We start from the raw sequence: 57,671 nt of genomic DNA, 5'->3' as shown, positions 1-57,671 counted from the left end.
TACTAGTATGCCAATCACAGCACAGATTACACTTATCGGCCCTATGAAAAACACCTCCCCTTATTCAGTTTTCAAAGTACATTTTCAAATTCTATTTTTTGTTTTCACATACCATAAGCAGTGTTATAAAACACCCTATCATTTTATTACTTTTTACCAGAAGTGTCAAGAAACAATTCAATACAATGAAGCGACAATAATAGAAAAGAACCGAAAACAAATGATTTTTTTCGTTTTCGGCTCAATTCCTCTAAATTATCTTTTTTTTTCTTTCATTATTTCATATAAAGAAAAACCCATATCCTTAGAGCTTTCACAACACACGGATTTTTGAAAGCGCTGAAAAAGCTTGTCCAAATAACCATTCTCCTGCCCGCAAAAAGCTTGCAACAGCCTGCCGTCTGCACGAACTGTCACCTGATTGTATATGGTGTTTGCCAAAATACTCTCAACTTCTCGGCGCATCTTCGTTACCGTCCAATCGATCGAAGGCATCCTGCCTAACCCCTCACATTGACGACATTTTGTTGTCATTTGCTTAGATAAACTGGGTCTTGTTTTCTTCCTTGTGATTTGCATCAGCCCCAATTCTGTCATTCCAACAACAATAGTCTTAATCCGATCATTTTTCACAGCACTCTCCAAGGCCTTTGTGACGATGTTTCTATTTTCTTGACTTGACATGTCAATAAAGTCAACAATTATAATTCCCGAAAGGTTCCGGAGGCGCAATTGCTTAGCCACTTCCTGCGCCGCTTCCATGTTGGTTTTTTGAATGGTTTTTTCCAGATCTCCCTTACCTGCGGATTTGCCCGAGTTTACATCAATCACCACACACGCCTCAGTTTCTTGAATCACCAAAAATCCGCCGTTTTTCAGCCATACCTTTTCATCCAAGGCTTTTTGACTTTGGCTTTCTACAAAATATTCCTCAAAAAGAGGCAGCTTTTCCTGATATAACAACAACCTTGGTTGTTTCTCTCCATTAAAATCTTCTGTTTTCAATAAATATTCATAGGTCTGTTGATCATTTACAACAAACTCATCAATTTTCTCACTATAGAAATCTCGAACTGCCTTTTCCACAGGCAGGCTTTGTTTAAGAAGCAAAGCAGGTGCCATTCTAAATTGAGCGTTTTCAATGATTTTTGCTTTTTCCAACAGAGACTGAAGCTCCTTTTGAAAGTCTTCCTCCGTTTTCCCTTCTCCATTGGTTCGAACCACTGCACCAAATCCCTTTGGCAAAACAGCTCTAACCCCTTCTCTGATACGGTTTCGCTCCCCATTATCTGTAATCTTTCGGGAAATACCAATTTCCCCTTCCTCTTGCACCAATACAACAAACTTTCCAGGATAGGAGATTGTTTGAGTCAAAACCGCTCCTTTGGATCCTGCTGCATCCTTTTCCACTTGAACAATCAAGGAATCTCCCACCTTGGGTCTGGATGGATTTTTTTCTTGGTCAGAAACAGCACGCTTGCTTCCGTAATAAAGGTAGCCCTTTTTATCACTGCCTATTTCCACAAAGCATGCCTGTAAATTGGGAATCACATTATCAACCCGCCCAACATACACATTTCCAACTAAGCTTTCTTCTTCCTTTGTTTCATAGTATAATTCCACCAGTTTGCCATCCTCTACTAAGGCAACTCTAGTGATACCTTCTTCAATATCTAGTAAAACCCGTTTCATGCAAACACCTACTTTATCAATCGTCTATTCCATATCATCATACCCGAATTGATAGGTTTTTGCACCAAAATCTTTTTGGTCGGCAATTTTCCACACCCACTGACTATCCTTTTCTGTAAATAATGCCAACATAACCCGCTCCTGTGACACTCCACCTTGGTTTTCACGAAAAAAATAAATATCTTCATAGGGATTCATATGTAAAGCCAACTCGAAGGGTGTTTCTTTTCCGGAAACAATCACTTCACGCAAAGGCTTCTCTGTATCGTTCAGCATCCCCGTATACAAGTTCTTTGCAATTTGCAAGAACTCATGCCGATTAACATAAATTAAATAAAGACCAACTGGTAAAATTAAAAAAGCACAAGGCTCAATAATTGAAAATAACACCCCAAAAACACAAAGTCCATAACCAACACCATAGCCTGCTTTTGTTAGCCAGCTTGCGGCCCGCAATGTTCCTTTCCATTTCCCCAGAATCTCAAGCCAAATCCGCCCTCCTTCTAAGGGCAAAAAAGGCAAAAGGCGAAGTCCTGCCAGTAATAGTGAAAGAACTGCAACGTTCTTTTTTTCGAATCCAAACAGTATAATACTCAGTAAAATCCCCAAAACACTGCCAATAAAATGCAGTCTCAGTCTTTTATCAAAGGCAATGTTTGCACTTTCAAAGTCGGCTCTGATACCCAAAGGCGTAAATAACCAATACCGCACCCTTAGTCCCTTACGTCTACTAAAAATAGCATAGCCTCCTTCTTGAATTGCCCAGCAAAAAAGCATGTCCCAAAACAAGGCGCCCATCCCAAAATAAAATAAAATTGATGCAAATAAAAGAAACAGTGGATGGAATTTCACCTTAGTCTTTATCATATACTCGCCCCCCTTGCAGCATATTCTGCCGCAACTTCCTGTGTATATTTTAAATTAACATAATCCATTGGATCTATGAGCTTTCCGTTCTTCCAAAGGCTGTAATGCAAATGAGGGCCTGTGGATAACCCTGAATTTCCGGATTTCGCAACAACCTGCCCTTGCTTCACTTTTTCCCCTTCTTTCACCAAAATCTCAGAAAGATGGGCATACATCACCTTGTACCCGTCATTTGTTTCATATTCCAACACATGGCCAAAGGTAGCAGAGGTGCGAATTTCCGTAACCACCCCGCTACGTACTGCGGCCACTTCCGTTCCGATTCCCACCCCAATATCAATCCCATTGTGTAATTCCATTTTATTTAAAATAGGGTTATTCCTAACTCCGCAAGAAGAGGTAACTGTACCTTCGGCAGGGTTAATCCAGCCCTCTTGTTTTTTCTCCCAATTTACAAAAGACCACGCCAATACACTAGGGCGATTCCTCTAAGTCGGGCTTGTAAACCTTGTTTTCCTTAGGTTCCTTCTGATCATTATGGAAAGCTGGCAAAGTAATATTTTTATCCTTCCATAAAGCTGTAATTTTCTCTTTTGCCGTTGCAACATCTTCCGCGGGAATTTGATATGCAATGGTCTCCTTTAATTGTTTGCAAACTGCCTCTGATGTGTCTGTATGAAAAGCAGAAACCAAAACCAATGCCCCTGCCAAAATCACAGTTACATATGTACGAAAAACCAAAAGCCCCTGAGGTGAACTTTCACCAGGATTACGGCCTTCTCGTCTATCTCTCATTCTTTTTTCCATTTCCATTCTGCGCCTTTTTCTTTCCTTATCTGTCATACCGCATCCCTCCTGATTTCAAATATATGCCCAAGATTCTAAAATATGAACGAGCATGAAAATGGATTTGAAATAAAAAATCTTTAACTATTTGCTTTCTGTTCAATCATTTGCTAAAATTAGCTTATAATAATACTGAAAGGGGATTGTGTATATGAAATGCAATTTTAACAGTACGGATATTGTAGGAAACAAGGAGGTTTTCAGAGCTTAAAATCTTCTAGAAACCTCCTTGTAGTATACAAAGAACACACAGTATACGAATTTTTACGGAGGTAATTTCATTGAATTTATTAGAAAACTATGGTATTTCTCAACGGTTTATACAAGAAGCCACCCTTTATCCGGAATATTCCTTAGGGAGGGTTATTGCTCAGCATAAGGGCATGTATCGTATCGCCAGCGCTGAAGGTGAACGTTTCGCTGAAATTTCTGGGAAGTTTTCCTATGAAGTAGAAACACTTTCTCAATATCCAGCAGTGGGGGACTTTGTTATGGTGTCCATTGGCAACACAGACAGCCCCGCCATCATCCACAAGATTTTAACAAGAAAAAGTGTATTTCAACGTGCCGCTTTAGGGCTTATTCATCAAGCTCAGGTAATCGCTGCAAATATAGACATGGTATTTATCTGCATGTCTCTCAACCAAAATTATAATTTGAGTCGTTTGGAGCGGTATTTGTCCATCGCTTGGGACAGCGGTGCTACACCCGTAATTCTACTGACCAAGAGTGATTTGTGTGAAAACATCTTACAAATTATGGAGGAAATCGAAACAGTGGCTATAGGTTGCGACGTAATCGTGACTTCCTCTTTCGATGCAAAAACAGTAGAAAAGCTTGCTCCCTTTCTAAAAAAAGGGATTACTGCCTCTTTTATCGGTTCTTCTGGGGTGGGTAAGTCAACGCTGATCAACCTTCTGGCGGGAACGCAGCTACTTGCTACAGCAGAAATTGACCAATATGATAAAGGTCGTCATACCACCACAGGGCGAGAAATGTTTTTATTACCCAATGGCGCCATCGTTATTGATACCCCTGGTATGCGTGAATTGGGTATTGCCAATGGGGATATGGAAAAAACTTTTTCAGATATTGAGGAGCTGGCAAAGCACTGCAAATTTAGAGATTGTTCTCACAACAATGAACCTGGTTGTGCTGTGCAAAAAGCAATTTCAGAGGGTCTGTTAGAGAACCGACGATTACAAAACTATTTTAAATTAAAACGTGAAACGGATTATGAAGGTCTCTCATCAAAAGAAATTGAAGAAAAGAAGCTGAATGAAATGTTTCGTGAAGTTGGCGGTATGAAAAAAGCCAAACATCACATCAAAAGCTTAAAGAAAAGTGGACACCATTAAAGGTATTGCTTTTTGTAGAGCTAGCGGAAATTAACTTCACTAGCACAGGATATTATAGTTCTTAGATGTATGAAATAATAATTAAGAGAGCATCCGTATTACGGATGCTCTTACTGAATAAAGCTCAATAATCTTTATTGTTAATGAAACGAGGCTTATATATGAATATCTTAGTCAGTGCTTGCCTAGTTGGGCAAAATTGTAAATATAACGGTCAGAATAACTATAATCAAAATGTTATGGATTTTATACAGGGCCATACTGTGCTACCCATCTGTCCCGAGCTGCTTGGAGGTCTCGGTTGTCCCAGAGACAGCGTGGAGCAAGTTGATGGTATTTTTATGACCAAAAACGGAAAAGACGTAACAAAAGAATTTCAAAAAGGTGTAGTTATTTCTATGGAAAGAATACAGGATAAAAAAATAGCTTTGGCGATTTTACAGTCCCGAAGTCCAACCTGCGGTGTAAATCAGATTTACGACGGAACCTTTCAAGGTAAGCTAATAAAAGGCGAAGGTCTTTTCGCAAAAACCTTAAAGGAAGCAGGCATACCTGTAAAGGATTGTGAGGATATTCATCCATAACACAGAAAAAGGCAGGAGCACCCTACCTTCTGAAACCAATATGTTAATTTAGAATTATTCTAAAATTTTTGTTTGCAAAACAAACTGACTCAAATAAACTTTCTTTTTTAAAGGGTGCCGGCAAAACCGACACCCTAAAGAGAAAACCCTTTTTCCTCTTTATTTCTTTGCCTCATCTAAACTTTTAGCGACTGCCTCCAAAATTGCCTGTGCTGAATATGCGTTTTTCTCAGAAACTTGAATGGTTAAGGATTGGGTCTTAATAACCTCTTTGCAAACCTCATCCGCCGCCGATTGCAAAAGTGGATAGAATACCATTGTGCTTTCGGAAACCTCTGATAACGCAACGTCTGCAATCTTTCCATCCTCAACGGTAACAGAAACCATTGCATTCTCATTGCCCAAGGCTACTTGGGTATGGTATACCCCATCCCGATATGTACCAGAATCATTATTTCCCAAGCTTAAGAAAAACCAAATCAGACCAACCAAAATAATGACGCCCAACACAGCAAACACTACCGTCTTGATGAGCTCCTTTAACTTTACTACCACAAATTTCGTGCCGCCCACCTTACTCCCTCCTAGAATACATTTCCTTAATCTTACCATATGTTTGTCACCTCCCCTTTATTCCGCTGTACAAGTTTGCCTTGAAAAAAAGCTTTCTGTTGGGTATCATGTTAAGAAAAAGGAGGATACCCAAATGGCATTGCGCTTTATCATCGGCACCGCCGGTACAGGAAAAACCCATCTTTGCATGGATGAAATTATTGAAAAACAAAAAATGGGTTTAGGACGCCAAATTTATATTGTGCCTGAACAATTTACCTCTCAGGCAGAACGTGATTTGATTGCCCAAAGCCCTCAAAATGCCATTCTCTTGGCTGAGGTTTTAAGCTTTGGCCGCCTAGCCCATCAGACCTTTTCAAAAAACGGCATGGGACGAAAGGCTCCTTTGGGAGACATTGGCAAATCCATGGCACTACAGAAGGTTCTTTTGGATGAAAAAGAAAATCTCTCCTTTTTTGGCAATGTAATGAACAAGACCGGTTTTATAGATCAACTTAGCTTGACAATTTCAGAATTTTTTCAATACTACATAGAACCAAGTCAGCTTCTTGAAAAAGCCCAAGCAGGGAGCCTCACTCAAGGTGTAACTGAAAAGTTGACAGACTTAGCGAAAATTTATGATGCCTATATCAAATTTACAAAAAAGGATTACATCTTGGCTGATGAAACCCTTTCCCTTTTGGCAGCACAGCTTTCTATAGAAAAACCCTTTCAAGAAACTGAAATATGGCTTGATGGTTTTTATGGCTTTACGCCTCAGGAGTATTCCGTAATCGAAAATTTGTTAAAGCTATCAACACAAGTAAACGTTACGCTGCCCATGGACGAAAAAAGCTTTCTCGCTCCATTTTTAGCTCAATCAGCACCTTTTTACGAGCCATATATCACGAAAAATAAATTAACTCGCATTGCTGAGGAAAATGGTATTCCTTTAGCGCCATCTGTTTTTCTTTCTGAAAATCACAGAGCAGAAACCAATGCATTAAAATCCTTGGAGAAATACTATTTTCAAGGTTATCATAAAAAATGCAGTCTGGCAGAAAGCATCAGCATCACCCCTTGCCCCACTAAGCAAGAGGAAATTACTTTTGCCGCTGGAAAAATCATCCGTCTTGTGCGGGAAAAAGGTCTTCGTTATAAAGAAATCGCCATTGTGACCAATGCAATGGGCGCTTATGAGAAAAGCCTGAGGAGTACTTTACGCGAATATGGCATTCCCTGCTTTATAGACAGCCGAAGGGAAATTACGTCCCATCCCCTAATTACTATGGTAACAGCACTGTTGGATTTGTTAATTTACGATTTTCGATATGAAAATGTATTTTCTTATTTGAAATCCGGCCTAATTCCCTTTACCTTTGAAGAGCAGGATGCGTTAGAAAATTACGTTCTTGCCTATGGAATTAAAGGCTATAAGTGGCAAAAAGAGAACTGGGAATACGGTTTAAAAAAAGAAGGAGAAGAAACCATTGCCTTTATGAACCTTTTACGGCAAAAATTTTTGGAACCATTTCAACCATTTTTGCAAATCAAAAGAAAAGGACGGCTCCCTCTAAAGGAATTCATTGCCCTTCTGTTTCAGCATTTGGAGACCCTTCATGTTGCCCAAACCCTTGTAACATGGACGGAAGATTCTATAGAAAAGGGGAATCCATCTAAGGCGGAGGAGCATCGACAAATTTGGCAGCTTCTACTACAAGTTCTGGATAAAGCAACGGAAATCTTGGGGGAAGAACCAATGACCATGGCAGAAGCTGCAAAAGTATTATCTGCCGGCCTTCAAAAGTGTACCATGGGTGTAATCCCCCCCACCACAGACTGCCTTGTGGTAGGAGATATTGAACGCTCCCGCCTGCCGGAAATTAAGTATCTCTTTGTCCTTGGTGTGAATGAAGGTGTCCTGCCTTCTCCCTCTCAACCCCAAGGAATTTTTACCGAAGCGGAACGTCAACTTTTAACGGAAACAGGTATGGAACTGGCAAACGGCGGAAAGCAAAAGGCTTTTGAAGAACAGTTTTTAATTTATCGTGGCCTTACTAGGCCTTCCCAAGGCTTATTTTTAACCTTTGCAAACGGCAACACGGAAGGAAAAGCTCTTTTTCCGTCGCCTCTTATTGACCGTCTTTGCCGAATGGACAGCACTTTACAGATTCAATCTTACTCTGTGTTCCAAGCAGAAGAAATGGTTCCTGCCTCCGCTTTTCATCTACTGGGCGAAAAAATGCGAAATCACCAAAAAGATATCCCAATGGAGCCCCTTTGGCAGGATATCTACAGCTTTTTTGCTACCGAACCAATCTGGGTAAAACGGTTATCCTTACTGCGTAAAGGCTTCATCACTACAAAAAAGCAAGAACGTCTCTCTGTAAAAACAATCAGAAGTTTATACGGTGAAAAGATTTTCTCCAGCGTGTCCCGTTTAGAACGTTTTGCCGCCTGCCCCTTTTCCTACTTTGCTGAATATGGGCTTAAAGCAACAGAGAGAAAGCTATATCAACTGCACACCCCTGATTTGGGATTATTATTCCATGAGGTGCTGGAGCTATTTTCCAATAAGATTCAAACAGAGAATATTCCTTGGGGTTCCCTCTCTCAAGAAAAAACGGAAGAAATGATTTATGAGGCCGTTGACCTAGCCGCACCTAAGTTGGGAGAAGCGGTTTTAATGGATTCTGCGGCAAATCAATACCTTATCCGCCGCTTAAAACGCATTTCAGCCCGTGCTGCTTGGACATTGGTACGGCATTTGAAAAACGGAGATTTTGTGCCCGCTGGTTATGAAATTGGCTTTGGCAATCACGAAGCTCTCCCCCCCATCGTAATCCAATTAGCAGAAGGAAAAGAATTGGTACTTTCGGGAAAAATAGACCGTGTGGATTTATTGGATGCCCAAGGAAAACGTTATGCAAAAATCATAGACTATAAATCTGGCTCAAAGGCCTTTAACTTTCAGGATATTTATTATGGCCTTCAACTACAGTTGCTGGTTTATTTAGATGCTTATTTAAAGCATTACAAAAAAACAGAAACACCGATAAAACCCGGTGGTGTATTTTACTTTAGAATTTCCGACCCTAATCTAGCACTCAACCAAGAGATGAGTGCAGAGGAAATTGAAGAAGCGTTATATCAAAAAATGCAAATGTCCGGTCTTATTTTGGAGGATGAAGCAGTTATTCAAGGCGTTGACCATATTTTTATGGAGGATACAAAAGGGAGAAGTTCTTCCATAGTCCCCGTTGGTTATACAAAAAAAGGGGATCCATCTTCCTCCGCTTATCTAGCTGATGAAGAACAATATAAAAAGCTCCTTTCTTTTGTTGTCAACCGCGGGAAAGAACTGGGAAATTCTATACAAAGTGGTGTGATTGCCCCTTCTCCTTATCGTAAAAATGATCAGACCCCTTGTACATATTGTCGTTTCAAATCCATTTGTCGTTATGATTATGATGATGAACCCAAATGGCGTAACCTAAAGAAAATAGCAAAAAAAGATTTTTGGGATATGATTGAGGAATAGGACAATAGTCCTTCCATACTTCCAGACACATCAAAAAGGCTGATTCAGAGAAATATCATTCTCTGGAATCAGCCTTTTACTCTTTTGTTGATGATTCCTGCAGCTGGTAAATTCGTAATTCCTGCATCTATATGTGCAAAATAGTTGTTATTTATTGATTTTCTATCATTTTGTATTCTCAATGCCTTCAAACTGCATGTTATAATAACGAGAATATATCCCATTCTTTTTCAGGAGCACCTCGTGCTTTCCTCTTTCTGCAATACCCTCATCCGTCAAAACCACAATTTCGTCAGCATTACGAATGGTGCTGAGTCTATGGGCAATAACGATTGTAGTTCTATTTTCCGAAAGTCTCTCCAAAGACTCTTGAATATATTTTTCGCTCTCATTATCTAGGGCAGAGGTAGCCTCGTCAAGAATCAAAATTTTTGGATTTTTCAAAAACACACGGGCAATGGCAATTCTTTGCTTTTGTCCTCCCGAAAGGCGAGTCCCCCTCTCTCCCACAAAAGTATCATAACCATCAGGAAGGGAGAGAATAAACTCATGAATATTAGCATTTTTAGCAGCCTCATGAATTTCTTCTTCTGTTGCGTTTAATCTGCCATAGGTAATATTATCCCGAATGTTTCCTGCGAAAATGTAAACATCCTGCTGTACAATGCCAATGGCAGAGCGCAAAGATTCTAAGGTTATAGAGCGAATGTCCTTCCCATCAATCAGCACGGCACCATCTGTAACTTCATAAAAACGGGGCAAAAGGGAACAAAAAGTGGTTTTTCCGCCTCCTGAAGGCCCTACTAAAGCCATTGTCTCCCCGGCTTTGATTTGCACACTCATATGATTCAATACCTTAATAGAATCATCATAGCTAAAAGACACATCACGAAATTCAATATCTCCCTTTACCTCAACCAACTCTGTAGCACCAATAGCATCAAAAATTTCCGGCTCTGTATCAAGAACCTCTATGAAACGTCGAAAACCTGCATAGCCTTTCTGGAATTGCTCGGTAAAATTCAGCAATAGCTCTATTGGGTTCATATAAATATTGACATACAAAACATAAAGTGCAAGGTCGGTGGCAACAAGCTCGTCCTTTGCGATTAATAATCCACCCACCACAATAATAATGGTATAGAAAAGGCCTTGAAAAAAGGAATTCCCCGCCATATAACCGCCCATGGTACGATAGCTTCTATTTTTGGATTCCAAAAAAGTTTGGTTGCTTTCTTGAAATCTTTCGTTTTCATATGCCTCATTCACAAAGGATTTCACCACGCGGATACCAGCAAGACTATCCTGCACACGGGAATTGACTCCTGAAATCTTTAATCTGTTATCCATAAAAATGGAACGCATCTTTTTATTTCTAAAGTAGGAAAAAAGAATCATAACGATTGTAACACCAATTAAAATCAACGTAAGCTTTCCATTCAAAAGAAACAAAATGATAAAAGAGCCAGTTATCTTTAGCACTGACATAAAAATATTCTCCGGTCCATGGTGAGCGAGCTCGGATATATCAAAAAGATCAGATACAATGCGAGACATCATATCCCCAGTGTTGTTTTTGTCATAATAGGAAAAACTCAGCTTCTGTAAATGAGAAAACAAATCCTGCCGCATATCACTTTCCATTCGGGCACCCATTATGTGCCCCCAAGAGGTAATAAAATATTGGGCAAAATAGCGCACCACATACATAACCAGCAATAAAATGCCCACATAGCCAATAATTTTTATGATTTTGTCCCCTTCTCCTAGAAAAATCCCTCGATTTAGAATATTTAGAATCAACGGGAAAGATAAATCAATGATTGAAACAATCAATGCACAAAATAAATCCATATAAAATAAAAAGCGATATGGCTTATAATATTTTATGAATTTTTGAAAAAGCTTCATAATGTTTTACATTCTCCTTTGTAAGTTTTGGGGCATCATACCCTAGTTTCTTAATGTACTATAACTTTATTAAACTGCTTTTTAATCTCTTATGTTTGTTTCATTATAACAACATCACAAAAATTTTACACCATTTTTTTCAGTCCTAATAATTTGCTTTAAAAATCCTTTACAAAGAAATTAGTTCTGGAATTTTATTTTCCCACTGCTTGATATCTGAAAAAACTTATCTCCATGCTATAAATGGCTGTTTTTGCCATAATACGCCACACTTGAATAAAAAGTTTCGTTGTACTTTTTCCTAAAACCCTATATAATAGATGGGAAACTTGTTATAAGATTTTGAATTCAGAAAGGAGATCTTCTTTTGTCAAATCATGCATCAGAGGAACAAATTAAAACACTTTCGGCGAAATATATTTACCAGCAAGCAATTGGCAGCCTTTTGTTGCTTTTAATGAGTGCAATGGAAGAAGAGGAAAATAACCCCCTCCCCTACCAAATCCCTCAAGATATTGCTGAAATCAGAAAGGAAATCCGTGGCTATCTTTTAAACTTAGAAGACATATTGGATGGTATTACTGAAGGGCGTATTGCGGTTTTAGAAAACTGTATTTCTCTTAAAAAACGGCTTTTATCCATCTATGAAACCGTATATAGCTATTTTTCTCAGTGGAACATTATTTCTACAACCATAAATGATCAAATTGCTCTGAGAAAATATATTGAAGACAAGGTTACTGAAAAGCAAGTGGAATGGTCACTATTTTTTGCAGACTGTCATGCTTTTATGGAAAGTGCAGATCATACATTGGCTCAAAAAAGCTACATGAGTCAGTTATTAAAATGCGTTCCCCTTTTCATTACTAGGGACAAGTTTTATACAGAAGTGAAGGAATGTCTAAACGCAGCTTTCACTGAGGAAAGCAAAGAATTTATTGAAATGTCCTTAAAAACCTTTGAGGGTTTTTGCTGCCCTGAGACAAATCCTCTTTATGGGAAATATTTTCCTGAAATTGCCGAGGCCTTAGGCGCAAAGCGCATGCTTTTACCCCATAAAATGGAAGATGAAGCTCTAGGTGAAGCCTATGGTGAACTGAATGAATTATTTGAAGTTTTGGAAGATATAGAGGAATATTTTTCTTGCATCCTTCATGATATTAATTCCTGCATTCTTCTGCTGTATCTTAGCTATTCCTTTACAGAATTAACCCAAAAAGATGCAACCTATGCCGATTTATACCATGCTGTGTGTGAGTTTATTGGTGGAGAATGGAATGCTACGGAAAAAGCAGCTTATCTAGACACATTAAATGAGCAACTGGAAAAAGCTGTTGAACCTGTCATTGATAAAGCGAATGTAATCGGTCGTCAAGAGTATGAACTTCTGGAAAAAATCGGATCATTTGAAGGCTTTCATGATGACACAAAGAAAGTTCTTATGACCGAAGAATTTATAAGAGAATGCTTCTTCGGCAATCTTAATGATGAATTATTCCGCTTTGACCTTCCAAATGACTTGCCTCCTGCTACACAAGAAGAAAAAAATGGCTTGTTTGATGCTTTTATCGAAAATACAAGAAATAGCTTCGACACTCTGCCTGTCCAAACAAGGAAAATCGCTATGCAAACCCTTATGGGGGCATTGCCACCTGTTTGCACAGTTCAGGATATTATGCAGCGCATAATGGATGCAATTGATAACGTTTCCACCGAGGAGCAGAGGGTTCTAATTGTAGATAAGGTGGGTATGGTTTTTGCCGATAACGGTTATCAGTCCATTACCAATCAAGAAGAAGAGGATCACCACCACACCCACGAGCATACGCATGATTGTAACTGCGGACATGACCATGACCACAAACAAAATTGCGACTGTGGACACGACCACGACCATCATCATGAGCACAAGCACGATTGCAATTGTGGACATGACCACGGCCATCATCATGAGCACAAGCACGGCACCTGCGGACACGACCACGACCACAAGCATCACTAAAAAAACACAGAAGATAAAGGAGGCAGAATATGTTCGCATTTAATCATTATAATTTTAATGTCATAGACCTGAAAAAAAGTATGGATTTTTATGAAAAAGCCCTAGGGCTAAAAGAAGTTCGTAGGTTGGAATCTCCCGATGGTAGTTGGAAACTGGTTTATCTTGGAGATGGAATAACAGATTTTAATTTGGAATTGACATGGTTAAAAGAAAGAACTGCACCCTATAGCCTAGGTGAAAACGAATTTCATCTTGCCTTTGTAGCAGAGGATTTTGACGAAGCACACAAAAAGCATGAAGAATTAGGTTGTATCTGCTTCGAAAACCCGGAAATGGGAATTTATTTTATCAGTGATCCTGACCATTATTGGATTGAAATCATTCCAAAGGGATAACAAAACAAAAAAAGCAGGAATTAATGGGAAAATCCTTAATTTCTGCTTTCTGTTTTTTAAATAAAAGAATTAGAAACTTTCCAACTACAGCTCATTTGAAAATTTAAAGGAAAACAGCTTTTCCAATACCTTCCATATGCAATGGTAATTATTTCTTTTGAAGCACAGGAATCTTCCCTTTACTACTTACTTCGTACCCCAAAGCATCTCCCAGATCCCGAATTTTAACATAATTGGTTCCGTTTTTAAAAATGAGGTCTACAACAATTTCTTTACCATCTACAATTATCTTTTCTCTGGTTACCACTTCATCATCCTCCTTATCATAGTTAATATACTCCATCAATAACCAATGGGTAAAGTTATTCTGACTCAGCGGCACTTCCCGCACACCATATGCCGAACCATCCGCAGCAATATAATACGGAACATTTCCTACCAGACCCGTATAAATTCCTACATGTCCGCTTTTCCAAACCAAAGCACCAATAGGTGCATTCTTTATTGTACCAATTGGCTCTTTGCGAACTGCTTTTTCAAACAGCTGTGCTGAACTTAAGACAACACCAGTGGCCCATGAAATCAACCCCGAGCAGTCCACACACACCTTGCCAACCTTTTTCTCATCACTATTCCACACAAGCTTCACGCCAAACAGACCCTGCAAATAATTAAAATTGGCCTGAGTCATTACAGTCCCCTTCATACCATATACATAAGGCGTCCCAAGCTTTGACCGTGCAAAAGCCACTAGCTGTTCACCTGTCATACATCTTCCCCCTTTACAACCTCTCTAATTGCCTTGTTCTGTGTCAACAGCGATCTCATCTCTTCTAATGCCGCATCTACCCATGCAGAAAACATTTCAAAAGTAACTACCTTAGCCGCTGCTGGAAATCTTGAAATAAACAAATCCCATACATATCTAAGCTTCAGTTGCCCTGTTCCACCACCCAATTCTTTTTCTGCTTGTATACAGGCATATAGTAACCATTCTTTGATTGTATTGATTTGTTCCTGTGTAGGTTTCTTTGCAAATTTATAAATAAAAACACCAACACAGCATAATCCAGCAACCAGCACTACAATTAAAAACCAGTTTTCAATAAACCAATTCATAATGCTCCCCCATTCATATATCAGATATAGTTAATAATTAAGTTGTGTGCAAGCACATTTAGCCTACAAAACGATATCAACCGCAATTGATATCATTATTTGTCAGAGAGTATCTCTTTTGTCTTAAGGTAGTTGTCCACCACTCAAAAGATAGCCCACCACCGCACCTACCACAATTGTGATGACACGCTCAACCACACTTTCCCACCGTTTGACCGGTTTTTCAGCTAAAATCTTCACATCTGCTTTTATTTCCCGTACATCTTCTTTAATATATTCTTGCTCTTTTTGCATCACAGAAAAAGCATTGGTGAGCTGTTCCAGGTTATCCTGACGTTCTTCTAATTTGTCCAGTCTGTCTTTGTTACTTTTGCTTCTTTGATCCACCTCAATTAATTTTTCCGAAACCTCATCCTGATTCATCTTTTCACCTCCTAGAAACTCGATAGTACACTCCCTTCACTATCTATAATAGTTGTCCAACTGCCATTTGTTCCTGTAGTGCTAAATCTTAACCCATTTTTTCCAAAATGAAATATCTTTGTGGCAGTATCAATGGAATTTCCATTCACACAAATATAAAGCCCCTCATCATTTATTGTGACCTTTCCCGTAATCAACCCATAAACTTGTTTTATCTCCGTAGAGGCACTGACTGCCGTGGAGAGACTCTTCTCTCCGCTGGTAACGGAAGATGTCAAGTCTGCAACAAAGTCCCCCAATTCCACGCCCTTGTATCGGTCAAGCAAACAATCCCACTCATAGGAAATAACCTTTGCTTTTTTGTGAAAACCCATTTTCACATTGGAAACTGTCACCACATCCCCTAGCTGAACTTCTTCTAAAACAGCATATTCTTTATATTCCTCCGTTTCAGAAAGCATCTGGAAGTTTGCCTTGATGTTCACCTTAGGCAAATCACAGCCTTCATCAAATAAAGCTTGAACAGCCCCGGGTAATTCATAATAAGCCAAACTGCTATTTTCAAATGCATGGATTTTAGGATATCTGTAATTGCTTATATATGGGCTATCTCTATACCCTCCCGACATCGCCACCCCATCTTTCCCATAGGCGTAAATTCTTGTTGCCACCTCTGAAATATCCTCACTAATTTCCAACCCTACGAGGTTTTTACCATACCGAATGGCAACACCACGATCCTGGCCAATAGAAGTTTTCATAGAAACAGCAAAGCCGTCCCGTAGGATTTCCCCACCAAAGGTTTTCACAAAACTGCTTGCATCTTCATCATCACTGAGCAGTGCCGCAATGGGGTTTACTTTGCTTGCCGTGAGCGCACCAGTCCCCGACATATTGGTTGAAAAAGTAAAGGGCATAGTATAGGCAAAGGCATTTTTAATACCGTTTAGCACGGTTTGGGCTGAACCTGATACACTGATATTCAAACAAAGATTGTCCAGCAAATCATAAAAGATATGGCGGGCATTTACTTGAATTCCATCCATATCAGGCTTGATGTGATAAATCCGAAAGGGCTGTTTTCCACTAGGCGTAGATGCAACAAGAATTCGTTCTTTTTCAATGTCCTTCCATTTCCCCCACTGGTCATAGGGGTGTTCCATTTCCAGCTCATACATACCGTTTAATTCCTCTTTTACAGTACAAAGGCTCGGAAGCAACGCCCCCAAGCCCAAAGTATCAAATGTTATGCTATTCTTTTCATGTATGGTAATCATCAAATCACCTCGTATTCCTGCCCCGTAATTTCTGTATACTGCTCTGCTGTGATTTTGCCGCTTCTAACAAACATACCTACATTTTCAGCAGAGTAAATCTGAGAATCAAAATACCGTTTAACAATTTTAAAAATCATCTAACCACCCCCTGTTGATTCAGCAATAATTCCGCTAATGTCATATCAATCTCTGTCTGTTTGCTGATAATCTGTTGTTGATTTAAAAGCATTTCTGCTTGCAGGATTTCCTGCTCCGTTGGTTCTGGCTCTGGTGGTTCTGGCTCTGAAATAGCAGGCTTATTTGCTTCAAATTCCTCCTGGGATATTTTAATGAGTTCCTCTAATGGAGCATTGCTTGTGCAGTATTTCAAAAATAAATATCCATCATGGAAATAACTTTCTTCATATACGCTTCCTGCTTTAACAACAGGAGGCTCGTTTCCTGGCTTTTTATAATACATGCTCGCCCCTCCTCTATTCATATAATGCATACACTATTATCGCGCCATATGAAGTGCTTTGGGCATCTGCAGTAATAATAAGTGAATCTTTGAATGGCATAGGAGGAATTAAGTCAGGCCCCCCTGCGGACGTAGTACGCCCCACGAGACCGTTTACTATGTAGGGTGAAAATGCATAAGTGCTGGTGCTCCCTGCTGCACCCATCGCAGTGCCACCATCAACACTTACTCGAAGAATTTTGCATGTTGTCCATACGCCATAAAACTCCCCAGCGCCGGACACAGATAATAAGATGAAATTTGTCGCATCAGCTGGCAAGGTTACAGTTACCCTCTTGAAAGATTTATATTTCTTCCCTCCTATGATGTTGTTGAGTTTTCCCATAACTGTACCCGCCGTAACTGTACCGCCCACATCAGCCGTATTTCCCAATCTCTGCACAACCCCATCCACAGAGTTGTTATTGATCGCATTCTGTAACAATGTGGTTAAATCCTCGGAAACATAGTTACAAAGGTACTCCCAAGCTTCCCACATGGTATCAATGGTAAGCTGCCTTGCTATTTCTCCGGAAACACCGATATTTTGCACCATGGTAGTCATTAAGTCATGGGCTTCGTAAAGGTTTTGATATAGCACAACCAATGCGCCGTATTCATTACTACTTTCAATGGCACTTGTGGAAATCAGGCTTTTCACTACGTGGATTTTAAAAGGCTGTGTGCTGAGAACCTCCACATTATTCTTGAACAAAATAATCTGTACTTCCAAATCCTGCGCCAAAACCAACGCCTGAGAAGTTAACTCAAATTGACATCTACCTGCGGTTGCATTGGTAATGGCTCCATTGTTATAAAACTCTGTCCCGTCAGCCTTTTTCCCATAGATTCTAACCTCATGGCCTGTGAGATTAATTGGTGTACTACCGTCCAATAAAATAATGTCCAAATATCGGCTTTTTGCATCCTTCTGAACGGCTGTAATAATACTTGTCACTTCCTTGTTCACATCAATTTCTAGCTTTTTATAGACTTGTGCCATTTATAACCACCTCCAATTGGGCTTTATTTCTAGCCTTGATATATTTCCTGTCCAACTGATTGTATTTGCTCCCTCCTGAAACCTGGGGAAATCCAACGCTGAAAAGGAATTATTTTTGTTTGTACTATCTTTGTAAACTTCCTGAATCTCACTGTTGATTGTGACATATCCGCTAACTCCAGTAAGTGTGTAGGTTGTGCCATTAATAGTGAGAGCTACATTCCCTGTTCCATGAACTGTGATAATTGGTTCGCTGTAAATCGTGCCTTGATTGTAAATCGTTGTAGGTGCAGTTATGCTCAATTCCTCATCTGCTTTATCCACAGAATATTTAAACGGAAATACCTTAAATTGCACAAGAAAGGAAGTATACAAATAGATAACATCAGAAATAGAAATTGCATTGCCGATTCTGGCCTTATATATCTTATCCGGCTCTGTGGAAAGAATTAAGTCTCCATTCCCATCCAGCCATGATGCAATCTCGCTAAGCCTTGTCGTACCCCTTGTTCCGCATGCAACACTCAGGGTATAGGCTTCATATGTTCCCTCGTCTATGTTTAAAACCCCGTTTCGCCCAGGAATTGTAATTTCATTTTCTCTGCGCTGAGGCTTCACAATATCGGGCATGGCAGAAATCAAAATGCCCATTTCCTTGCTGTTTTTCCCCTTAAAAATAAAATAAGGCTCCAGAATTATGCACCTCCCGTTGCAGATACCTTTTGTTTACGGTAAAACTCTGCCTCTTGCAATAAACTTGAAACAGAACCTTTGCCGTCATTAACCACTTTTTCCACATTTAGAATAAAGTCTCCGCCGTTGTAGGTGGAGCTGTTCCAAACATTAGAGGTGTTTTTCTGTAAAACACTCTCCGCAGCCTTACTTTGCGCCTGTCCAATATCCGCCATCATACGGTCTGTGTAGGCTTGTAGCTCTTGGGGATCGTATGCATCCTTCATACCCTTGATAACACCCTGTGTGATAGGCTTTCCCACCTCTCTAGCGGCTCTTTTGGAGGGACTTGCTGTTTCTGTGGCACGCTTTAGCTCCGCAATAATGGCGTCTGCAATACTTCTAGCCGTTGCAACCGCCTCACCACGTCTACTCTCCATTCCATTAACCACACCTTCCATGGCATCTATCCCCACATTCTGACAAATAGCCGGAATATCATTTAAGGCCTTTTCCAGTTCACCTGAGAAATCCTCATCTAAGGCTTTAATCTCTTTTTCATAAAACTTGGCGGCGATTTCTCTAACTAAGTCTTGTTTCTCATCCCAAGTTTTTGAATATTCTTCAAAAAACGAATCGCTTTTTGAAAGCAACTCCTCGCCAAAAGCCATTCCATCTTTAACACTCATATCAAGAACTTCATCTAGCAACCCTTGTGAAATCCCCTTTTCTTGAAGCTTGTCTAATATTTGTGCATATCTCTCTAGTCCTTCTATTTGACGATCAATTTTTTCAAGCTGCACCTCACCACTTTCATCAAAGGAAAATAAATCCCCATAATTGGAAAGTTTATTCTCCATGCGTTGTCTTTCATTCATAATGGCATCATATTGTTTTTGTGCAACCTCTGTAATATTTTCAATTCTTGTAGCAACAAGCTTATAGGCTTCATTCGCGCCATCATTGATTGCTTCCTTATAAACGGCCATTAATTCCTTAGCTGCCTTCCTGTATGCTGGAGCTGCCTTTTTGTTCACCTCAGCAAAGGCACTTACATTAGCATCCATGCGCCATTCCATACGTGTAATGGCTGCAGAGGCTTCTTCCTCCATTCCGGCTTTCATGTTCTTTAGATAAAGGCTCCCCAATTCTTTATAAGAAACCGCTCTTTCCTTGGCTCTTTGCATTGATTCTTCTGAAATGGCGGCCACAGCCTTTTCTAATCCACTCATGGCATTTTGCATTTCAAAAGCATTTGTTGTTACGTTTTTTTTTGCGGAATTCTCTAAACTTAGGGCCTTCTCTGTTATTTTTTCCAGACCACTATTAACCGCCGTAGCAAATAACGAAAGGTTGCCTGCCGAACCAAGAAAGGAAACAGAAACTGCCTTTGCACTAAGGCTCGCCAGGTTTTTTAAGTCAGTAGCTCCTTTTTCAAATCCTGATTCATCAATTCTTGTACCAAAGGTCAAATATCCATCATAATGATATGCCACTTTGCCCACCTCATTTCAAAATAATTATAATAGCCCTGATAAATCCCCTCCTGATAAAAGCGCAGCCTCTATTGCCGATAATTTTTCCTCCTCCCCCTTTGAGGAAGGAAGTCTATATAACGCTTTCATTCTAAGGTAAAACTCTTTTTGTTCCTTGCCCATGCTTTCAGTAATCTCCATGGAACGATATCCCATAATTTTGCAAAAAGTTATATCCTCCCTTAAGCCTTGAAATAATGCTCGAAATTTCCACCAATGCAGCTGCTTTTCTTGAGTTAAATCCATTCCGTACTGCTCTAAGAAGGCACTGTAAATAAATGAAGCATCATGTTCAAAAGAATAAATCCTTTCCTGCTTTCTATGGCTTCTCTTTTGATGAGACTTTTTTTCTGCCTCACCCGCTCGATAAAACCATTGAATTCCTTCTAAAGCCATCTTCCAGTCTTTTGGAATCTCAGGATAAAATAAATGCAAAGCAAGAAGGGGCTTTTCAGCCCCTTCTACATCTTCATCCAACATTAATAATTCATATAAAATTCCCACACGAAAATCCCACCGAATGGGATACTCCTTATTATCAATCCAAATCTTTTTTGGAACTGAATCAATTAAGAGGTTCATAGCCCTTCAATCCTCTCTATTGTATAGGGAGATCTTGTTTTCATAACGTTGATGTATTCCTCCACCAAATAAGTATAAATGTCCCTGTGAAGCACAATTGTATCTTCATTTTCAAAAATGGATAATTCCTCATTTGAGCAATCTAAGATCTCTTCAATTGCCCCTTTTAGAACCGCCTTCTCCTCATTTTGCATTTCATAGAAACATACCTCTTGACCTAAATCGCCTCGGTCTTTTTTCTCAATTTGTCCAAGCTCCACTTGAACCCTTTTAAAAATAAAAGCAAGATGGTCTCTACCAAAATCCACAGTATATTTATGCCCCAAAATGAAAATTTCCCGTTTGGTTTCTCTTTTTAGAAAGGTGCCCATAAAAATCCCCCCTTAGTGCTTATACTTATGCTGTTTCTGTGAACGTTTTTGCTGTAGTGTCGAAGGTACCATAAACTGGGTCACCAACACCATGAAGGGTTCCCGTTACCTTCATGGCTTCACCACCAGCACCGGTAATACCGGTTACAGCTACAGCAACCTTAAATTTTCTTCCATAAAAGGTATTCTCTAAAGTTTCGTGGGGTCGAAATAATTCTACACGCACATATTCCAGCTCAGCTTCAGCACCTGTTTTTTGATTTCGTCCAATGTTATAAAGAGCCATAACCGCCTCCTCTGATGCAATCAAATCTGTATCAAAGGGAAACTGAGTCTGATAGTTCTTAATTTGACTGGACTGTGCTTTTTGGTGAATATATGTTTTTGTATCCGTCTGGGCATTGGGATTTTCATCTAGGGTATTAAACCCAACGCCCATCAATGCATAGCTTGGCGTGTTACTGCTGCTTGTATTTAAATAATCTGCAATTTGATGTCTCATTACTGTATCACTCATGATATTTCTTTTACTCCTTTCTCAAAATAAAGTAATCGGCATTGAATCTGATACCTTGCCATATTCTCTCTAGCGTCAATCACATAACCTTCGCTCTCCGCCTCTATACTCAGAGCTTTGCGGCCATGTCCCAAGGATGGCAATTCCTTCTTGTGACTTTTCTCCTTTAACCAGCCTACGAAGTTTTCATAAAACCCACTGTTTTCAATATTCATTTCTACGTCTGCCCCATACCTTTCCACACTGCCAAAAGTAAAAACATACTGGCAAAGGGCACTCCCATCAATATAAGCTTTGACTTGTTTTTTAGCAGGAACACCGTCAATACTATACTCCGTGGGATGAACCCCAAGATAGTCAACATGAATTGCCCCATCCTTTAGCAACGGGCAATTGCAAAAAAAATCTCGAATGGACTGGATTAAACTTTTATTTTCCAATTTTTTCTCCTGCCCCCTTCAAAATTTCTTGCCCATAATGAGCCTTCATTCTCAAAAACCAATACGCCCCCCGCATAGGTGCTCCTTTGAATGTCAGCGGCCTGTTGGCGACCACCTTTTCTTCTCCGGCCCTTGCCCATGTTGAACCGGTACTGGGGCTGACCATAGCTCTCCCATAATATAGAAATTTTGCGTAAGGCACTGTATAGATTACCTCACCGCATTTCACATAAGCACTGTTTTGCAATGCCCCTGTGTCAAAGGGCGTAAATGGTGCCATGCGGCGAACCACCTCTTGATCTATATATTTCTGAACTCTGCCGTCCTTACCTAAACCCTGATTTTTTTTCAGTACATTTAAACCACTTAAATCCACAGAAAAACTCATTTTGCCACCACCTCCCAGTGCCGCATATCCTTGCTTCCATAATCATAAGTATTGATAGAAATAATGGTAAGACTTTTCCCTGAAGTAATTCCTCTCATTATTTTGTCCTCTGGACGAAAAGTGAAATAGAGCGTAGGATTTTTCTCAAATTCATCTGGTGCACCAAAAGTGCGGGTTGCTTCTGCTGAAAATGGAATGAAAATATGTACCTCATTCGACTCATAAAGCTTCTCATGGCTCATTGTTGCCCCTAAAGCCTCTTGCCAAAAAACACCTGTAATCACCGTAGGCTGTAAAATATATCTGCGTAAAATAGGATCGTAAATTCGATTGAAAACGGTACATATCTCACTTGATTTCAAGTTTTTACACCCCCAAATATAAAAGCCCCGTTGACGATAAATAGCGGCTTACGGCAATGGAAAGACGTTCCTCTTCATTTGGTGTGTTTGTAACTCCTGCGGCATAATTTTTCGTTATTCTCCCAACGCTTTCAGCCACAACACCGCCGCCCTCCTCGTTGATTTTTGTTGCTTCCGCAACTGCACAGCATGCTTTTTTCAACAAATCCTCATCATCAGAAAACGTTTCCGCTCTTCCAAAAGTAGCCATGTTAATATATTCTGATGCCCGTTTTGCTAGGCGGCTAAAACTATCTTGGGGAATAGCATCTCCACCAAAGACTTCTTTATAAAATTCGTAGGTCGCATATACCATTGCCCTTCCCCCTCTCTTACTGCCTATTTTCAGGCTGAACCTTCTTCTTTTTCTTTTGAACCTTCTCCAATTCTGCCTGCAAGCTTTTATCTACTTCTTCCGAGGGAAAAGGATTAGCTTTTTTATTACTTGCACCCAATCCAACTGTTTTTGACATAATCGTCAACCTCCTTATGCCTTATGGGATAAATAAATACCGGCCACCTTATTCTTGTATACATCCACAATGCCATATTTGCGATATTTTACAATATAGCTGTCTGCATCAGGATTCCCTGCAGGATCAATAACATCTCCTACCACATGCTTATCAAACTTAATTACAGCACCCTTATGTACAATCATGAAGTTGATGTCTTTACCATCTGTTGCTTTTTTATAATGTCCCAGCTCTTCACCTGTGGTTTTGCCATCCAAAAGATCAATGGTTGTATAAAAACGACTCTGGGGTACCTTACGAACTACCTCAAAGCTGGTCAAAACCTCTTTGGATTTTGTGGTGTCCAATGCCATAACGCTATTTAAAAGGGCATGGGTTGCATATAACACTCTGCCCTCCTCAGGCACCTCATCCTCGTCCATCTTGCTTTTGGCCGCCATCAATGCCTCCAAAAATGCCTCTGCTGTCGAAAATGTCGCTGTAGGCGCTACAGAAATCCCTTCTGTTCCTGCTAAGGTTGCAAAGGTAAAAGCATCTGCCTCGGGAGCAACCTTTTCTCTTTGCAAAGTTGCCCCTGCCATATGAAAGGCCACCTGAAAGGTTTCAGCGTCATCCATGCTATCAATAGAAAGCTTTGTTCCTCTATCATAATTAAATGTGGCAGTTTTCCAAATCACATCAACAGAGCCATTGGTGTAACCACTGTTTCTATCATAATTACCCAGACCGGAAACACTAATTTGGGGATATAAAATTTCGTTACCATTCCCCCCTGCTCTCATCATATTATTGTCACTGGCTAAGTCAGCAGTTACCGAAGCACTTTTGTATACCTCATCAATCAAATTTGTATAGTTTTTTGCCAAAGCAATTCCCATCGTCTATCTCTCCTTTCAGTTCTTTAATGTCAACCCCATTAATGCTCTCATCTTGTTTTCTTCTGCTTTTGTCAGGGATACTCTGCCCATACTGGGGATTTCAATTGGTCTATTGGGGTTTAAAAAATAGTTTTTATCCTTTGTCAGCCCATCCAAAATTTCCTGATCTTCCTTGCCTTTATTTATGTCCATGTTGATAGCTCTTTGAAACTCAGCAAATACAGCCTTTTCTGTTAGCTCATCACGCCATTTGTGTTCACCAACAGCTTGATCAAAACGTTTTCTCAAATAAACCTCCTGAGCTGCCTCCCGTTCTTTACGGATAGCCTCATCTTTTTCCGCCGCAATTTTTCGCTCCAGCTCTTCCAGTCTTTTTTTTAAGTCACTTTCCTTTACAGAGGATTCCTGAAGCTCTAAAAGCTGTACTTCTAAGCTTTTTTTTGTGCTGTTTAATGCATTAAAGTCCGCCCTTGAAACAAATTTTTTTCCGATTCCCTCGGTAATCTTTTTTTCTATCTCTTGAGCATTGTCTAAGCCTTTCAAAACTTCTTTTAACCATTCCATAGTTTTACTCCTTCCAACTCACTATTTTTGTATAGTTATCTAGGCTCTATCCTTTTTTTCCGGCCAGTCCCGATACTGAGCCGCCTCCTTTTATCCCATGGCTAGGGTACAAAAAAAGGCCTGTTTTACGTCTATTGCCTAAAGACGAAAGAAAGAGAAGGCCTTAACCCTTGGAAACCATATGCCAATCCCTCTCTTCCTCACCCTTTTCATTAAAACCCTAGATTTTCTGTACGTTCACATATTTTCATGTAAGCATGCATAAGTTTTGATTCTTTTCTAATCGTTTAAGTTGTCTGGAACGAAGCCTTAATATCTTTCAAACCAACGTCCATATATTCTTTTTTATTAAAACCTACAGCCTTTGAACGTTTGCATTATTTTTGCAATACTAAAGATTTTGTGCTTTTCTATGGTCTTAGACTTTCTTAATTCCTTGCCCAATCCCACAGTCTTGCTTATCCCCCACTTGTTGCCTTTCCTTAATCTCTTCCAAAACCTTTTGTGCTTCGTCTGATGTCTCGTTGGGATTCAACCATTGCCGTAACTCTACTTTGCTTTTTACACCTAACTCCAACGCATCCTTTAATTGCTCCCATGTTTCACTGCTGCTTTCTATCATCTCATAAGACCAATCAAAGCGAACTCCATAGGATCCCATGGGTGCCAATTCGTAATAATTGGCCAACACATTACATGCATAAAGATAATCCCTCACACCTCTTTCAATGGCATTACGAATATCGCCAATTAGGGCAAAGGTGTCGTAAAGCCCTGCTTTAATCTCCGTGGCTGTGGCACCTCTGCTCTGGGGTGCTGTTAAAATCCCTTTGCTTGTACCAATACTTTTTTCCAATAACCCAAATAAATATTGTAATCGCTCATAATAACTGCTATGGCGAATCTCAGGACTAAATACTTCAATCATATCTCCGTTTTCTTTACCATGAGCTGCAAAAAACACCTTACTTGGCATGCGGTATTTCCCCGTTTTGGCATCCTTTTGAAACATCCGCTCATCTGCAAAAATCTTTACCTCTTTTAGCTTGTACTCATCTCGAATTTGCTCAAGGCATTCAAATATCTCGCTGATTAAATTGTCACAACCATATGTAATAGGCACACCATACTCGTCAGTAAACCGTCTATTGTCTATTGGTGATTGAAAATAGGCAAATAATACTCGATCAACACCAGCAATAGCAATATCCTCAATTTCCGCCCATTGCTCAAGAAAAGCTGCATTACCCCACTGGTCAGTTACCTTATTTGTAATATAAAGATTTCCTCCAGCCACCTGATAATCCATCCACCTGTGGTATTGCTTTTCTCCCTGCTTCACGCTATCTGCCAAAACTGTTGCTCTAGTAATGCGGTTCCCCTGCTTCTCATGTATAACCATTCTTTCTTGAGACAACACATCAAATTGAATGATCCCAAGTCTAACATATGGAACAACAATGCATCCCCCTGTTCCCAACATGCGAGAAACAACACGCTTCATCCTATCCCAAACTTCAATCAAACACTGATCCAGAAAGATAACTCTCCCATTATCTCCCGAAACATCAGCAGTGCTTTCATTCATGGCAAGGGTAGAAAGCTTATTGGCAAAAATTGCTGTAAAGTTCATTTCCTCTGCAGCTTCATATTTCTGAGTGAAGGCCATATTCTCCTGCATCTGCTCCCCTGTTGTATTTGTTTTCGTGATACCGAAAATCCCCATTATATATTCCCAAACCATTTTAAGCATCATAATTCCCCACCAATCTATATATGTTGTATTCAAAACTATACTCATCAGCATCCAAAATATCTATATCACTGCTGCCATTGTCCAGACGCTTGTCCTCTAAAACCTGATTATCCCAAACCGCTGTAGAAAGCCCCCTTACAAGGTCGTCGCACTCCCCTTTAACAATATGATATCTCTCCCCACCCATAAGCAATAGGGTACAGCGTATTCTATCGTTAATGGGTCGCTTTATGCTGTTGTATATTGGATATGTGGTGTGCTGACGATAGCTGTTAATCATTGTTTGCTCGGCACTATCGCAATAAATGCCGTTGGGGTATCCGTAGTCCCGTATAACACCTTCCACAAAATTAATCAGCTCTTTTTCCAATGCATAAAAACTCATGCCTGTAGCCGGAATGCTCTTTGCACGCAATTTGTATACATGGTTATCAAAAGAAATTCCTGTAGCAACAAATGCATGGTTTGATTTGTTCCCTCCAAAATCATGTCCAATGCCAATATAGTCAAATCCCTTAGGTAAATCCTTCATAGAAACCATATACTTTTCAGGATTATCGGCAAATTCCCTATAAATCAACCCCTCCGCCAGTGCCCATTTTCCTAATATGTATCTGTCATATAAAACGGTACCCCTATATTCTTTTTTTAGGTTTTCTACAAAGTCCTTGCTCAAAAATGGATTGTCCTCCAAGCTATAATTTTGCAAATAAATATCTGCATCACTTTGCAAAAACTGATAAAACCAATGGTTTGGACTTTCCGGGTTGCAAGTGCCATCAAAACAGCTGTAAGGCTTGTCCAGTCGGCTTTTCAGCATATGAAAAACGTCTTCATGCCAAGTTACCACCTCATCACCATAGCAATATTTGATACTTGCCCCACGAATTCTATCTACTTGATTCTCTCTGCCTGCCCCCAAACAATAGCATTTTTCGCCGAAAAGCATTGCCGTGTTATCCGAGCGTATATCCGACACCAGTGCAGGCGTAAAAATTTTCTGTAACGGCTCAATAATATTTCTTTGCAGTGTTCCTTTTGTATTACCCAAAATCACCACAAGACCCGCTTTCCCACTAACCGCTCGAATTCTTCTGGGAATCATGTAATAATCCAAATAGGTTTTACCTGATCGTGTTGCCCCCGATTTAATATTCCAGCGACAGTTGGCATCATTCCAGTACTCCTTTTGCTTACTGCTTAGCTGCATTGTTTATCCCCTCCAAAATACCATCTAGCTTTTCATAAATTTGTATATCATAATCTTCTCTTGTTTTGTCAGCCCATCCTTGAAAATTATTGGTCAGGGTAAATTTTGCTCCCTGTAATCCGTCCTTGTCATACAGCCGCTCCTCGGCATATTCCTCTAGCATTAACCGTGCTTGGGCAACAACCTCTGCATGTTTTCCCTTGTATTCTAAAAAATCCTTTCTGCTTAAAAATCCAAGGGCACAAGCAAGACCAGATACAGTCGGTGGCCTCCCTCCAACCATAGTGGGCTCGCCGTTCTTTTGATAAACAACGCTTCCATTCTCATCCTGCAATGTCTCCCCTTTACACCTTTTAAAATAATCCTGCATCAGGCCTTCCACCATTTCCTTATTTCCATATTGTGGCATGCCTTTTTTATCCCATTTCGGCATGAAAAACACCACCCTCTCTCCCCAGAAATTATTTCAATAAAACAAACTGCTTGTCCAATTATCTTTTTTTCTATGAAAAACAAATCAGCTCTCCATCGATAAACACTTTAAACACTAGAAAACCTATCTAATAAACAGAAAGTCCTGGGAGATTAACCTTCCCCAAGAGGAACATACATTAAATTCTGTCCCTCATTGAAAATAGGGCATCCTCTTGGATGCCCTATTCTTATCTTTTGGTGTTTGGACCCATTCCCTCTTTTACCGAGTTGTGGGTATCATTTTGATTTTGAACTTTTTGAGACTTCGTTTCGTTATTAAATTTATTTTTACTTCTTTGTTCTTCTTGCTGTTTTTCTCTTTTCTCCATAAAATCACCTCAATTAGAATCATTTTTAGCGCTTAAAATTTGCTCTCGATTAAAAATTAGTTGATTCTACCAGCTTTTTCATGTCCGTGCTTTGCTTTCCCTTGAATTTCAGGAACAGGCGGTGCATCATTTTTAGGGAATTTCGCCTTGTGATTGCTTTCTGTTCCATGGGGTTCTTCAGGGTTTGGTCTTCTCATACCAGCTTTAGCCATTATTCTCACCTCAAAAATATTTTTTGAAAAAACAGCCCAAAGGATACAGGAAAGTATTTCCCTTTATTCAAACATTCCTAAACTTACCATGCTATCACTATATCACTAAGAAATGTTCCCTTTGTCCAAACTTACAAAAAGCTCTAAAAAATTACAATTTATTATAAAAATCTACAACGGAGTAAAAATCATAATACAAAATCATTTCTAAAAGAATATAAAAACTATTTTTACAGGATTCAGAGCATCCTCTATCTTGCAATAAACTTCCCTCATTTTCTATTATAAATTGGATAGTTTTTCTTTTTCATACGGAAACACGCAATGAATCCTTTTATAGACTTTTTATTCCTGTTTCAAACTATCTATTCTGTTCAGAAACTCCATGGATATTTCCTTTGGTTTTTTAAATAAAAAAACAACTGCCTTTCGGCAGTCGAATTTGGGAGTGGGATAAGGCTATTACACCTTTCCCTTAATAAACCAACGGAAGAGGGACTTTCGTTGATTTATTTATGGAAACATATATTTAAATGTTTCATCTATGTTATGAGATAATTATACACAAGAAAGACCCAAAAGAAACGTAAATAAAGTGTTAAGGATTCAGCCTAGCTGACATACCTTATCCTAACATCTCCTTGTAAATTGATTAGTATTTGAAAAAATATAGCTTAAACTGCTTTTAATATATAAGAGATCTATATCAGACCCAGTCCCCGAAGGATATAAATAAAAAAGAATAGTGTAAACGCAGATAAAACCATAGAATAAATCAAAAAATCTCCCGCCAATTCATAGTCTGCATCAAATTGTATCGCCATTTGGTAATTCGTTATTGCAGTAGGCGCCGAAACAAAAATAAAAACAGGAATTAAATCCGTACCTCTCAATCCCAGCAAATAAACAGCTGGGATTAAAAAAATAGCAGGCATTATTATTAATTTGGTAATCAAACCAACAGCTAATGTTTTTAAGTTTTTCTTGGCAGATCGAAATTCAAACTGTCCCCCTAAGAAAAGGAAAGCCAATGGTGTCGCCATTTTTGCAATATCTCCTCCAGCAGTATGTAAAAAATTCGGCATGGGAAGTTTCAATAAATAAAATATCATTCCAAAAATGACGCCCCATATAATGGGATTTTTCAACGCATTCAGAAAAGCTTTCTTTGCACTGGGCTTCTCACCCATGTCTGCAAAAGCTGAATAAACAAAAACACCCATTGTATTTAGAATAGGTAAAGTTGCTGCCATAATTGAAGTCGCCAATGCAACACTTTGGGCGCCTCCCAAACTTTTGGAAAAAGGTAAACCGTACAGCATAAAATTTCCTCTGTACATACACTGTATTATAACGCCAATTTTACGGCGATCTTTTACAAATTTAGGTATCAACGGAGTCAGAACTCCAACAGAAATTAAAATTACACCAATACAAAAAAAGATAATCTTGAGATACGTAAAATCAATGGTCTTAGCATCATATAAATTAAAGAATACCAACAGAGGAAATAATACATTAAAACATAACGCATTCCCCTTCGCAACAAAGTCTTCTGTCAAAACACCCTTGCGTTTTAGCATATATCCAAAAATAACTATACTGAAGGATGGTGCAACTGCATTAAAAGCAAATAAAAGATTTTCCACCCATAACCCCTTCTTTCTTAAAAGGACAGGCTTTGTCCGCTTTGATTCCAGATTAAAATATCTTCCCCTTCTTCTCTGTACTTTTCCACATCTCTTTGTGCCATCTTGTAATACAAAAAGCGGTCTTCTTCAGGTGATGGCAGATGATAGATAATCACTTTTTTCACTTTCATGATTTCTCGCAAAATTCTTCTTCCCTTTGGATGATTAAAAAAAATAGGCGTTACAAAAGCTATCTCCGCATGAAAATCCCTTTCCTTAGCAAATTCTTCTTCAAAATAATCCACATCAGATAGAAAAGCTAGCCTAACACCATCTAAATCCAATCGAAAGCATTGATTTGGAACGTCATAGTATTTTTTATCCACATGTCTCGTGGTAAAAACCTTTAGCTTAATGCCCTGTTCTAAAACAGCCTCGTTGTTTACATTAAAAGCTATTCTCCTATCGGTAAATTCCACTTCTGCCGCTGCCAAACCGTGGGTATCATCAATAGGCGGAAAACAAATTCCCTTAACCTTATTTGCAGCCATATACTCCATAAAATATGGTGTATAATAGTGATCATAATGAGAATGTGAAAATAGCAAATAATCTACATTCGCTAATTCCCCCTTTCCTTTTTTCATTAATTCCCAAGCCCATTCAGGCAAATCTGTAAAGTTATTTCCCAAATCCTTATAAAGTCCATCTAATAATATCTTAACTCCTTTATGAAACACAATCACGCCGGCATTAGATACCAAAACGGCATAGCTTTTTTGTTCCATAAAACATCCTCCAAATCTTTATTATTATTTTTATAAGAAAGGCGGCTAAAAAGCCGCCCCAGACAGTCAATAAAATTATTTATGTACCGGAAAGGTTTAAAATACAAAGGTTCTCCATTGAAATTCCTTAGAATATCCTTTGTCTGAAAAACCTAGGATTTCAAACCTATTTATAATTAACTTTTTCTCAGTAATTTCAACCTAATGATTTAGGGGCGTTGCCTATTCCCACCTGTTTTCTAAGCAAGACCATGGGGAAAAGTGTATTGGCAAAGAAGTTCTAAAAATCTATACTTTTTATGTAAATACTCTGAAAGCTTCTTTCAGGAAACTAGAAACAGCGCCCTAAAATTATACTGAAAGGGTGCTAGGAATGCATCCTTTTCAATCTTATAGACAAGATTCTTTTCTCTATAATTCTTATTGTTACCAAAACAACCAGAACTAACTGTACACTTATTTCTGCTTCGGCGCAAAAATAAATACTTCTAAATTCTCATCATATGCTCTGCCCATTTCGATGCCATCCACTTCTGCAATGACAACATCAACGGTCATTAGGACCTTGTTGCCTTCAATCAAATGACCACCGTGGCCTGTACCGTACTGGTCAGATAAGCTGTAATGTACATGCAACAAGGTCTCTCCCTTGTCATCGTGACAAATCATACCAGAAAGAGCAACCAATTCAATGGCACCTCTTAAAATGATAGGCTCACCGTAACCGTAACCTGCTTTCTTATCCTTCAACGGAACCGGATTAAAGAACTGTGCACCATCCAAACTACCGATACCACTCATAATCACACCATCTTTGATACCGTAGTCTTTACAAATTTTTTCAAGCCCTAAAAGTACATCCTCACCGGGGCTCATTCTTGCAGCAACGATTCTTTTAATGTTTCCCTGTGCAGTTGAAATCATAATATTACTCCTTTCAAACCTCGTCATTGAAGATTCATCTTTCGTGTATTGTTAACTCTTTATTTGACTTCAATGCCCATATCTTGTTCAAACATTTTTACAAGAGCGCATTGGTCTTCATTAATTAAGCCAGCTTCATCCATTCTGTTCATGTAATTTAAAACAAGGGCAGACATAGGAATTTCCACACCCATATCCTCCGCAAGTTTTGTCGCATTTTTCATATCTTTTTGATGCACTGCTATTCTGGCACTAGCACTAAAATCTCTGCTGATAATTTTAGGTACCTTTAAATCCATTACAGCATTCTGGGCAAATCCATCTTTGATCGCATGAAATAATACCTCTGGATCTAAGCCTGCCTTTACCGCAAAAGCAAACGCTTCAGAAACTGCAATCAAATTACACCCAACAATCATATTATTCGCAAGCTTTGCAACATCACCACAGCCCGAAGAACCCATGTAGGTCACTCTGCTCCCAACACAGCCAATCAAATCCTTTACTTCCTCAAAAACTTCCTTATCCCCGCCACACATTACAACCAATGTGCCTGCAATGGCGCCGGTTTCACCTCCACTTACTGGAGAATCAATTAAAGACATTCCCGCTGCCTTCACCTCAGGGTAAAGCTTACGAATTACACCTGGGAAAGTAGAGCTGAAATCAACAATAATAGTACCCTTTTTGCCCTGAGCAATAATATGATTTACTACACTTTCAACCAGTTCATTTTTAGGAAGACATAAGAAAATCACTTCACAATTTTCATATACTGCCTTTGCGTCTCCCGTAGCAATTCCACCAGCCTCAGCAAATTTTTCTCTAGAGGCCTCCATCACGTCAAAACCAATCACAGGGTGATCGCTTTTTTTCAATATATTTGTTGCCATGGGAAGCCCCATGATACCCATTCCAATAAAACCAAGCTTTTTCATATCGCTTCCTCCTAATTATTTATTGGGAATATGAATTGCTCTTTTTTCAGCCGCTAACGCCGCTTCTCTCACTGCCTCTGTTACTGTAGGATGTGCATGAATTGTAGCAATAATATCTTCTACCGTTGCTTCCAAGCCGATGGCTAAAGCACATTCACCAATCAAATCTGTTGCTCTGGGTCCAAGAATATGAACACCCAATACCTCTTTATATTCCTTACCGATGATGAATTTAATCATGCCCACGCCGCCGTTCATAATCAAGGACTTACCATTTGCCATCAACGGAAATTTACCAACTTGATACTCAATGCCCAATTCCTTAGCTTTATCCTCTGTCAACCCAACCCCTGCGAATTCAGGGTCTGTATATACACAAGAAGGATTTGTTGTTCCATCATAATTAACATCCTCACCCAATGCATTTTCTGCCGCAATTTCGCCCTGTGCAGATGCAACGTGAGCAAGCATAACCTTACCTAAGCAATCACCAATCGCATAAACATTGGCAACACTGGTTTCCATTTTATCATTTACTGATATACGACCTCTATCATGGGTAATACCAACTGCATCCAGATTCAAAGCCTCAGTATCCGTTCTTCTACCAACAGCAACCAAAACCTTCTCTGCAGTAAAGGCTTCCACTTTACCCCCAACCTCAACGTTCACTTTTGTTCCTGCAACAACCCCTTCAACAGACTGAACCTTAGCATCTGTCATAATTTTGATGCCTCTTGTTTCCATCATCTTACGAAGCTGAGCCGTCAATTCACCGTCCATCATTGGTAACAGCTTGTCCATTGCTTCCACCACAGTTACTTCTGTTCCAAAACGTGAATATGCTGTTGCCAATTCAATGCCAATAACGCCACCGCCAATTACCAATAAGCTCTTAGGTATTGTGTCGAAGGAAAGGGCTCCGGTGGAATCCACACAATTGGCATTTTCCTTTACCCCTGGAATTGGAGGTACGGCAGGTACGGAGCCAGCCGCAATAATTATTTTATCAAAGGTAAGGTTTTCTTTGGAACCATCTTTCTTGGTAACTGCCAAAGTATCTTTTGAAGCAAATGATGCAACACCTTCAATTACCTTGATTTTGTTTGCCTTCATTAATCCACTTACACCGCTAACCAATTGATTTGTTACTGCATTTTTTTTCGCCTGTACCTTATTCCAGTCAACACCCTTTACTTCCACATGAATACCTAACTCAGCCATTTCCTTTGCCTCAGCCAAAGCCTCTGCAGAATGTAAAAGTACTTTTGTTGGTATACATCCGACATTTAAGCAAGTGCCACCCAGCTTATTCTTTTCAATTAAAGTCACCTCAGCGCCCAATTGTGCCGCACGAATAGCCGCAACATAACCACCTGGGCCTCCGCCAATAACCGCAATTTTTGTTTTACCATCTTTTTTAGGGGCAGGAGCAACTTGAGGAGCCACCGCTGGTGCTGTGCCCCCAACCACTTCACCTGCTTGCCCAATATATGCCAAAATTCCCTTTACAGGTACATCCGTTCCTTCTTCTGCAACTATTTTGATCAGTGTGCCTTCTTCTTCGCTGGCTACTTCACTGGTCAGTTTATCTGTTGTAATTTCTACAAGAATATCTCCAACCTTAACGGTATCGCCTTCTTTTTTGATCCACTTGGAAACTGTGCCTTCTTCCATGGTCAAACCAAGCTGAGGCATCTTTACCTCTACTGCCATTTGAATTCCTCCTAATCTATTTTGTACTAACTTGTACAAACTCTTTGTTTTATAAAAGGGTTATTATTCGGCAAAAGTTTGAAAAGTCCTCCTTAGGCAGAACCTGCGTTAAGGAGGACCTCCCAATAGACGTGTGCTTTATAGAGGTTTGGGATAATAAAAATACTTAATTTCCAGTATTTCGGGTTGTATTACTATAAAGGCGTCTACTTTTGTTTTTTGGAAAGGAGCCGAAACCCTTTCCCTTTTCTTCTGTAATTTTATGCTGATACCAGCATTTTATCTTTTGTAATCATGCAAAAAACAGACTATATCGAATTAAAGTAAAATTTTCATAGGGTTTTCCAACAGCTCTTTAATTGCCAATTCAAACTTAGCAGCTGTTGCACCATCAATGAGTCTATGGTCAAATGTAAAGGAGATGCGCATAAATTGTCTCTTAGAGATATTTCCCTCATCATCCATTACCAATTCATCTTGAACTGCGCATACACCCAAAATACCGGAATCAGGCTGATTCACAATGGGGTCAAATGTCTCAACACCGAACATACCCAGATTGGAAATGGAGAAGGTAGAACCTTTATATTCATCCATACCAAGCTTGTTGGTTCTGGCTCTTTCCGCCAAATCCTTTGCTGTAGCAGAAATTTCTTCAAGGCTCATTTTATCAATATCCTTTAAAACAGGAACAATTAATCCCTCATCCAAGGCAACAGCCATACCAACATTCACATGGGCACGCTTGATGATTTTATCTCCATCTAATGTCACAAGAATGTGTTTGTTATTTTTCAACGCTTTTGCAACTGCCTTTAAGATAAAGTCGTTTACGGAATATTTTACGCCAAGATCCTCATTAACCTGCTTGCGGAATTTCATCAAGTTGGTTACGTCAATCTTCACGTTCTGTGTTACGCTGGGAATTTCTCTGCGGGATTGTGCCATACGTTCTGCAACAACTTTTCTCATACCCGCCAATTTTACAACTTCGTCACCTTCCATCAAATCAATAGATCCGGAAGCTATAGCAGGAGTAGGTGTAGACACTGCCGCTGGTGTAGCTACAGATGCAACAACAGGTGCACTTTGTGCTGCTGTCAAAATATCCTTCTGTACAATGCGTCCTGCGGGGCCAGAACCCTTTACGTTTGCGTAATCAATGCCCATTTTTGCCGCTGTTTTTCTTGCCAAAGGAGAGATACGAACTCTCCCGCTGGTCGTAACAGCCACTGGCGCCATAGGAGCTGCCACAACAGGTGTCGTCTCTGCCACAGGTGCTGCCGCTGGTACCGCTTCTGCACTGCCCACTGTCTCACCGGGCTCACCAATATATGCCAACAAGCCTTTTACAGGAATATCTTCCCCTTCTTGTGCAACGATTTTTAGCATTGTTCCGTCAAATTCGCTTTCTACTTCACTTGTCAATTTATCTGTTGTAATCTCAACAATAACGTCGCCGGCCTTCACCGCTTCGCCTTCTTTTTTCACCCATCTGGTTACGGTACCCTCTTCCATGGTAAGGCCCAGCTGAGGCATCTTTACTTCAAAAGCCATGATTTTCCCTCCTTTGATTACTTATTCAGAACTTTTTTCACTGCTTTTACAATATCTGCAGGGTGAGGGAAGTTTTCATCCTCCAGTGTAGGGCTGAAAGGCGAAACAATATTCAGACCGCAAACACGTTCTACCGGTGCATCTAATTCGTCAAACAACTCTTCAGCAATCTGTGCAGAAATTTCACCTGCATAGCTGCCTCTTTTTACTTCCTCGGAAAGAACGATTACATTGTGTGTCTTAGAAACAGATTTTACAATTGCATCCCAATCCAAAGGAACTAATGTACGCAAATCAAGGACTTCAACATGAATGCCCTCTTTTGCCAATTCTTCAGCAGCTTCCAAAGCAAAGTATACTTGACGGCTCCATGTGATAATGGTCAAATCAGTTCCTTCTTTTTTTACATCAGCAACGCCCAAAGGAATTGTATATTCACCTTCAGGTAATTCTTCTTTTTTCGCATATAACAGCTTGTGTTCCATAAACATAACAGGATCATCATCACGAACTGCGGATTTCAAAAGGCCTTTTGCATCAGCCGCTGTGGAAGGAGCAACAACCTTTAAGCCTGGGGTGTGACAGAAAATATTTTCCAAACACTGAGAATGCTGTCCTGCGTTTCTTCTGCCTGCACCCATTGGTAATCTCAGCACCATAGGCACTGTTGCCTGACCACCTGTCATATATCTCATCTTTGCTGCCTGATTGATAATGGGGTCTGCTGCAACTGTAATAAAATCGTCATACATCAATTCTACAACAGGGCGAATGCCTCTCATTGCCGCACCAACTGCCATACCGCAGAAGCCGGATTCGGAAATTGGTGTATCATATACTCTGTGTTCACCAAATTCTTTTTGAAAACCTACGGTGATGCCAAAAACATTCCCCATCTTTCCCATATCCTCGCCGAGGATAATTACATTTTCATCTCTAGCCATTTCTTCATGCAAAGCTTCACCAATTGCCTTGCTGATGCTTAATACTTTACTCATCTTGCAACACTCCTTTCATTATCAGAGCTATAAACGTCTGTTGTAGCTTCGGAAGGATCGGGGTATTCAGATGCCACAGCAAATTCATATGCCGCATCCATTTCCGCCTTTACTTCCTCTTCAACAGCAACCAGTTCCTCTTCCGTTGCAACCTTTTCGTCTAATAATCTTGCTCTCATGTTGGGAATGCCATCATCTTTATGTGCGTTTTCCATATATTCAGCGGGACGATAGTTAGCAGGGTCTCCGCAGTAGTGTCCTTGATGACGATATGTAATACATTCAACGATAGATGGACCATTTCCAGCTCTGGCATAATCCGCCGCTTCTTTCACCGCTTCGTAAACAATAGCGGGATCATTGCCATCTACTGTTGTTCCGGGAATATCATAACCTTTTGCACGAACCGCAATGGTCTCTGTATTTGTTACTGAATGAATGTTAGTAGATACACCATATTTATTGTTTTCACACAGGAATACAACAGGAAGCTTCCAAGCTGCCGCCATATTCACCGCTTCATGAAAAGTACCCTGGTTTGAAGCACTATCTCCAAAGAAGCAAAGTGTAACATGCTTGTCTCCCAGCACCTTAGAAGCCAAAGCTGAACCGGTTGCAATAGGAATACCTGCACCAACAATACCATTTGCACCTAAATGATGCAGTCCTTCAACATCCGCAATATGCATGGAACCGCCCTTACCATTGCAGTATCCTGTTTTCTTGCCAAACAGCTCAGCAAGCATTTTATCTAATTTACCACCTTTGGCGATGGTATGTCCATGTCCTCTGTGGGTTGTAGCCATATAATCTTCTTTTTCTAAGGCATAGCAAGCGCCTGCTGCTACAGCCTCCTGACCAATACACAGGTGAATATTACCTGCAAGCATTCCCTTTGTGAAGCATTCAGCCGCTCTTGTTTCAAATGCTCTGATACGAATCATCATGCGATACAAATCAATGAGCATCTCTTTTGAATATTTCTTCTTAGCCAATGAAATCACCCTTTTCTTAAGTTTTTAATGATATATATTATGTTCTATAACATTGCTTTCAATATGAAGTGCCACTTGTAACTTGTCATGTATGTTCTGCTTCAACTTCTATCACCTGTAATACAAGCTAGTGGCGAATGAAAAGCCGTCTTTTATACGGCTACATAAATTCTTATCTTTCGTTTCCTAAAAGCCGATTATCCTTTGTAATTATTCATATTCATCTTCTGTAGAATCTTTGTAATTTAGGTACCGCTGCTAACAGCGGCACCTAATATACATCACTTCAAAGTTCCTTATTTAATCTGTCCGATCATTCTTGGCAAGAACAAGGAGATGTCAGGAATAAAGGTTAAGACAAATAGTGCTACGATACCTGCAATAAGGAAAGGTACGATCTTTTTGCAAATATCTGCAACAGGAATTTCTGCAACATTACAACCTACATAAAGGTTAATACCAACAGGAGGTGTAATCATACCGATTGCCATATTTACTGTTAAGAACACACCTGCATGAAGCAAGCTTACATCAATAGCATTCAAAACAGGAACAATAATAGGCAACAAGATGTAGAATGCGGAGTTTGCATCAAGGAAACAACCTGCAATTAAGAAAATAATATTAATTAACAATAAGATTATGTATTTGTTATCGCTTACTGCAAGAACCATCTGAGAAAGCTGACTTGCAATTTGGCTCGTTGTCAAAATCCATGCAAACACTGCTGCTGCTGCAATGATAAACATTACCGTTGCAGAAGAAACGGCGGATTCCATGAAAATATGATACAAATCTTTCAGTTTGATTTCTCTGTAAATAAAAACACCAACAATTAATCCATAAATAACAGCAATACCTGCTGCTTCTGTGGGTGTAAAGATACCTGCGTAAATACCACCCAGAATGATAACTGGTGTCATTAATCCCCAGAAAGCATCTTTAAAAGCAATCAGTCTGTCCTTGCCACTCATCTTAGGCTGAGCAATAATATCTTTGTTATTTCTGGAATCCCAAGCAGCTGCCAGATAGTATGCAATACCTACAACAATACCAGGGATAATACCTGCAGTAAACAGAGCACCAACAGATACGTCAGTACAAGAAGCATAAACTACATATGCAATACTTGGAGGAATAATAATACCGATTGCCCCTGAAGCACTAACCAATGCGGCGGGCATATTCTTGCCATAACCAGCTTTCACCATTGCAGGAATCAAAACAGGTCCAATAGCCGCAACAGTAGCAGGGCCTGAGCCTGAAATTGCAGCAAAGAAACATGCAACAATAACAACTACAGCCATTAGTCCACCTTTTCTATGACCAACACAAGCATTTGCAAAACTAATCAAACGTCTTGAAATCCCTGCATATTCCATAATACTACCGGCTAAAATAAAGAATGGAATTGCAAGTAATGTAAACTTAGCCGTCCCTGAGTATAAAATACCGGGAATAACAGAGAGGGGAAACTGTCCATACATTAATCCAACGGATGCTGCTAAGCCAAGTGAAACAGCGATGGGTACATTCAAGAATACCAGCAAAAAGAATAACCCAAAAAGAATTAAAATCATCATGCCTCAGCACCCCCCTCTTTTTCTTCATTCCATAAGCCTTTTACCTGAAGATAACCGGCTTGTATAATACGAATGATTACAAAGACAGCACTAACAGGCATGGAAAGTCCCTGCACTGCTTGTGGCATTCTCAATACGGGAGTAGTAGAACCCATGGCAATTTGTCCCTGAACCATAACAATTCCGTAATAAAATACAAGGGACATAAAAATTAAGCTACAAATTACGCCAAATAATGCCAGTAAAGCTTTTGTTTTTCCGTGGAACAAATCAACAAGAAAACTCATACCCAAATGGGCATATCTCTTAAAACCAGCTGCAACACCCAACATTGAAACCCATACAAACACTGTTACTGTTAACTCCTCCGTAAAAGAGAAGGAATTGGCAAAGCAATATCTAAATACAACGTTGAGGAAGTTCATAATTGCCATATAGGACATCATAAGAATGATGAGCGTTTCTTCAAAATAATCAAGTATTTTGCCAAGCAATTTCATTTTATCCACCTTTCTTTCGTTTTTTATTTTTAATTCACGCCAAATATCATTGTGTCTAAAAAATAATTATTGACCAATCAAAAATATCTGTTAGTCTTTTAGCGCTCTTTTTTCTTTTGTATATAAAAGTAGTACCTATTTAAAATTCCTAATACCAGCAGTAAAAAGAGAGAGCAGGGACAGCGTGCCTACCTGCCCTCTCGACACTCTTAATTATCTTATTTGTAGCCAAAAGCTGCAAAAGCTTCTGCACCAAACTCTTTTATGTAATTGTCATAAACAGGAGCAACAACTGTCTTCATTTCTGCAATTGCTTCAGGAGACAATTCGTTAACTTCTACACCAGTAGCCTTGAACTGTTCAATGATCTCAGCATCCATATTTCTGGAAGCTGCCACCTGAGTTGCACATGCTTCTTTACCAGCTGCGTCAAAGATAGCCTTATCTTCATCGCTCAATTTATTCCAGATATTACCACTAACACTTAAAATAATTGGATCGTAGCAGTAATTCCAAATTGTCATATATTTCTGAACTTCCTGAATTTTTGCAGATCTGATTGTGTCATAAGGATTTTCCTGACCATCAATTGCACCCTGCTGTAAAGCTGTAAATACTTCACCGAAAGGCATCTGTGTTGGGTCGGCACCCAATGTCTTAAATACGTCTACCAACAAAGAAATTGCAGGTACTCTAACCTTCAGCATAGACATATCAGCTGCTGAAGTGATAGGACGCTTGTTGTTTGTAATCTGACGGAAACCATTTTCGCCGATACCAACTACATGAGCACCCTTTGCTTCAACTGCTTTCTTAATAAATTCGGAACCAGTAGAACCCTCGTTGAAAATGTACTCATCAACGCTGTCATAGCCATTTGGGAAAATCCAAGGCATACTGATTACAGATAATTCAGGTACTACGTTAGAAATAATCATGGAAGAGTGAAGGTCAACGTCTGTTGTGCCGTTGAATAACATTTCAACACCCTTTGTCTGATCGCCAGCTGCAAGCTGCTCATTTCCGTAAATAGTTACCGTATATCTGCCTTCTGTGCGTTCCTCAATTAATTTCTTAAACTCGTTTGCTGCTACCATCCATACACTTGTTTCAGAAGGTGTTACTGCCATTTTCAGGTTAATTGCTTTTACTTCACCGCCGCTGTTACCATCGCTGCTTTTGCTTCCGCCGCCACACCCTGCAACGCCCAAAGCCATTACAGCACACATAATACCAGCCAATAATCTTTTTTTCATTTCATTTACCCTCCTCGTTAATTTGGACTCTTTTCCAACATGTCTTTTTTGCTACTTGCTCGCTACCCCTTCCAAAGCAGCCGGCATAGCTCTTTTCTTTTGTTTTTTTGCGTTACTACGCAATTCTTTCGCGTATATATCCATTGGTACATACACAATTTATAAAAAGTCCCCTACTTCGGCAAACTGCCTTTCAGCTCCCTTTTTATCGAAGCGTAAATATCCTATCTTTAGAAATTAACGACCGTTAAAGTATGCAACATGATAATAAGTGTTATCACAGAACAAGTAATCTTTCGCCCATTTTGGTTTCTTTTCAATCAAATATGTGTAAAGCTCCACGTGCTCTTCTGCTAATACGGTTAACGGCTTATCAGTCAATCGAGTGATCTCTTCCATATAGTGAGAAAAAATATCTTTATAATTTAGCATGGAATTATAAAGAAAAATATTTTTTGCCCCTTCAATAATCGCCATATGAAACTCTAAGTCATACTTTGTAAAAGCAGCTCTATCATCGATTTTTGCAGCTTCCTGCATCTTTTCCACCAAGTCCTTTAAAACATCTTCGTCTTCCTTTGTGGCTCTTCTCACAAAGAATTCAATTGCCTTAAACTCGATGGCTTGTCTAAATTCGAAAAATTCTTTAAATTCTTCACTTGAAATATCCGAAGATTTCAAGGTCTCTGGCGGCTCCTCATTCGTAATTCCCTGCTCGGGATTTCTATGTACAAAGGAACCTACACCCTGCATGGTAACCACAATGCCACTGCCCTGCAAATTTTGTAATGCAGCCCTAACACTGGTTCTGCTCACGCCAAACATACTGCAAAGCTTGCTTTCAGAAGGAAGTTTATCTCCTACTTTCCACTCTCCGCTGGTAATCTGTTCTAAAATTTGATTATAAACCTCGTCACTCAGTGACAATCTGCCTTTATAGTAATCCATGATTTTCTCCCCTAATCTGCTCTTGCATGGCCCCTTTTCAATACAAAAAGTAGTAAAAAATTTATTTGGAGCATTCTTTCGGAGGCTCTATTCGTTGTTGATCCTGTATAGTTCTAATACCTGTCGTACACCATGTATTACTTGTACTATAAGTTATCATACAACTCAATAAAAAGCAATTTCCGTTTTGTACAAACATTTAAACAAAAATTTGTATAGATGCCCATACACATTGAATTTCTTGTGCAATTTCATCAAAAAAGTCCATGTTTCGCATAAAAAAATAATAGTATTTGTAAGTATTCCACTACAACAACTAAAAAATACATACAAAAAATGTTTTGTTGTTCAATATATACACCAGTAATTTCTCTTAGATAAGGCCTCCTTTTTTTGCAATTTGGCATAAAAAAAATATCCTGATATGCTTATATTATCAGGATATTTTTATAGATTGTCAATAAATTATTTATAATATTTCACTGCTGATTCAAATAACTTCATATCATATTTCCCTTGTACGTTCTGATACAAGTTACAACCTATACGTTCCGAGTGCCCCATCTTGCCGATAATTCGACCATCAGGAGAAATCAACCCTTCAATCCCATAAATTGAGCCATTGGGATTAAATTGAATTTCATTTGTTGCATTCCCACTATTATCCACATACTGGGTAAGGATCTGACCATTGTTTGCTAATTCTTTCACCAATGCTTCATCCGCCAATAGCCTACCCTCTCCATGGGAAATGGGAACTGTAAATACCTCTCCCGGCTCCACATTCATTAACCAAGGAGAGTTGTTTGAAGCAACTCTGGTTCGAACCAGTTTTGATTGGTGACGCCCAATGGTGTTATAGGAGAGTGTGGGGCATGTTTCGTCCGTATCCATTATTTTACCATATGGCACCAAGCCTAGTTTAATTAATGCTTGGAACCCATTACAAATACCACACATTAATCCATCTTTTTCCTCCAAAAGTTGTGTTACAACTTCTTTAATTTCAGGATTACGGAAGAAAGCAGTAATAAATTTACCGGAACCATCCGGTTCATCTCCACCGGAAAATCCACCGGGAATAAAAATCATCTGGGATTTCTTCACTTCCTTTGCAAATCTCTGGATGGAATCAGAAATACCCACTGCAGAAAGGTTATTGATGACGAAAACCTCTGCATTTCCACCTGCTCGTTCCACTGCCTTTGCAGAATCATATTCGCAGTTCGTTCCAGGGAAGACAGGTATCAGCACTTTAGGCTTTGCAAAAGACGTATTTCCCTGAAATTTCTTCTCTATATGATAGGTAAAGGTAGGTATTTTCTCAGCTTTAGTTACGATATTGCAGGGATAAACCTTTTCAAGCTTTCCTTCATAAATATCCATTAAAGCTTTCATAGAAATCTCATCTTTGCCAAAAACAATAGCTTGTTTCTCTGTTGTTACACCAAGAGGAATACCAGCTTCAACATCATCGGACAATTCTAAGATAAAACCACCATATTGATAACCGAATACCGTTTCTAATGAACTATCATTAGCAAAGGAAAATCCAAGTTCATTGCCCATAGCCATTTTCAAAATTGCCTCAGCAATACCCCCGTAGGTTGGGGTATATGCACTAAGAACCTTGCCATCTTTCATTAATTTATGAACGAACTCAAAATTAGCCTTTAAGCTGTTTGCAGTTGGCAACCCATATTCATCATATTCAGGCAGTATCAAAACAACCTTATGCCCCGAACCTTTAAATTCAGGAGAAATTATATTACCAATCTCCTCTGTGGTTACCGCAAAGGAAACTAATGTAGGTGGCACGTCAATGTGCTCAAAACTACCACTCATAGAATCTTTCCCACCAATAGCAGCAATTTCCAGACCTTTTTGCGCCATAAACGCTCCCAATAACGCCGCCAGAGGCTTGCCCCAACGTTTTTCATCTTTCATTGGTTTTTCAAAATATTCTTGAAAGGACAAATAAACATCCTCAAATTTTGCACCTGTTGCCACTAGCTTCGCCACTGATTCCACTACAGCTAAATACGCACTGTGGTAAGGGCTTGCTTCAGCTATAAAGGGATTATAACCCCAAGCCATTAGGGAGCAGGTAGTCGTATCTTTTTTCTCAACCGAAACCTTGTTTACCATTGCTTGGATAGGTGTTCTTTGAGTTTTCCCGCCAAAAGGCATCAATACAGTCCCCCCACCAATGGTGGAGTCAAAGCGTTCAGACAACCCCCTCTTGGAGCAAACATTCAAATCCTCTGCTATCTCCGAAAATCCTTCTTTAAAGCTTGCAGGTATTTTCTTTATAATATCTTTGGGTGCCGCAGGAGCAATAGTAATGTGCTTTTCTGCACCATTGGAATCCAAAAATTCCCGGGAAATATTAACAATATCCTTGCCATTCCAATGCATAATCAATCGCGGCTCTGCCTTTACCTCAGCAACCACAGTGGCTTCTAGGTTTTCGCCATACGCCAATTCCTTAAATCTCTCTACATCTTCTGCCGCAACCACCACTGCCATTCTTTCTTGTGATTCGCTGATTGCCAATTCTGTACCATCAAGTCCATCATACTTTTTGGGAACTGCATTTAAGTCAATCACCAAACCGGGTGCCAACTCACCAATAGCAACAGATACACCACCTGCACCAAAATCATTGCAACGCTTGATTAGTTTCGCCGCTTCTGCATTACGGAACAAACGCTGTAACTTTCTTTCTTCAGGTGCGTTTCCCTTTTGAACCTCTGCACCACAGCTTTCTAAGGATTCTACAGTGTGAGATTTTGAGGAGCCCGTTGCACCACCGCAACCGTCACGCCCGGTACGTCCACCTAAAAGAATGATAATGTCACCATCCTTTGGCTCTTCTCTTCGCACATTCTCTGCAGGTGCAGCACCAATCACTGCGCCTATTTCCATTCTCTTTGCCACATAACCGGGATGATAAATTTCGTCAACCTGTCCCGTTGCAAGGCCAATCTGATTCCCGTAGGAGCTATATCCCGCCGCCGCTGTTGTTACAATTTTGCGCTGGGGCAGTTTTCCTGGAATGGTTTGAGAAACAGGTACCGTAGGGTCACCTGCCCCCGTTACACGCATTGCCGCATATACATAAGAACGTCCCGATAATGGGTCACGTATTGCACCGCCAACACAGGTAGCCGCACCACCAAAGGGCTCAATTTCCGTGGGATGGTTGTGGGTTTCATTTTTGAATAGCAATAGCCATTTTTCTATTTTACCTTCTACATTCACATCAATTTTCACTGTGCATGCGTTAATTTCTTCGGACTCATCAAGCTTATTCAATTTTCCCTGCTTTTTCAAAAACTTCGCTACAATGGTGCCCATATCCATCAAATTAATGGGTTTCGTACGACCAATTGCTTCTCTTGTTTTCAAGTATTCCTCATAGGCAGACTGTAATAAGCTATCCTCAAAGCGGATTTTATCAATGGTTGTCAAAAAGGTTGTATGGCGGCAATGATCGGACCAATAAGTATCAATCATCTTGATTTCTGTAATCGTAGGATTTCTGTCTTCTTGCTTAAAATATGCCTGGCAAACCTTTATGTCGTCCAAATCCATTGCCAAGCCCAAATGCTTCACAAACCCATCTAAACCGTCTTCATCCAACTGCAAAAAGCCCTCAACCGTTGCTACCTCTGTAGGTATTTCATACTGCATCGTAAGGGTTTCAAAAGTGTTTAAAGTGGCTTCTCTAGCCTCAACAGGATTAATCACATATTTTTTGATGGATTGAATTTCTTCTTCCGTCAGCTTACCATATAAATAGTATACTTTTGCCGTACGAACCAAAGGTCTTTCTTGCTTGGAAATAATCTGTACACATTCAGCGGCTGAATTGGCTCTTTGGTCAAACTGCCCGGGCAAATATTCCACAGCAAATATAATTGCATCCTCATTCGGCAATGTATCATATAAATAATCAAGCTGTGGCTCAGAAAAAACGGTTGTTTTGCAATAGTCAAATAAATCCTTTTCAATACGCTCCACGTCGTAACGATTAAAAAGGCGTAAGTCAGTCAAATTTTTAATCCCTAGCAAATTTACAATATCATGGCGCAAGCCATCTGCCTCTGCTGTAAGACCTAGTTTTTTCTCTACATAAACTCTGTAAACCATGCTTATACCTCCGCCGCTAAGGCTTTTTTGCCAATATCCTTGCGATAATATGCATTCTCAAATTTTACGGTTTTTACCGTTTCATAAGCCTTCTCAATGGCTTCGCCTAATGTAACCCCAACTTCTGTTACGCCTAATACACGTCCACCGCCAGTAATCAAAACTCCATCCTTAATTTTTGCTCCTGCTACATAAATCTGATTGCTGTTTTCAGGCAACAAAATAGGGAAGCCAGTTTCATATTTTCCAGGGTAACCTTCAGAGGCCATAATGACACAGCAAGCTGCTTTCTCACTAAATTTCACTTCAGCCTCTGCTAAAGTGCCCTTTGCAATATGCTGCATAATGGTCAAAAGGTCACTCTCCAGTAATGGTAAAACAACCTGCGTCTCAGGATCACCAAAACGGCAGTTATATTCTATGGTTTTAGGCCCATTTGGTGTCAACATCAATCCAAAGTACAGACAACCTTTAAAGGTTCTCTCCTCTTGATTCATGGCTTCCATAGTAGGCAGAAAAATAGTTTTCATACACTCTGCCGCAATTTCATCTGTATAATAAGGATTTGGAGCAATCGTTCCCATGCCCCCAGTGTTCAAACCCTTATCCCCATCCAATGCTCTTTTGTGATCCATAGAGGAAACCATGGGAATCATGGTTTTCCCATCGGTAAAGGCAAGCACAGAAACTTCGGGACCTGTGAGAAATTCCTCAATCACGATATGGTCACCGCTGGCGCCGAATATTTTGTCCTCCATCATGGAACGAACGGCATCCTTTGCCTCTTCTCTTGTTTCTGCAATGACAACGCCCTTGCCCAACGCTAACCCATCCGCCTTAATTACTGTAGGAATGGGTGCTGTATCTAAATATTCCAAAGCCTTCGCCATATCGTCAAACACTTCATACTGTGCAGTAGGAATGTTGTATTTTTTCATTAAATTTTTAGAAAAAACCTTGCTTCCCTCTAAAATAGCCGCTCTTTTGTTGGGGCCAAAGCAAGGAACACCAATGGTCTCTAATGCATCCACCACCCCTAATACAAGAGGATCATCGGGAGCCACTACTGCAAACTCAATTTTATTTTCCAATGCAAACGCCGTAATTTTTTCAACTTCTTTTACCCCAATATCAACGCAAGTAGCATCTTGAGCAATTCCACCATTACCGGGCAGTACAAAAAGTTCAGTTACATTGGAATTTTCTTTGATTTTTTTCACAATGGCATGCTCTCTCCCGCCACCGCCAATTACCATGACCTTCATTTTATTCCTTCCCCCTTTTTAATGATGGAACAAACGCATTCCTGTAAATGCCATAACCATATTATGTTTGTTGCAGGTCTCAATCACATTATCATCACGGATGGAACCACCGGGCTCTGCAATATAAGAAACGCCGCTTTTTGCCGCTCTTTCAATATTGTCACCAAAGGGGAAGAAAGCATCACTGCCCAAAGCCACACCCTTAATTGTGGAAAGATACGCCTTCTTTTCTTCTCTTGTCAAAGGCTCAGGCTTTTCAGAGAAAATGCTTTCCCAAGCACCATCTGCCAACACATCTTCAGCATCGTCAGAAATATAAATATCAATGGCATTGTCCCTTGCAGGACGAGCTACGGAAGGCAAAAATGGTAGGTTTAATACCTTTTCACATTGGCGCAAATGCCAAATGTCTGCTTTACTTCCAGCCAGACGGGTGCAGTGAATACGAGACTGCTGTCCGGCACCTACTCCAATTGCCTGTCCGTCTTTAGCAAAACATACGGAATTGGACTGTGTATATTTCAAAGTAATTAAAGCAACAATCAAATCTCTCTTTGCATCATCTGTCAGCTCTTTGTTTTCTGTTACAATGTTTTCTAAAAGCTCTTTGGCAATTTTGAAATTATTTCTCCCTTGTTCAAAGGTAATTCCAAAAACCTGTTTCACTTCTTTTTCCTCAGGAACGAAATCTACATCAATTTCTACAACATTATAGGTTCCATTTCTTTTGGCTTTCAAAATTTCTAAAGCTTCTGCTGTATAACCTGGTGCAATAATGCCGTCGGATACCTCTCTCTTAATCATATTTGCTGTCACTGCATCACAAATATCACTTAAGGCAATCCAATCACCATAGGAACATAAACGGTCTGTGCCCCTTGCTCTGGCATATGCCAAAGCAATCGGAGATTCGTCCAAACCTTCAATATCATCCACAAAGCAAGCCTTTTTTAAATCCCCGCTCATAGGTGTGCCTACTGCCGCAGAGGTGGGGCTTACGTGCTTGAAGGAGGTTGCCGCAGGCATACCCAAAGCTTCTTTTAATTCCTTTACCAACTGCCAGCTGTTAAAGGCATCCAAAAAATTGATATATCCTGGCTTTCCGCTCAATATGCGGATAGGCAGCTCTCCGCCGTCTGCCATATAAATTCTTGCAGGTTTCTGATTTGGATTACAGCCGTACTTTAATTCAAATTCATTCATTTTAAAAGCCTCCTGTATGTCAAACCTTTAACTCCGCTTCAATATCACCTTCATACCATTTTGTAATGATTGGCTGTGCAATCTCTTTGATAAATTCATCCACCTGGGAAGCACTTCTGCCGATATATAATGATGGATCTAATTCCGCTTTAATTTCATCCAACGTCAGAGGGAATGCATCGTCCTCTGCAATTCTTTCAATCAAATCGTTCTTGCCACCCTCAAGCTTTACTTTTGCCGCCGCCGCATGGGAGTGGGTACGCAGCAATTCGTGCAATTCCTGTCTGTTGCCGCCTTTTTTCACGGATTTCATCATGATATTTTCTGTTGCCATAAAAGGCAGTTTCTCCATCACACGACGCTCAACAACTTTATCATAAACAACCAAGCCGGCTGTCACATTCATATAAATATTCAAAATAGAATCAATTGCCAAAAAGGCTTCTGCACTGGAAATACGCTTGTTCGCAGAATCATCCAGTGTTCTTTCAAACCACTGAGTGCCTGCTGTTAAGGCAGGGTTTAAGGAGTCCACAATCACATATCTTGCCAAAGCGGAGATTCTCTCACTTCTCATTGGGTTTCTCTTGTAAGGCATTGCAGAGGAACCAATCTGGTTTTTTTCAAAGGGCTCTTCCATTTCCTCAAAAGACTGCAAAATACGCATATCGTTGGAGAATTTATAAGCACTTTGGGCAAAACCAGAGAGAACAGATAAGAAATAAGCATCCACCTTACGGGAATAGGTCTGACCAGAAACAGGTACACAGCCCTTGAAGCCCATATCAGCCGCAATCATTTCTTCCATTTTCTTAATTTTCTCTTCGTCTCCTTCAAACAGCTCCATAAAGCTTGCTTGGGTACCTGTTGTACCCTTTGAACCTAATAAAAGCAGTTCTTCCAAACGATGCTCTAACTCATGAATATCCTGACACAATTCATAAATCCAAAGGGTGGCTCTTTTGCCTACAGTTGTCAGCTGAGCAGGCTGTAGATGGGTGTAAGCCAAGCAAGGAAGGTTCTTATAGCTTTCCGCAAATTCAGAGAGATTTTTTACAACCTGTGCCGCTTTCTTCAAAATAATATGAGATGCTTCTTTTAAGATAATAACATCTGTGTTGTCACCAACGTAACAGGAGGTTGCCCCTAAATGGATAATTGGCTCTGCCTTAGGGCACTGCTGACCATAAGCAAATACATGGCTCATAACGTCGTGACGTACAACTTTTTCTCTTGCTTCGGCAACCTCAAAATTAATATCATCTTGAAAAGCTTCTAATTCAGCAATTTGCTCATCTGTAATTTCTAAGCCCAAGGCTTTCTCTGCCTTCGCTAAAGCAATCCAAAGCTTGCGCCATGTGCGAAACTTAAAGCCTTCAGAAAAAACAGCCTGCATTTCCTTGCTGGCATATCTGGTTGAAAAAGGGGAAAGATAAATTTCTTTTGTGCTATCCATATCTGAATCTCCTTATTTGTTTTTATTTATCATACGGTTTTCAATGGTTCCTGTTTTCAAATCAATATATCTTACATAAAGGGAAATCTTATTTTCTTCATTTAAATTCACCCAAATCTCTTGCACAAAATCATCAATCTGATTCGGAATTTCTGTACGCTCCGGTTCTCCTTGGAATGTAGGCAAAGGATTGCCATCACAAGCGTAGGTGTGAATAAAATGCCCCAATCCGTTTACAGCGGGGAACGAAAAGGTGTATCGATTGCAGGCACTGCCCTTTGCATCAGCACTTTTCAGAATACTCATTTTATAGGAAAAATCCACTTTCCCAAAAGTCAGCATACCGCTGATTCTAGGTGTAAAATTGGGAGCATCCGGCTCAAATTCTCTGGTCTCCAAACCTTCCTCGAAGGTTTTTCCCCCTTGCATAAATTCATAAATGGTATCGGTCTGGTCACCGTTTGTTACAATCAATTTATTATCCAGTTTTTTAATAGGAGAATAAATAATTAAAGAAGGGTCTTCCACCTTGGATTCATCAAAAGGCTTGATTATCACTTCTTCACCATTTTCAATAAACACACGATTACGGCTGTTTTCACTGCGACCCATAATAAAGTATGCAATTGCCGCCTTGCTTCCATCGGCTGTTTTTCCAATTACAATCCCTCTGCCAACGTAAGGGTTTTCCTTCACCAAATCCTTCATGGGGTTGATCTTATAGATGTCCATATCAGTTTCCTTTCTGTAATTTACAGGCTACCATTTCCACAGCTTTGGGCAAAAGCACCCACTCCGCTTCTTCCATGACTCTTTTTTGCAATACCTCTGGGGTGTCACCCTCCAAAATCTCCACAGCCTTTTGTAGAATGATTTCCCCTCCATCAGGAATCTCATTCACATAATGCACCGTAGCCCCTGTCACCTTCACACCGTAGCTAAGGGCAGCTTCATGCACATGCAAGCCATAAAACCCTTTGCCACAAAAGGAAGGAATCAAAGACGGATGAATATTCACAATTCTCTTTGGATAAAGGGCAGTAAATTTCTCGCTGAGTAAAGACATAAACCCTGCCAAAACAATCATTTTAATTCCGTTCTCATCCAAAACTTTTTTCATTTCCTCTTCATACGCTTCTTGAGAGGAAAATTCTTTTCTTTTGATTACTACACTTTTGATGCCGTTTTCTGCGGCTCTGGTTAAAGCATAAGCACTGTCGTTGCTAGCCAAAACCAAAGCAATTTCACCGCTGAGTATTTCTCCTCTTTTTTCAGCATCAATCAGTGCCTGTAAATTCGTGCCGCCGCCGGAAACAAAAACTGCAATTTTTGTTTTTAGCATATTACGACACCTTCCTCGGCAACCACAATTTCACCCATAATATATGCGTCCTCGCCATTTGCCTTAAGAATCTCCAATGCTTTTTCTGCATCCTCTTTTGCCACAACCACACTCATGCCCACACCCATGTTAAAGGTGTTAAACATATCTCTTTCAGGTATATTGCCTGTTTTTGCAAGCAAATCGAAAATAGGCAGGATACGTAATGCATTTCTATCTATCTTCGCGCCAAAACCCTTGGGAATGCTTCTGGGAATGTTTTCGTAAAAACCACCGCCTGTGATATGAGAAACTGCCTTAACCGTTACCTCTTCAAACAAAGCAAGCATGGGCTTCACATAAATTTTTGTAGGTGTTAGTAAGGTTTCCCCTAAGGATTTGCCACCCAATTCCGCAACAGGCGCCTTCATATCTGTATTTTCCACATCAAACACACGGCGTACCAAGGAAAAACCATTGGAATGCACACCGCTGGAGGGCAATGCAATCAGTACATCCCCTTCAGTTATAGTTTTATTATTCAGAATCTTTGCTTTATCTACAACGCCAACGGAGAAACCAGCCAAATCATATTCATCCTCTGGATAAAAACCGGGCATTTCTGCTGTTTCTCCACCAATTAATGCCGCACCGGATTGAACACAACCTTCTGCAACGCCTGAAACAATAGACGCAATTTTCTCAGGGAAGTTCTTGCCAACAGCAATATAATCCAAGAAAAATAAAGGCTTCGCTCCAACACAAATAATATCATTTACGCACATCGCAACACAGTCAATGCCAACGGTGTCATGCTTGTCCATCAAAAATGCCAATTTCAGCTTTGTGCCCACGCCGTCTGTACCGCTTACCAAAACAGGCTTTGTAATTCCCGTCATATCTAATTCAAATAGGCCGCCAAAGCCTCCAATATCAGACATAACTCCTGCTGTCATTGTTTTTGCAATATGCTGCTTCATCAGCTCAACTGCTTGGTATCCTGCAACAATGTCCACACCTGCTGCCTTATAGCTCTCACTGTGACTCTTCATCTTGTTTTTTTCTCCTCTCGCTGAGCTTATATTCAAATCTGTTTTTATCTGCCTCTACCGGTGTTTCCGTTGGATATTTTCCGTCAAAGCAAGATGCACAGTAGCCCTCCCCATTTGGGGTGCCAATCAGCATGCTTAAGTGGTCTAGGCTTAAATATCCTAAGCTGTCTACGCCAATAATATCTCTAATTTCCTCAATGGTATGGTTGCAGGCAATCAAGTTCTCCTGAGAATCCACATCCGTTCCATAAAAGCAAGGGTACAAAAAGGGAGGAGCGGAAGAACGCATATGCACCTCTGCTGCTCCCGCATCCCTGAGAAGCTTTACAATGCGTGCCGAAGTCGTCCCTCTTACAATTGAGTCATCCACCATAACCACTCTTTTGCCTTTTACAGTTTCTGCGATTACGTTTAACTTAATTTTCACTTTATCCTCACGAACCTTTTGTCCGGGAGAAATAAAGGTACGCCCGATGTACTTGTTTTTTATAAAACCAATGCCGTAAGGAATGCCGGACTGTCTAGCATAGCCAATGGCCGCGTCTAACCCTGAATCGGGAACGCCAATTACAACATCCGCCTGTACAGGGTGCTCCATGGCAAGGCAAGCCCCTGCTTTCACCCTCGCATCGTGTACACTTCTGCCTTCCACACGGGAATCAGGTCTGGAAAAATAAATATATTCAAAAATACAGATGGTGGGCTTTACTTTTTCGCAGTGGTCTGTAATGTTGCGTATTCCTTCATGGTCAAAAACTACAATTTCCCCGGGACGAATATCTCGAATAAATTTCGCACCAACGGCATCCAGCGCACAGCTTTCAGAAGCAACGATGTAGCTGCCATCCTCTGTAATCCCATAGCATAAAGGTCTGAATCCATTTTCATCCCTTGCCGCAACCATTTTGGATGCAGACATAATCACTAAAGAATAAGCACCTTTGATTCGGTTCATGGCACGGTTTACTGCCTCCTCAATAGAGGGTGCATTCAAACGTTCCTTTGTAATCATATACGAAATAACTTCTGTATCACTTGTTGTGTGAAAAATGGAACCTTGCAATTCTAATTCCTGTCTGAGTTCAAAAGAATTTACCAAATTACCGTTATGGGCCAAAGCAAGCTTGCCTTTGATGTGGTTGACAACGATAGGCTGTGCATTGGTACGGTCATTCACCCCTGTTGTGCCATAACGTACATGTCCAATCGCCATGTTGCCTTCCCCCAAAGAAGCCATCACCTGAGGGGTAAAAACGTCGTTTACCAAACCCGGATCCTTATGAAAACGAAAAATACCGTCGTCATTTACAACAATGCCGCAACTTTCTTGCCCTCTATGCTGTAAAGCAAACAGTCCATAATAGGTTGTTGCCGCAACTGTGGCGGTTTCTTTTCCAAAAACACCGAATACACCACATTCCTCATGAATTTCATTCATACACATGTTAGCACCTCGTCTATTCACTCTGTACTGTAACCGGATTATTCACCCATTAAACGCTTTAATACTTCCTGATAAGCATCCTCAACATTGCCTAAGTCACGGCGGAATCTGTCTTTATCAAGCTTCTCTCCTGTTACAGTATCCCAGAAACGGCAAGTATCGGGGGAAATTTCATCCGCCAATACAATTTGTCCATCTGCAGTCTTACCAAATTCCAATTTAAAATCTATCAGTTCTATGTTTGCATCTTTCAAATAATTGCTCAAAATTTCATTAATCTTGAAAGAGTATTTTGCAATTAGGTCAACTTCTTCTTTTGTTGCAAATTCCATGGCTAAAATATGATATTCATTAATCATAGGATCGCCCAATTCATCATCTTTATAACAATACTCCAGAACTGTACGCTTCATTTTTGTGCCTTCTGCCAAGCCAAGACGCTTCGCCAAAGAGCCTGCAGCAATATTTCTTACGATTACTTCTAAAGGTACAATTGTTACTTTCTTTACTACAGTTTCTCTATCGGAAAGCTCTTCCACAAAATGTGTAGGAATCCCATTTTTTTCTAAAAGCTTCATGAGGTGATTTGTTACACGGTTGTTGATGGCACCTTTCCCAAGAATAGTGCCCTTTTTCAGACCATTGAACGCAGTTGCATCATCCTTGTAGGATACGATGCAGTAATTTTCATCGTTGGTTGCATACACCTTTTTTGCCTTGCCTTCATACATCTGAATTGTCTTTTCCATGATACTGAATTCCTCCTAAAGAATCATCTTTTCGCCTTTCGGCTTGTTGGGTTAATGAGCATTTATATTTATAAGTATCGTTACTTTTTTCTTTTCTGCCATGATAGAATGCACCACGTAATTTCACTGAGAAAATCAGGTTTGCACACGCCCTTGTTGGCAAATCTATTAAGATTTTCCCATTTAGACATGGTTGAATCTCATATTTATTTATTATATTTTTCCGCTATCAAACGGTCTTTTTCTAATACTTGTTTTGCATTATCTGCTCTTGCCATGTGAAGTTTCTCAGCCAATTCTTGGTCTGTTACCGCCAAAATCTGAATTGCCAATAATGCCGCATTTTCTGCCCCATCAATGGCTACTGTTGCCACAGGCATGCCCCCGGGCATCTGAACTGTAGAAAGGAGTGCATCCAAGCCATCCAATGTGGAAGATTTGATGGGAATACCAATTACAGGTAAGGTGGTGTTCGCCGCCATAGCTCCTGCCAAATGAGCCGCCTTCCCCGCTGCCGCAATGATTGCGCCAAAACCATTCTCTCTTGCATTCATTGCAAAAGCTCTTGCTTCTTCGGGTGTTCTGTGGGCAGAATACACGTGAACCTCAAAGGGCACACCATACTTGTCCAAGGTTGTTAAAGCTTTTTCCACAACAGGAAAATCACTGTCACTGCCCATAAGAATCGCTACTTTTTTCATGGATAACCTCCTAATGGTTATATAATTTAATGATTTGAACAAAAAAAGGGCATTCCTATTCCTTTAGTCAGAAACAGGACTGCCCAGACGGTCGACAAAAGCAGTATCAATCCCCTGACTTTACATTGCGAATCAGGTGCGTCACAAAAAACGCTGAATATTTCCGAACTGCTCACTTCAAGCTTTCTACTCCCTTGTGGTTTCCCACTGATCCGTCAGTTATAAAAAGCCCCTTAAATTGACAAACTAAGTCTACACAAAAAAACCGTTTCTGTCAATTCAAGCAATTTAAAAAACCTTAAAATATATTCTTGACACATTAAAAACCATATGCTATACTACTGACAATTTGTAAAGAAATACTTACCCTAAACGACCAAATGGAAAGGAGCTGGAGCAATTGAACTACATTTTACCGAATGTTAATGTATTTGTTCGAGACAGATTTGTCAATTCCAACATATTTATTGCAGATGGTCTTATTTCTAAAATTTCCACAACGAAACCTTCCTATTCTTCAGATACTATTCTTTTTGAATTGGAAGGTCGTTTTGTGTTTCCCGGTTTTATTGATGTTCACGTACATCTAAGAGAACCGGGATTTTTTTATAAAGAAACCATAGAAACAGGGACGAAAGCCGCCGCTCATGGGGGTTATACCACCGTCTGTGCAATGCCAAACCTGTCGCCCACACCGGACTCAAAAGAATATCTTGCACCTCAACTGGAAAGCATTCAAAAAAATGCCTGTATTCATGTTCATCCCTACGGCACCATTTCTGTAGGGGAAAAAGGTGAAGAATTTGCCGCATATGACGAAATAGCAGAATATGTTTGCGGTTTTAGTGATGACGGCCGGGGTGTGCAAAATGACGAATTCATGGGCTCTGCCATGAGAAAAATCAGTAAATACGGAAAAATCATCGCGGCCCACTGTGAAGATAATACTCTGCTTCATGGTGGCTATATACACGATGGGGAATATGCCGCACTTCATGGGCATAAAGGTATTTGCTCTGCAAGTGAATGGAAGCAAATTGAACGGGATCTGGCCTTGGTCAAAGAAACTGGCTGTAAATATCATGTCTGCCATATCTCCACAAAGGAATCCGTGGCTCTCATTCGAAAAGCAAAAGCTTGTGGTATTGATGTTACCTGCGAAACAGCACCTCACTACTTAGTTATGAATGATAGTATGCTGGAAGAGGATGGTCGTTTTAAAATGAACCCTCCCATACGAAGTGAGGCAGACAGACAAGCGTTAATCGAAGGGATTTTGGATGGCACCATCGATATGATTGCCACCGACCATGCCCCCCACTCCCCAGAAGAAAAATCAAAAGGTTTAGTAGGAAGCATGATGGGCATTGTTGGTCTGGAAACTGCCTTTCCTGTTTTGTATACAGAATTGGTGCAAACAAAAATCCTGACTTTAGAGAAACTCGTAGAATTACTCCATATTAATCCGAGAGAGCGCTTTGACATCGGCACACCCTTAGAAGAAGGACAACCCGCAGACCTTACTGTATTTGATTTAAACAAACAGTATAGAATAAACCCGTCAGAGTTCCTCTCTAAAGGTCGAAGTACACCCTTTGCAGGAAAAGAAGTATTCGG

Annotated in this window: 59 protein-coding genes and 1 riboswitch (2 of these 60 cut by a window edge); of the genes, 6 read left to right on the top strand and 53 right to left on the bottom strand. The window is 40.0% G+C overall.

What is annotated here, in order from left to right; translation table 11 throughout:
- The 5 genes from rny to NE558_RS10795 all read right to left on the bottom strand — a co-directional run.
- Window positions 1-45, bottom strand: partial view of a ribonuclease Y gene (gene rny, locus NE558_RS10815; RefSeq protein ID WP_334303608.1) — the 5' portion only. 1,494 nt of this gene lie to the left of the window's left edge; the window shows 45 of its 1,539 coding nt (coding positions 1-45); its start codon is at window positions 43-45; its stop codon lies off the left edge, out of view.
- A gap of 210 nt (window positions 46-255) precedes the next feature.
- Window positions 256-1,692, bottom strand: a complete 1,437-nt coding sequence (locus NE558_RS10810) for an Rne/Rng family ribonuclease (protein ID WP_256150075.1) — start codon at window positions 1,690-1,692, stop codon at window positions 256-258.
- Between the two features lie 24 nt (window positions 1,693-1,716).
- Window positions 1,717-2,559, bottom strand: a complete 843-nt coding sequence (locus tag NE558_RS10805; RefSeq protein ID WP_256150074.1) for a hypothetical protein — start codon at window positions 2,557-2,559, stop codon at window positions 1,717-1,719.
- Window positions 2,556-3,029, bottom strand: coding sequence for a M23 family metallopeptidase (locus NE558_RS10800; protein ID WP_256150072.1), 474 nt, complete (start codon window positions 3,027-3,029; stop codon window positions 2,556-2,558). The genes NE558_RS10805 and NE558_RS10800 overlap by 4 nt, the downstream gene beginning before the upstream one ends.
- 4 nt (window positions 3,030-3,033) lie before the next feature.
- The gene (locus NE558_RS10795) at window positions 3,034-3,402 is read right to left on the bottom strand and encodes a hypothetical protein (protein ID WP_256150071.1); all 369 of its coding nucleotides are present in this window, start codon (window positions 3,400-3,402) and stop codon (window positions 3,034-3,036) included.
- A gap of 284 nt (window positions 3,403-3,686) precedes the next feature.
- Here NE558_RS10795 and rsgA point away from each other — a divergent pair, with 284 nt between their 5' ends.
- Both rsgA and NE558_RS10785 read left to right on the top strand, forming a co-directional pair.
- Window positions 3,687-4,763 carry a ribosome small subunit-dependent GTPase A gene (gene rsgA / locus NE558_RS10790; RefSeq protein ID WP_305145047.1) on the top strand — a complete coding sequence of 359 codons (1,077 nt, stop codon included), beginning with the start codon at window positions 3,687-3,689 and terminating at the stop codon, window positions 4,761-4,763.
- Between the two features lie 161 nt (window positions 4,764-4,924).
- Entirely contained in the window at window positions 4,925-5,347 is a 423-nt protein-coding gene (locus tag NE558_RS10785) for a DUF523 domain-containing protein (RefSeq protein WP_256150070.1), read from the top strand.
- A 159-nt stretch (window positions 5,348-5,506) separates the two neighbouring features.
- On the opposite strand, the gene NE558_RS10780 is transcribed toward NE558_RS10785, so the two are convergent.
- The gene (locus tag NE558_RS10780; protein WP_256150069.1) at window positions 5,507-5,920 is read right to left on the bottom strand and encodes a hypothetical protein; all 414 of its coding nucleotides are present in this window, start codon (window positions 5,918-5,920) and stop codon (window positions 5,507-5,509) included.
- Window positions 5,921-6,053: 133 nt separating this feature from the next.
- On the opposite strand from NE558_RS10780, the gene addB reads away from it, so the two are divergent.
- Window positions 6,054-9,440 carry a helicase-exonuclease AddAB subunit AddB gene (gene addB, locus NE558_RS10775; protein ID WP_256150068.1) on the top strand — a complete coding sequence of 1,129 codons (3,387 nt, stop codon included), beginning with the start codon at window positions 6,054-6,056 and terminating at the stop codon, window positions 9,438-9,440.
- A gap of 165 nt (window positions 9,441-9,605) precedes the next feature.
- Here addB and NE558_RS10770 read toward each other — a convergent pair whose 3' ends face one another.
- Entirely contained in the window at window positions 9,606-11,351 is a 1,746-nt protein-coding gene (locus NE558_RS10770; RefSeq protein ID WP_256150067.1) for an ABC transporter ATP-binding protein, read from the bottom strand.
- Window positions 11,352-11,718: 367 nt separating this feature from the next.
- On the opposite strand from NE558_RS10770, the gene NE558_RS14500 reads away from it, so the two are divergent.
- A complete protein-coding gene (locus tag NE558_RS14500) occupies window positions 11,719-13,353 on the top strand; it encodes a hypothetical protein (protein WP_305145046.1) in 1,635 nt (544 codons plus the stop codon).
- 29 nt (window positions 13,354-13,382) lie between these two features.
- Window positions 13,383-13,748, top strand: a complete 366-nt coding sequence (locus NE558_RS10760; protein WP_256150066.1) for a VOC family protein — start codon at window positions 13,383-13,385, stop codon at window positions 13,746-13,748.
- A 148-nt stretch (window positions 13,749-13,896) separates the two neighbouring features.
- On the opposite strand, the gene NE558_RS10755 is transcribed toward NE558_RS10760, so the two are convergent.
- The 46 genes from NE558_RS10755 to purE all read right to left on the bottom strand — a co-directional run bounded on the left by NE558_RS10755 (window position 13,897) and on the right by purE (window position 56,054).
- Complete coding sequence (locus NE558_RS10755) at window positions 13,897-14,517, bottom strand: hypothetical protein (RefSeq protein ID WP_256150065.1); 621 nt, start codon at window positions 14,515-14,517, stop codon at window positions 13,897-13,899.
- On the bottom strand, window positions 14,514-14,867 hold the full coding sequence (locus NE558_RS10750) for a hypothetical protein (protein ID WP_256150064.1): 354 nt from the start codon (window positions 14,865-14,867) through the stop codon (window positions 14,514-14,516). Before NE558_RS10750 ends, NE558_RS10755 begins: the two co-directional genes overlap by 4 nt.
- Window positions 14,868-14,990: 123 nt before the next feature.
- A complete protein-coding gene (locus tag NE558_RS10745; protein WP_256150063.1) occupies window positions 14,991-15,290 on the bottom strand; it encodes a hypothetical protein in 300 nt (99 codons plus the stop codon).
- Window positions 15,291-15,301: 11 nt separating this feature from the next.
- Entirely contained in the window at window positions 15,302-16,567 is a 1,266-nt protein-coding gene (locus NE558_RS10740; protein ID WP_256150062.1) for a phage tail spike protein, read from the bottom strand.
- The gene (locus tag NE558_RS10735; RefSeq protein ID WP_256150061.1) at window positions 16,567-16,704 is read right to left on the bottom strand and encodes an XkdX family protein; all 138 of its coding nucleotides are present in this window, start codon (window positions 16,702-16,704) and stop codon (window positions 16,567-16,569) included. Before NE558_RS10735 ends, NE558_RS10740 begins: the two co-directional genes overlap by 1 nt.
- Window positions 16,701-17,027 carry a hypothetical protein gene (locus NE558_RS10730; RefSeq protein WP_256150060.1) on the bottom strand — a complete coding sequence of 109 codons (327 nt, stop codon included), beginning with the start codon at window positions 17,025-17,027 and terminating at the stop codon, window positions 16,701-16,703. Before NE558_RS10730 ends, NE558_RS10735 begins: the two co-directional genes overlap by 4 nt.
- A gap of 13 nt (window positions 17,028-17,040) precedes the next feature.
- Window positions 17,041-18,069, bottom strand: a complete 1,029-nt coding sequence (locus NE558_RS10725) for a BppU family phage baseplate upper protein (RefSeq protein WP_256150059.1) — start codon at window positions 18,067-18,069, stop codon at window positions 17,041-17,043.
- Window positions 18,070-18,747 (bottom strand): distal tail protein Dit, encoded by a 678-nt coding sequence (locus NE558_RS10720; protein WP_256150116.1) that lies wholly within the window; start codon window positions 18,745-18,747, stop codon window positions 18,070-18,072.
- Window positions 18,748-18,764: 17 nt separating this feature from the next.
- Window positions 18,765-20,237, bottom strand: a complete 1,473-nt coding sequence (locus NE558_RS10715; RefSeq protein WP_256150058.1) for a hypothetical protein — start codon at window positions 20,235-20,237, stop codon at window positions 18,765-18,767.
- 24 nt (window positions 20,238-20,261) lie between these two features.
- Window positions 20,262-20,858: a bacteriophage Gp15 family protein gene (locus NE558_RS10710; protein WP_256150057.1), complete on the bottom strand. Its 597-nt coding sequence runs from the start codon at window positions 20,856-20,858 to the stop codon at window positions 20,262-20,264.
- Complete coding sequence (locus tag NE558_RS10705; RefSeq protein WP_256150056.1) at window positions 20,855-21,229, bottom strand: hypothetical protein; 375 nt, start codon at window positions 21,227-21,229, stop codon at window positions 20,855-20,857. Before NE558_RS10705 ends, NE558_RS10710 begins: the two co-directional genes overlap by 4 nt.
- Window positions 21,230-21,254: 25 nt before the next feature.
- Window positions 21,255-21,746: a hypothetical protein gene (locus NE558_RS10700; protein WP_256150055.1), complete on the bottom strand. Its 492-nt coding sequence runs from the start codon at window positions 21,744-21,746 to the stop codon at window positions 21,255-21,257.
- A complete protein-coding gene (locus tag NE558_RS10695; protein ID WP_256150054.1) occupies window positions 21,743-22,186 on the bottom strand; it encodes a chloramphenicol resistance protein in 444 nt (147 codons plus the stop codon). The genes NE558_RS10700 and NE558_RS10695 overlap by 4 nt, the downstream gene beginning before the upstream one ends.
- Entirely contained in the window at window positions 22,176-22,574 is a 399-nt protein-coding gene (locus NE558_RS10690) for a minor capsid protein (RefSeq protein ID WP_256150053.1), read from the bottom strand. Before NE558_RS10690 ends, NE558_RS10695 begins: the two co-directional genes overlap by 11 nt.
- On the bottom strand, window positions 22,571-22,936 hold the full coding sequence (locus NE558_RS10685) for a hypothetical protein (RefSeq protein WP_256150052.1): 366 nt from the start codon (window positions 22,934-22,936) through the stop codon (window positions 22,571-22,573). The genes NE558_RS10690 and NE558_RS10685 overlap by 4 nt, the downstream gene beginning before the upstream one ends.
- Window positions 22,937-22,940: 4 nt before the next feature.
- Entirely contained in the window at window positions 22,941-23,291 is a 351-nt protein-coding gene (locus NE558_RS10680; protein ID WP_256150051.1) for a hypothetical protein, read from the bottom strand.
- Between the two features lie 16 nt (window positions 23,292-23,307).
- A complete protein-coding gene (locus NE558_RS10675; protein WP_256150050.1) occupies window positions 23,308-23,448 on the bottom strand; it encodes a hypothetical protein in 141 nt (46 codons plus the stop codon).
- Window positions 23,449-23,462: 14 nt separating this feature from the next.
- Window positions 23,463-24,329, bottom strand: coding sequence for a hypothetical protein (locus NE558_RS10670; protein WP_256150049.1), 867 nt, complete (start codon window positions 24,327-24,329; stop codon window positions 23,463-23,465).
- Window positions 24,330-24,344: 15 nt separating this feature from the next.
- Window positions 24,345-24,893 carry a hypothetical protein gene (locus NE558_RS10665; protein ID WP_256150048.1) on the bottom strand — a complete coding sequence of 183 codons (549 nt, stop codon included), beginning with the start codon at window positions 24,891-24,893 and terminating at the stop codon, window positions 24,345-24,347.
- 418 nt (window positions 24,894-25,311) lie between these two features.
- Window positions 25,312-26,649, bottom strand: coding sequence for a phage portal protein (locus NE558_RS10660; protein ID WP_256150047.1), 1,338 nt, complete (start codon window positions 26,647-26,649; stop codon window positions 25,312-25,314).
- Window positions 26,639-27,859 carry a PBSX family phage terminase large subunit gene (locus NE558_RS10655; RefSeq protein WP_256150046.1) on the bottom strand — a complete coding sequence of 407 codons (1,221 nt, stop codon included), beginning with the start codon at window positions 27,857-27,859 and terminating at the stop codon, window positions 26,639-26,641. Before NE558_RS10655 ends, NE558_RS10660 begins: the two co-directional genes overlap by 11 nt.
- Window positions 27,843-28,292: a DNA-packaging protein gene (locus tag NE558_RS10650; protein ID WP_256150045.1), complete on the bottom strand. Its 450-nt coding sequence runs from the start codon at window positions 28,290-28,292 to the stop codon at window positions 27,843-27,845. Before NE558_RS10650 ends, NE558_RS10655 begins: the two co-directional genes overlap by 17 nt.
- 229 nt (window positions 28,293-28,521) lie before the next feature.
- The gene (locus NE558_RS10645; protein ID WP_256150044.1) at window positions 28,522-28,662 is read right to left on the bottom strand and encodes a hypothetical protein; all 141 of its coding nucleotides are present in this window, start codon (window positions 28,660-28,662) and stop codon (window positions 28,522-28,524) included.
- A gap of 56 nt (window positions 28,663-28,718) precedes the next feature.
- Window positions 28,719-28,874, bottom strand: a complete 156-nt coding sequence (locus NE558_RS10640) for a hypothetical protein (protein ID WP_256150043.1) — start codon at window positions 28,872-28,874, stop codon at window positions 28,719-28,721.
- A gap of 701 nt (window positions 28,875-29,575) precedes the next feature.
- Window positions 29,576-30,523, bottom strand: a complete 948-nt coding sequence (locus NE558_RS10635; protein WP_256150042.1) for an AEC family transporter — start codon at window positions 30,521-30,523, stop codon at window positions 29,576-29,578.
- 17 nt (window positions 30,524-30,540) lie between these two features.
- A complete protein-coding gene (locus NE558_RS10630; RefSeq protein ID WP_256150041.1) occupies window positions 30,541-31,293 on the bottom strand; it encodes an MBL fold metallo-hydrolase in 753 nt (250 codons plus the stop codon).
- 456 nt (window positions 31,294-31,749) lie between these two features.
- On the bottom strand, window positions 31,750-32,217 hold the full coding sequence (locus NE558_RS10625; RefSeq protein WP_256150040.1) for a PPC domain-containing DNA-binding protein: 468 nt from the start codon (window positions 32,215-32,217) through the stop codon (window positions 31,750-31,752).
- A 59-nt stretch (window positions 32,218-32,276) separates the two neighbouring features.
- Complete coding sequence (locus NE558_RS10620) at window positions 32,277-33,155, bottom strand: NAD(P)-dependent oxidoreductase (RefSeq protein WP_256150039.1); 879 nt, start codon at window positions 33,153-33,155, stop codon at window positions 32,277-32,279.
- A 15-nt stretch (window positions 33,156-33,170) separates the two neighbouring features.
- A complete protein-coding gene (lpdA, locus tag NE558_RS10615; protein WP_256150038.1) occupies window positions 33,171-34,871 on the bottom strand; it encodes a dihydrolipoyl dehydrogenase in 1,701 nt (566 codons plus the stop codon).
- Between the two features lie 318 nt (window positions 34,872-35,189).
- Entirely contained in the window at window positions 35,190-36,428 is a 1,239-nt protein-coding gene (locus NE558_RS10610) for a dihydrolipoamide acetyltransferase family protein (protein ID WP_256150037.1), read from the bottom strand.
- A 17-nt stretch (window positions 36,429-36,445) separates the two neighbouring features.
- Window positions 36,446-37,426: an alpha-ketoacid dehydrogenase subunit beta gene (locus NE558_RS10605; protein ID WP_256150036.1), complete on the bottom strand. Its 981-nt coding sequence runs from the start codon at window positions 37,424-37,426 to the stop codon at window positions 36,446-36,448.
- Window positions 37,423-38,421, bottom strand: a complete 999-nt coding sequence (locus NE558_RS10600; protein WP_330643456.1) for a thiamine pyrophosphate-dependent dehydrogenase E1 component subunit alpha — start codon at window positions 38,419-38,421, stop codon at window positions 37,423-37,425. The genes NE558_RS10605 and NE558_RS10600 overlap by 4 nt, the downstream gene beginning before the upstream one ends.
- A 296-nt stretch (window positions 38,422-38,717) precedes the next feature.
- Entirely contained in the window at window positions 38,718-40,004 is a 1,287-nt protein-coding gene (locus NE558_RS10595) for a TRAP transporter large permease (protein ID WP_256150035.1), read from the bottom strand.
- Entirely contained in the window at window positions 40,001-40,504 is a 504-nt protein-coding gene (locus tag NE558_RS10590; RefSeq protein ID WP_256150034.1) for a TRAP transporter small permease, read from the bottom strand. The genes NE558_RS10595 and NE558_RS10590 overlap by 4 nt, the downstream gene beginning before the upstream one ends.
- Before the next feature lie 218 nt (window positions 40,505-40,722).
- Window positions 40,723-41,760, bottom strand: a complete 1,038-nt coding sequence (locus NE558_RS10585; protein WP_256150033.1) for a DctP family TRAP transporter solute-binding subunit — start codon at window positions 41,758-41,760, stop codon at window positions 40,723-40,725.
- Window positions 41,761-41,997: 237 nt separating this feature from the next.
- The gene (locus NE558_RS10580; RefSeq protein ID WP_256150032.1) at window positions 41,998-42,708 is read right to left on the bottom strand and encodes a FadR/GntR family transcriptional regulator; all 711 of its coding nucleotides are present in this window, start codon (window positions 42,706-42,708) and stop codon (window positions 41,998-42,000) included.
- A 465-nt stretch (window positions 42,709-43,173) separates the two neighbouring features.
- Window positions 43,174-46,869 (bottom strand): phosphoribosylformylglycinamidine synthase, encoded by a 3,696-nt coding sequence (locus tag NE558_RS10575; protein ID WP_334303607.1) that lies wholly within the window; start codon window positions 46,867-46,869, stop codon window positions 43,174-43,176.
- On the bottom strand, window positions 46,866-48,128 hold the full coding sequence (gene purD / locus NE558_RS10570) for a phosphoribosylamine--glycine ligase (RefSeq protein WP_256150029.1): 1,263 nt from the start codon (window positions 48,126-48,128) through the stop codon (window positions 46,866-46,868). Before purD ends, NE558_RS10575 begins: the two co-directional genes overlap by 4 nt.
- Before the next feature lie 18 nt (window positions 48,129-48,146).
- The gene (locus tag NE558_RS10565) at window positions 48,147-49,331 is read right to left on the bottom strand and encodes a phosphoribosylaminoimidazolecarboxamide formyltransferase (protein ID WP_256150028.1); all 1,185 of its coding nucleotides are present in this window, start codon (window positions 49,329-49,331) and stop codon (window positions 48,147-48,149) included.
- Between the two features lie 19 nt (window positions 49,332-49,350).
- On the bottom strand, window positions 49,351-50,787 hold the full coding sequence (gene purB / locus NE558_RS10560) for an adenylosuccinate lyase (RefSeq protein WP_256150026.1): 1,437 nt from the start codon (window positions 50,785-50,787) through the stop codon (window positions 49,351-49,353).
- Between the two features lie 12 nt (window positions 50,788-50,799).
- Window positions 50,800-51,519, bottom strand: coding sequence for an IMP cyclohydrolase (locus tag NE558_RS10555; RefSeq protein WP_256150025.1), 720 nt, complete (start codon window positions 51,517-51,519; stop codon window positions 50,800-50,802).
- A gap of 1 nt (window position 51,520) precedes the next feature.
- Window positions 51,521-52,129: a phosphoribosylglycinamide formyltransferase gene (gene purN / locus NE558_RS10550; RefSeq protein ID WP_256150024.1), complete on the bottom strand. Its 609-nt coding sequence runs from the start codon at window positions 52,127-52,129 to the stop codon at window positions 51,521-51,523.
- A complete protein-coding gene (purM, locus tag NE558_RS10545) occupies window positions 52,123-53,160 on the bottom strand; it encodes a phosphoribosylformylglycinamidine cyclo-ligase (protein WP_256150023.1) in 1,038 nt (345 codons plus the stop codon). Before purM ends, purN begins: the two co-directional genes overlap by 7 nt.
- On the bottom strand, window positions 53,144-54,604 hold the full coding sequence (gene purF / locus NE558_RS10540) for an amidophosphoribosyltransferase (protein WP_330643455.1): 1,461 nt from the start codon (window positions 54,602-54,604) through the stop codon (window positions 53,144-53,146). Before purF ends, purM begins: the two co-directional genes overlap by 17 nt.
- A 38-nt stretch (window positions 54,605-54,642) precedes the next feature.
- Entirely contained in the window at window positions 54,643-55,353 is a 711-nt protein-coding gene (purC, locus tag NE558_RS10535) for a phosphoribosylaminoimidazolesuccinocarboxamide synthase (RefSeq protein WP_256150022.1), read from the bottom strand.
- Window positions 55,354-55,559: 206 nt separating this feature from the next.
- Window positions 55,560-56,054, bottom strand: coding sequence for a 5-(carboxyamino)imidazole ribonucleotide mutase (purE, locus tag NE558_RS10530; RefSeq protein WP_256150021.1), 495 nt, complete (start codon window positions 56,052-56,054; stop codon window positions 55,560-55,562).
- A gap of 74 nt (window positions 56,055-56,128) precedes the next feature.
- Window positions 56,129-56,287, bottom strand: a riboswitch (ZMP/ZTP riboswitch).
- Between the two features lie 167 nt (window positions 56,288-56,454).
- On the opposite strand from purE, the gene NE558_RS10525 reads away from it, so the two are divergent.
- Window positions 56,455-57,671: the 5' portion of a dihydroorotase gene (locus NE558_RS10525; protein WP_256150020.1), read on the top strand. 52 nt of this gene lie beyond the right edge of the window; the window shows 1,217 of its 1,269 coding nt (coding positions 1-1,217); the start codon lies at window positions 56,455-56,457; the stop codon falls past the right edge of the window.

Source organism: Anaerotignum propionicum (genome assembly GCF_024461735.1).
In the GTDB taxonomy this organism is placed as follows: domain Bacteria; phylum Bacillota; class Clostridia; order Lachnospirales; family Anaerotignaceae; genus Chakrabartyella.
The sequence above is the reverse complement of the archived record's forward strand: the minus strand, read 5'-3'. Positions and strand labels throughout refer to the sequence as shown.

Excerpts from the sequence above, each read along its gene's own strand:
- NE558_RS10810 (WP_256150075.1), bottom strand. The coding sequence starts at position 1,692 with ATGAAACGGGTTTTACTAGATATTGAAGAAGGTATCACTAGAGTTGCC.
- NE558_RS10805 (WP_256150074.1), bottom strand. The coding sequence starts at position 2,559 with ATGATAAAGACTAAGGTGAAATTCCATCCACTGTTTCTTTTATTTGCA.
- NE558_RS10795 (WP_256150071.1), bottom strand. The coding sequence starts at position 3,402 with ATGACAGATAAGGAAAGAAAAAGGCGCAGAATGGAAATGGAAAAAAGA.
- NE558_RS10785 (WP_256150070.1), top strand. The coding sequence starts at position 4,925 with ATGAATATCTTAGTCAGTGCTTGCCTAGTTGGGCAAAATTGTAAATAT.
- addB (WP_256150068.1), top strand. The coding sequence starts at position 6,054 with ATGGCATTGCGCTTTATCATCGGCACCGCCGGTACAGGAAAAACCCAT.
- NE558_RS10770 (WP_256150067.1), bottom strand. The coding sequence starts at position 11,351 with ATGAAGCTTTTTCAAAAATTCATAAAATATTATAAGCCATATCGCTTT.
- NE558_RS10760 (WP_256150066.1), top strand. The coding sequence starts at position 13,383 with ATGTTCGCATTTAATCATTATAATTTTAATGTCATAGACCTGAAAAAA.
- NE558_RS10755 (WP_256150065.1), bottom strand. The coding sequence starts at position 14,517 with ATGACAGGTGAACAGCTAGTGGCTTTTGCACGGTCAAAGCTTGGGACG.
- NE558_RS10750 (WP_256150064.1), bottom strand. The coding sequence starts at position 14,867 with ATGAATTGGTTTATTGAAAACTGGTTTTTAATTGTAGTGCTGGTTGCT.
- NE558_RS10745 (WP_256150063.1), bottom strand. The coding sequence starts at position 15,290 with ATGAATCAGGATGAGGTTTCGGAAAAATTAATTGAGGTGGATCAAAGA.
- NE558_RS10740 (WP_256150062.1), bottom strand. The coding sequence starts at position 16,567 with ATGATTACCATACATGAAAAGAATAGCATAACATTTGATACTTTGGGC.
- NE558_RS10735 (WP_256150061.1), bottom strand. The coding sequence starts at position 16,704 with ATGATTTTTAAAATTGTTAAACGGTATTTTGATTCTCAGATTTACTCT.
- NE558_RS10730 (WP_256150060.1), bottom strand. The coding sequence starts at position 17,027 with ATGTATTATAAAAAGCCAGGAAACGAGCCTCCTGTTGTTAAAGCAGGA.
- NE558_RS10725 (WP_256150059.1), bottom strand. The coding sequence starts at position 18,069 with ATGGCACAAGTCTATAAAAAGCTAGAAATTGATGTGAACAAGGAAGTG.
- NE558_RS10710 (WP_256150057.1), bottom strand. The coding sequence starts at position 20,858 with ATGAACCTCTTAATTGATTCAGTTCCAAAAAAGATTTGGATTGATAAT.
- NE558_RS10705 (WP_256150056.1), bottom strand. The coding sequence starts at position 21,229 with ATGGGCACCTTTCTAAAAAGAGAAACCAAACGGGAAATTTTCATTTTG.
- NE558_RS10700 (WP_256150055.1), bottom strand. The coding sequence starts at position 21,746 with ATGAGTGATACAGTAATGAGACATCAAATTGCAGATTATTTAAATACA.
- NE558_RS10690 (WP_256150053.1), bottom strand. The coding sequence starts at position 22,574 with ATGAGTTTTTCTGTGGATTTAAGTGGTTTAAATGTACTGAAAAAAAAT.
- NE558_RS10680 (WP_256150051.1), bottom strand. The coding sequence starts at position 23,291 with ATGGTATATGCGACCTACGAATTTTATAAAGAAGTCTTTGGTGGAGAT.
- NE558_RS10675 (WP_256150050.1), bottom strand. The coding sequence starts at position 23,448 with ATGTCAAAAACAGTTGGATTGGGTGCAAGTAATAAAAAAGCTAATCCT.
- NE558_RS10670 (WP_256150049.1), bottom strand. The coding sequence starts at position 24,329 with ATGGGAATTGCTTTGGCAAAAAACTATACAAATTTGATTGATGAGGTA.
- NE558_RS10665 (WP_256150048.1), bottom strand. The coding sequence starts at position 24,893 with ATGGAATGGTTAAAAGAAGTTTTGAAAGGCTTAGACAATGCTCAAGAG.
- NE558_RS10660 (WP_256150047.1), bottom strand. The coding sequence starts at position 26,649 with ATGATGCTTAAAATGGTTTGGGAATATATAATGGGGATTTTCGGTATC.
- NE558_RS10655 (WP_256150046.1), bottom strand. The coding sequence starts at position 27,859 with ATGCAGCTAAGCAGTAAGCAAAAGGAGTACTGGAATGATGCCAACTGT.
- NE558_RS10650 (WP_256150045.1), bottom strand. The coding sequence starts at position 28,292 with ATGCCGAAATGGGATAAAAAAGGCATGCCACAATATGGAAATAAGGAA.
- NE558_RS10645 (WP_256150044.1), bottom strand. The coding sequence starts at position 28,662 with ATGGAGAAAAGAGAAAAACAGCAAGAAGAACAAAGAAGTAAAAATAAA.
- NE558_RS10640 (WP_256150043.1), bottom strand. The coding sequence starts at position 28,874 with ATGGCTAAAGCTGGTATGAGAAGACCAAACCCTGAAGAACCCCATGGA.
- NE558_RS10630 (WP_256150041.1), bottom strand. The coding sequence starts at position 31,293 with ATGGAACAAAAAAGCTATGCCGTTTTGGTATCTAATGCCGGCGTGATT.
- NE558_RS10625 (WP_256150040.1), bottom strand. The coding sequence starts at position 32,217 with ATGATTTCAACTGCACAGGGAAACATTAAAAGAATCGTTGCTGCAAGA.
- NE558_RS10620 (WP_256150039.1), bottom strand. The coding sequence starts at position 33,155 with ATGAAAAAGCTTGGTTTTATTGGAATGGGTATCATGGGGCTTCCCATG.
- lpdA (WP_256150038.1), bottom strand. The coding sequence starts at position 34,871 with ATGGCAGTAGAGGTAAAGATGCCTCAGCTTGGTTTGACCATGGAAGAA.
- NE558_RS10610 (WP_256150037.1), bottom strand. The coding sequence starts at position 36,428 with ATGGCTTTTGAAGTAAAGATGCCTCAGCTGGGCCTTACCATGGAAGAG.
- NE558_RS10605 (WP_256150036.1), bottom strand. The coding sequence starts at position 37,426 with ATGAGTAAAGTATTAAGCATCAGCAAGGCAATTGGTGAAGCTTTGCAT.
- NE558_RS10595 (WP_256150035.1), bottom strand. The coding sequence starts at position 40,004 with ATGATGATTTTAATTCTTTTTGGGTTATTCTTTTTGCTGGTATTCTTG.
- NE558_RS10590 (WP_256150034.1), bottom strand. The coding sequence starts at position 40,504 with ATGAAATTGCTTGGCAAAATACTTGATTATTTTGAAGAAACGCTCATC.
- NE558_RS10585 (WP_256150033.1), bottom strand. The coding sequence starts at position 41,760 with ATGAAAAAAAGATTATTGGCTGGTATTATGTGTGCTGTAATGGCTTTG.
- NE558_RS10580 (WP_256150032.1), bottom strand. The coding sequence starts at position 42,708 with ATGGATTACTATAAAGGCAGATTGTCACTGAGTGACGAGGTTTATAAT.
- purD (WP_256150029.1), bottom strand. The coding sequence starts at position 48,128 with ATGAAGGTCATGGTAATTGGCGGTGGCGGGAGAGAGCATGCCATTGTG.
- NE558_RS10565 (WP_256150028.1), bottom strand. The coding sequence starts at position 49,331 with ATGAATGAATTTGAATTAAAGTACGGCTGTAATCCAAATCAGAAACCT.
- purB (WP_256150026.1), bottom strand. The coding sequence starts at position 50,787 with ATGGATAGCACAAAAGAAATTTATCTTTCCCCTTTTTCAACCAGATAT.
- NE558_RS10555 (WP_256150025.1), bottom strand. The coding sequence starts at position 51,519 with ATGGACATCTATAAGATCAACCCCATGAAGGATTTGGTGAAGGAAAAC.
- purN (WP_256150024.1), bottom strand. The coding sequence starts at position 52,129 with ATGCTAAAAACAAAAATTGCAGTTTTTGTTTCCGGCGGCGGCACGAAT.
- purM (WP_256150023.1), bottom strand. The coding sequence starts at position 53,160 with ATGAAGAGTCACAGTGAGAGCTATAAGGCAGCAGGTGTGGACATTGTT.
- purF (WP_330643455.1), bottom strand. The coding sequence starts at position 54,604 with ATGTGTATGAATGAAATTCATGAGGAATGTGGTGTATTCGGTGTTTTT.
- purC (WP_256150022.1), bottom strand. The coding sequence starts at position 55,353 with ATGGAAAAGACAATTCAGATGTATGAAGGCAAGGCAAAAAAGGTGTAT.
- purE (WP_256150021.1), bottom strand. The coding sequence starts at position 56,054 with ATGAAAAAAGTAGCGATTCTTATGGGCAGTGACAGTGATTTTCCTGTT.